Annotated in this window: 80 protein-coding genes, 1 tRNA gene and 1 pseudogene (1 of these 82 only partly in view); 57 read left to right on the top strand and 25 right to left on the bottom strand. The window is 64.1% G+C overall.

Going from position 1 to position 51,621, the window contains the following annotated elements; all coding sequences use genetic code 11:
* From dapB to NI18_RS15910, 3 genes and pseudogenes are all read left to right on the top strand, one after another.
* On the top strand, positions 1-526 hold a 526-nt coding region (gene dapB / locus NI18_RS15900; RefSeq protein ID WP_037531337.1), incomplete at its 5' end, for a 4-hydroxy-tetrahydrodipicolinate reductase.
* A 4-nt stretch (positions 527-530) separates the two neighbouring features.
* Positions 531-1,219 (top strand): annotated as a pseudogene (nth, locus tag NI18_RS15905) (endonuclease III).
* A 23-nt stretch (positions 1,220-1,242) separates the two neighbouring features.
* Positions 1,243-1,319: transfer RNA gene (locus NI18_RS15910), tRNA-Arg, on the top strand.
* Positions 1,320-1,935: 616 nt separating this feature from the next.
* Here NI18_RS15910 and NI18_RS25175 read toward each other — a convergent pair.
* The 4 genes from NI18_RS25175 to NI18_RS25815 all read right to left on the bottom strand — a co-directional run bounded on the left by NI18_RS25175 (position 1,936) and on the right by NI18_RS25815 (position 4,626).
* Positions 1,936-2,376 carry a hypothetical protein gene (locus tag NI18_RS25175; RefSeq protein WP_037531338.1) on the bottom strand — a complete coding sequence of 147 codons (441 nt, stop codon included), beginning with the start codon at positions 2,374-2,376 and terminating at the stop codon, positions 1,936-1,938.
* Positions 2,377-2,976: 600 nt separating this feature from the next.
* Positions 2,977-3,138, bottom strand: a complete 162-nt coding sequence (locus NI18_RS25180) for a hypothetical protein (RefSeq protein ID WP_157840558.1) — start codon at positions 3,136-3,138, stop codon at positions 2,977-2,979.
* A gap of 223 nt (positions 3,139-3,361) precedes the next feature.
* Positions 3,362-4,123, bottom strand: a complete 762-nt coding sequence (locus NI18_RS15925) for a hypothetical protein (RefSeq protein ID WP_306286463.1) — start codon at positions 4,121-4,123, stop codon at positions 3,362-3,364.
* Positions 4,099-4,626: a hypothetical protein gene (locus NI18_RS25815; RefSeq protein WP_198527038.1), complete on the bottom strand. Its 528-nt coding sequence runs from the start codon at positions 4,624-4,626 to the stop codon at positions 4,099-4,101. The genes NI18_RS15925 and NI18_RS25815 overlap by 25 nt, the downstream gene beginning before the upstream one ends.
* Before the next feature lie 29 nt (positions 4,627-4,655).
* Between NI18_RS25815 and NI18_RS25185 the strand changes: the two genes are divergently transcribed.
* Positions 4,656-4,796 carry a hypothetical protein gene (locus NI18_RS25185; RefSeq protein ID WP_157840559.1) on the top strand — a complete coding sequence of 47 codons (141 nt, stop codon included), beginning with the start codon at positions 4,656-4,658 and terminating at the stop codon, positions 4,794-4,796.
* Here NI18_RS25185 and NI18_RS25820 read toward each other — a convergent pair.
* From NI18_RS25820 to NI18_RS16015, 20 genes are all read right to left on the bottom strand, one after another.
* A complete protein-coding gene (locus NI18_RS25820; protein ID WP_052149249.1) occupies positions 4,775-5,302 on the bottom strand; it encodes a hypothetical protein in 528 nt (175 codons plus the stop codon). The two genes, NI18_RS25185 and NI18_RS25820, sit on opposite strands and share 22 nt — an antisense overlap.
* On the bottom strand, positions 5,299-5,505 hold the full coding sequence (locus NI18_RS24530) for a hypothetical protein (RefSeq protein ID WP_128082266.1): 207 nt from the start codon (positions 5,503-5,505) through the stop codon (positions 5,299-5,301). Before NI18_RS24530 ends, NI18_RS25820 begins: the two co-directional genes overlap by 4 nt.
* A complete protein-coding gene (locus NI18_RS24535) occupies positions 5,502-5,912 on the bottom strand; it encodes a hypothetical protein (RefSeq protein WP_128082267.1) in 411 nt (136 codons plus the stop codon). Before NI18_RS24535 ends, NI18_RS24530 begins: the two co-directional genes overlap by 4 nt.
* On the bottom strand, positions 5,902-6,426 hold the full coding sequence (locus NI18_RS25825; protein WP_198527039.1) for a hypothetical protein: 525 nt from the start codon (positions 6,424-6,426) through the stop codon (positions 5,902-5,904). The genes NI18_RS24535 and NI18_RS25825 overlap by 11 nt, the downstream gene beginning before the upstream one ends.
* The gene (locus NI18_RS15945; RefSeq protein WP_037531342.1) at positions 6,423-7,538 is read right to left on the bottom strand and encodes a hypothetical protein; all 1,116 of its coding nucleotides are present in this window, start codon (positions 7,536-7,538) and stop codon (positions 6,423-6,425) included. The genes NI18_RS25825 and NI18_RS15945 overlap by 4 nt, the downstream gene beginning before the upstream one ends.
* Complete coding sequence (locus NI18_RS15950; protein ID WP_037531344.1) at positions 7,535-7,807, bottom strand: hypothetical protein; 273 nt, start codon at positions 7,805-7,807, stop codon at positions 7,535-7,537. Before NI18_RS15950 ends, NI18_RS15945 begins: the two co-directional genes overlap by 4 nt.
* Complete coding sequence (locus NI18_RS15955; protein WP_037531347.1) at positions 7,804-7,995, bottom strand: hypothetical protein; 192 nt, start codon at positions 7,993-7,995, stop codon at positions 7,804-7,806. The genes NI18_RS15950 and NI18_RS15955 overlap by 4 nt, the downstream gene beginning before the upstream one ends.
* On the bottom strand, positions 7,988-8,200 hold the full coding sequence (locus NI18_RS15960; protein ID WP_037531348.1) for a hypothetical protein: 213 nt from the start codon (positions 8,198-8,200) through the stop codon (positions 7,988-7,990). Before NI18_RS15960 ends, NI18_RS15955 begins: the two co-directional genes overlap by 8 nt.
* Positions 8,197-8,385, bottom strand: coding sequence for a hypothetical protein (locus NI18_RS15965; RefSeq protein ID WP_037531350.1), 189 nt, complete (start codon positions 8,383-8,385; stop codon positions 8,197-8,199). Before NI18_RS15965 ends, NI18_RS15960 begins: the two co-directional genes overlap by 4 nt.
* A 6-nt stretch (positions 8,386-8,391) precedes the next feature.
* Entirely contained in the window at positions 8,392-8,586 is a 195-nt protein-coding gene (locus tag NI18_RS15970) for a hypothetical protein (RefSeq protein ID WP_128082269.1), read from the bottom strand.
* Between the two features lie 41 nt (positions 8,587-8,627).
* A complete protein-coding gene (locus tag NI18_RS15975; protein WP_037531354.1) occupies positions 8,628-8,882 on the bottom strand; it encodes a hypothetical protein in 255 nt (84 codons plus the stop codon).
* A complete protein-coding gene (locus NI18_RS27230; RefSeq protein ID WP_306286464.1) occupies positions 8,879-9,013 on the bottom strand; it encodes a hypothetical protein in 135 nt (44 codons plus the stop codon). Before NI18_RS27230 ends, NI18_RS15975 begins: the two co-directional genes overlap by 4 nt.
* Entirely contained in the window at positions 9,010-9,435 is a 426-nt protein-coding gene (locus NI18_RS22505; protein WP_052149250.1) for a hypothetical protein, read from the bottom strand. Before NI18_RS22505 ends, NI18_RS27230 begins: the two co-directional genes overlap by 4 nt.
* Complete coding sequence (locus NI18_RS15985) at positions 9,432-9,893, bottom strand: hypothetical protein (protein ID WP_037531357.1); 462 nt, start codon at positions 9,891-9,893, stop codon at positions 9,432-9,434. The genes NI18_RS22505 and NI18_RS15985 overlap by 4 nt, the downstream gene beginning before the upstream one ends.
* On the bottom strand, positions 9,890-10,258 hold the full coding sequence (locus tag NI18_RS15990; RefSeq protein ID WP_306286465.1) for a hypothetical protein: 369 nt from the start codon (positions 10,256-10,258) through the stop codon (positions 9,890-9,892). The genes NI18_RS15985 and NI18_RS15990 overlap by 4 nt, the downstream gene beginning before the upstream one ends.
* A complete protein-coding gene (locus tag NI18_RS25830) occupies positions 10,258-10,506 on the bottom strand; it encodes a hypothetical protein (RefSeq protein WP_037531358.1) in 249 nt (82 codons plus the stop codon). The genes NI18_RS15990 and NI18_RS25830 overlap by 1 nt, the downstream gene beginning before the upstream one ends.
* Complete coding sequence (locus NI18_RS16000) at positions 10,503-10,808, bottom strand: hypothetical protein (protein ID WP_037531359.1); 306 nt, start codon at positions 10,806-10,808, stop codon at positions 10,503-10,505. The genes NI18_RS25830 and NI18_RS16000 overlap by 4 nt, the downstream gene beginning before the upstream one ends.
* On the bottom strand, positions 10,805-11,497 hold the full coding sequence (locus tag NI18_RS16005) for a hypothetical protein (RefSeq protein WP_128082270.1): 693 nt from the start codon (positions 11,495-11,497) through the stop codon (positions 10,805-10,807). Before NI18_RS16005 ends, NI18_RS16000 begins: the two co-directional genes overlap by 4 nt.
* A gap of 262 nt (positions 11,498-11,759) precedes the next feature.
* A complete protein-coding gene (locus NI18_RS16010) occupies positions 11,760-12,047 on the bottom strand; it encodes a S24/S26 family peptidase (RefSeq protein WP_037531362.1) in 288 nt (95 codons plus the stop codon).
* Positions 12,044-12,502 (bottom strand): helix-turn-helix transcriptional regulator, encoded by a 459-nt coding sequence (locus tag NI18_RS16015; protein ID WP_157840560.1) that lies wholly within the window; start codon positions 12,500-12,502, stop codon positions 12,044-12,046. The genes NI18_RS16010 and NI18_RS16015 overlap by 4 nt, the downstream gene beginning before the upstream one ends.
* Before the next feature lie 616 nt (positions 12,503-13,118).
* Between NI18_RS16015 and NI18_RS16020 the strand changes: the two genes are divergently transcribed.
* The 18 genes from NI18_RS16020 to NI18_RS16090 all read left to right on the top strand — a co-directional run bounded on the left by NI18_RS16020 (position 13,119) and on the right by NI18_RS16090 (position 21,981).
* A complete protein-coding gene (locus tag NI18_RS16020; protein WP_037531365.1) occupies positions 13,119-13,466 on the top strand; it encodes a hypothetical protein in 348 nt (115 codons plus the stop codon).
* A 623-nt stretch (positions 13,467-14,089) separates the two neighbouring features.
* Positions 14,090-14,260, top strand: coding sequence for a hypothetical protein (locus tag NI18_RS25190; RefSeq protein ID WP_157840561.1), 171 nt, complete (start codon positions 14,090-14,092; stop codon positions 14,258-14,260).
* A complete protein-coding gene (locus NI18_RS24545; protein ID WP_128082272.1) occupies positions 14,257-14,451 on the top strand; it encodes a hypothetical protein in 195 nt (64 codons plus the stop codon). Before NI18_RS25190 ends, NI18_RS24545 begins: the two co-directional genes overlap by 4 nt.
* A complete protein-coding gene (locus tag NI18_RS24550) occupies positions 14,448-14,969 on the top strand; it encodes a hypothetical protein (protein ID WP_128082273.1) in 522 nt (173 codons plus the stop codon). The genes NI18_RS24545 and NI18_RS24550 overlap by 4 nt, the downstream gene beginning before the upstream one ends.
* Before the next feature lie 82 nt (positions 14,970-15,051).
* Entirely contained in the window at positions 15,052-16,059 is a 1,008-nt protein-coding gene (locus NI18_RS16025; RefSeq protein WP_052149251.1) for a site-specific DNA-methyltransferase, read from the top strand.
* Between the two features lie 101 nt (positions 16,060-16,160).
* Positions 16,161-16,496 (top strand): hypothetical protein, encoded by a 336-nt coding sequence (locus NI18_RS16030; protein WP_128082274.1) that lies wholly within the window; start codon positions 16,161-16,163, stop codon positions 16,494-16,496.
* The gene (locus NI18_RS16035; RefSeq protein WP_037531367.1) at positions 16,493-17,047 is read left to right on the top strand and encodes a hypothetical protein; all 555 of its coding nucleotides are present in this window, start codon (positions 16,493-16,495) and stop codon (positions 17,045-17,047) included. Before NI18_RS16030 ends, NI18_RS16035 begins: the two co-directional genes overlap by 4 nt.
* Before the next feature lie 190 nt (positions 17,048-17,237).
* Positions 17,238-17,486, top strand: coding sequence for a hypothetical protein (locus NI18_RS25835; RefSeq protein ID WP_037531369.1), 249 nt, complete (start codon positions 17,238-17,240; stop codon positions 17,484-17,486).
* Positions 17,486-18,427 carry a DUF1376 domain-containing protein gene (locus tag NI18_RS22510; protein ID WP_084215244.1) on the top strand — a complete coding sequence of 314 codons (942 nt, stop codon included), beginning with the start codon at positions 17,486-17,488 and terminating at the stop codon, positions 18,425-18,427. The genes NI18_RS25835 and NI18_RS22510 overlap by 1 nt, the downstream gene beginning before the upstream one ends.
* Positions 18,402-18,941 carry a hypothetical protein gene (locus tag NI18_RS16050; RefSeq protein ID WP_084215245.1) on the top strand — a complete coding sequence of 180 codons (540 nt, stop codon included), beginning with the start codon at positions 18,402-18,404 and terminating at the stop codon, positions 18,939-18,941. Before NI18_RS22510 ends, NI18_RS16050 begins: the two co-directional genes overlap by 26 nt.
* Entirely contained in the window at positions 18,938-19,216 is a 279-nt protein-coding gene (locus tag NI18_RS16055; RefSeq protein WP_037531372.1) for a hypothetical protein, read from the top strand. Before NI18_RS16050 ends, NI18_RS16055 begins: the two co-directional genes overlap by 4 nt.
* Positions 19,216-19,548, top strand: coding sequence for a hypothetical protein (locus NI18_RS16060; RefSeq protein WP_128082276.1), 333 nt, complete (start codon positions 19,216-19,218; stop codon positions 19,546-19,548). Before NI18_RS16055 ends, NI18_RS16060 begins: the two co-directional genes overlap by 1 nt.
* 112 nt (positions 19,549-19,660) lie before the next feature.
* Entirely contained in the window at positions 19,661-19,900 is a 240-nt protein-coding gene (locus NI18_RS16065; RefSeq protein WP_128082277.1) for a hypothetical protein, read from the top strand.
* 57 nt (positions 19,901-19,957) lie between these two features.
* On the top strand, positions 19,958-20,347 hold the full coding sequence (locus tag NI18_RS16070) for a hypothetical protein (protein ID WP_128082278.1): 390 nt from the start codon (positions 19,958-19,960) through the stop codon (positions 20,345-20,347).
* Positions 20,348-20,421: 74 nt separating this feature from the next.
* Positions 20,422-20,934 (top strand): hypothetical protein, encoded by a 513-nt coding sequence (locus NI18_RS16075; RefSeq protein WP_157840562.1) that lies wholly within the window; start codon positions 20,422-20,424, stop codon positions 20,932-20,934.
* A gap of 186 nt (positions 20,935-21,120) precedes the next feature.
* Positions 21,121-21,453, top strand: coding sequence for an AP2 domain-containing protein (locus NI18_RS22515; protein WP_128082280.1), 333 nt, complete (start codon positions 21,121-21,123; stop codon positions 21,451-21,453).
* A 25-nt stretch (positions 21,454-21,478) separates the two neighbouring features.
* Positions 21,479-21,658, top strand: coding sequence for a hypothetical protein (locus NI18_RS16085; protein WP_037531383.1), 180 nt, complete (start codon positions 21,479-21,481; stop codon positions 21,656-21,658).
* Positions 21,658-21,981, top strand: a complete 324-nt coding sequence (locus tag NI18_RS16090; protein WP_084215246.1) for an HNH endonuclease — start codon at positions 21,658-21,660, stop codon at positions 21,979-21,981. Before NI18_RS16085 ends, NI18_RS16090 begins: the two co-directional genes overlap by 1 nt.
* A gap of 26 nt (positions 21,982-22,007) precedes the next feature.
* Here NI18_RS16090 and NI18_RS23570 read toward each other — a convergent pair whose 3' ends face one another.
* Positions 22,008-22,262, bottom strand: coding sequence for a DUF2158 domain-containing protein (locus NI18_RS23570; protein ID WP_347574871.1), 255 nt, complete (start codon positions 22,260-22,262; stop codon positions 22,008-22,010).
* A 278-nt stretch (positions 22,263-22,540) separates the two neighbouring features.
* Here NI18_RS23570 and NI18_RS16095 point away from each other — a divergent pair, with 278 nt between their 5' ends.
* The 35 genes from NI18_RS16095 to NI18_RS16245 form a co-directional block, all read left to right on the top strand.
* Positions 22,541-22,972, top strand: coding sequence for a P27 family phage terminase small subunit (locus tag NI18_RS16095; protein ID WP_037531385.1), 432 nt, complete (start codon positions 22,541-22,543; stop codon positions 22,970-22,972).
* Positions 22,973-23,087: 115 nt separating this feature from the next.
* A complete protein-coding gene (locus tag NI18_RS27235) occupies positions 23,088-24,065 on the top strand; it encodes a terminase large subunit (RefSeq protein ID WP_306286466.1) in 978 nt (325 codons plus the stop codon).
* Positions 24,022-24,792: a hypothetical protein gene (locus NI18_RS27240; RefSeq protein WP_306286468.1), complete on the top strand. Its 771-nt coding sequence runs from the start codon at positions 24,022-24,024 to the stop codon at positions 24,790-24,792. Before NI18_RS27235 ends, NI18_RS27240 begins: the two co-directional genes overlap by 44 nt.
* Positions 24,793-24,920: 128 nt before the next feature.
* The gene (locus NI18_RS16105; RefSeq protein WP_052149254.1) at positions 24,921-26,108 is read left to right on the top strand and encodes a phage portal protein; all 1,188 of its coding nucleotides are present in this window, start codon (positions 24,921-24,923) and stop codon (positions 26,106-26,108) included.
* 8 nt (positions 26,109-26,116) lie between these two features.
* Positions 26,117-26,446 (top strand): hypothetical protein, encoded by a 330-nt coding sequence (locus NI18_RS25840; protein WP_198527040.1) that lies wholly within the window; start codon positions 26,117-26,119, stop codon positions 26,444-26,446.
* Complete coding sequence (locus NI18_RS16110) at positions 26,386-27,105, top strand: head maturation protease, ClpP-related (protein ID WP_198527041.1); 720 nt, start codon at positions 26,386-26,388, stop codon at positions 27,103-27,105. Before NI18_RS25840 ends, NI18_RS16110 begins: the two co-directional genes overlap by 61 nt.
* A gap of 10 nt (positions 27,106-27,115) precedes the next feature.
* The gene (locus NI18_RS25845) at positions 27,116-27,670 is read left to right on the top strand and encodes a hypothetical protein (RefSeq protein WP_198527042.1); all 555 of its coding nucleotides are present in this window, start codon (positions 27,116-27,118) and stop codon (positions 27,668-27,670) included.
* On the top strand, positions 27,595-28,476 hold the full coding sequence (locus tag NI18_RS16115) for a phage major capsid protein (protein WP_306286467.1): 882 nt from the start codon (positions 27,595-27,597) through the stop codon (positions 28,474-28,476). Before NI18_RS25845 ends, NI18_RS16115 begins: the two co-directional genes overlap by 76 nt.
* Before the next feature lie 94 nt (positions 28,477-28,570).
* Positions 28,571-28,804, top strand: a complete 234-nt coding sequence (locus tag NI18_RS16120) for a hypothetical protein (RefSeq protein WP_037531387.1) — start codon at positions 28,571-28,573, stop codon at positions 28,802-28,804.
* A gap of 61 nt (positions 28,805-28,865) precedes the next feature.
* Positions 28,866-29,399 carry a DNA packaging protein gene (locus tag NI18_RS16125; protein ID WP_037531388.1) on the top strand — a complete coding sequence of 178 codons (534 nt, stop codon included), beginning with the start codon at positions 28,866-28,868 and terminating at the stop codon, positions 29,397-29,399.
* The gene (locus NI18_RS16130; protein WP_037531390.1) at positions 29,396-29,764 is read left to right on the top strand and encodes a head-tail adaptor protein; all 369 of its coding nucleotides are present in this window, start codon (positions 29,396-29,398) and stop codon (positions 29,762-29,764) included. The genes NI18_RS16125 and NI18_RS16130 overlap by 4 nt, the downstream gene beginning before the upstream one ends.
* Entirely contained in the window at positions 29,764-30,294 is a 531-nt protein-coding gene (locus NI18_RS16135; RefSeq protein WP_037531392.1) for a hypothetical protein, read from the top strand. Before NI18_RS16130 ends, NI18_RS16135 begins: the two co-directional genes overlap by 1 nt.
* Positions 30,291-30,692 carry a hypothetical protein gene (locus NI18_RS16140; protein WP_037531395.1) on the top strand — a complete coding sequence of 134 codons (402 nt, stop codon included), beginning with the start codon at positions 30,291-30,293 and terminating at the stop codon, positions 30,690-30,692. Before NI18_RS16135 ends, NI18_RS16140 begins: the two co-directional genes overlap by 4 nt.
* 17 nt (positions 30,693-30,709) lie before the next feature.
* Complete coding sequence (locus tag NI18_RS16145; protein WP_037531397.1) at positions 30,710-30,901, top strand: hypothetical protein; 192 nt, start codon at positions 30,710-30,712, stop codon at positions 30,899-30,901.
* A gap of 70 nt (positions 30,902-30,971) precedes the next feature.
* Positions 30,972-31,427 (top strand): hypothetical protein, encoded by a 456-nt coding sequence (locus NI18_RS16150; RefSeq protein ID WP_037528050.1) that lies wholly within the window; start codon positions 30,972-30,974, stop codon positions 31,425-31,427.
* Between the two features lie 35 nt (positions 31,428-31,462).
* On the top strand, positions 31,463-31,975 hold the full coding sequence (locus NI18_RS22520; protein WP_128082281.1) for a hypothetical protein: 513 nt from the start codon (positions 31,463-31,465) through the stop codon (positions 31,973-31,975).
* 116 nt (positions 31,976-32,091) lie between these two features.
* On the top strand, positions 32,092-32,412 hold the full coding sequence (locus tag NI18_RS16165) for a hypothetical protein (protein WP_244180757.1): 321 nt from the start codon (positions 32,092-32,094) through the stop codon (positions 32,410-32,412).
* Positions 32,413-32,431: 19 nt separating this feature from the next.
* Positions 32,432-32,713, top strand: coding sequence for a hypothetical protein (locus tag NI18_RS16170; protein ID WP_037531405.1), 282 nt, complete (start codon positions 32,432-32,434; stop codon positions 32,711-32,713).
* The gene (locus NI18_RS16180) at positions 32,656-36,669 is read left to right on the top strand and encodes a phage tail length tape measure family protein (RefSeq protein ID WP_128082282.1); all 4,014 of its coding nucleotides are present in this window, start codon (positions 32,656-32,658) and stop codon (positions 36,667-36,669) included. The genes NI18_RS16170 and NI18_RS16180 overlap by 58 nt, the downstream gene beginning before the upstream one ends.
* Before the next feature lie 278 nt (positions 36,670-36,947).
* Entirely contained in the window at positions 36,948-37,562 is a 615-nt protein-coding gene (locus tag NI18_RS16185; RefSeq protein ID WP_037531410.1) for a hypothetical protein, read from the top strand.
* Positions 37,559-37,732: a hypothetical protein gene (locus NI18_RS25195; protein WP_157840564.1), complete on the top strand. Its 174-nt coding sequence runs from the start codon at positions 37,559-37,561 to the stop codon at positions 37,730-37,732. The genes NI18_RS16185 and NI18_RS25195 overlap by 4 nt, the downstream gene beginning before the upstream one ends.
* A gap of 14 nt (positions 37,733-37,746) precedes the next feature.
* Positions 37,747-38,202, top strand: coding sequence for a hypothetical protein (locus NI18_RS16190; protein WP_198527044.1), 456 nt, complete (start codon positions 37,747-37,749; stop codon positions 38,200-38,202).
* Between the two features lie 20 nt (positions 38,203-38,222).
* Complete coding sequence (locus NI18_RS25200) at positions 38,223-38,375, top strand: hypothetical protein (RefSeq protein ID WP_157840565.1); 153 nt, start codon at positions 38,223-38,225, stop codon at positions 38,373-38,375.
* On the top strand, positions 38,375-38,698 hold the full coding sequence (locus NI18_RS16195; RefSeq protein ID WP_052149257.1) for a hypothetical protein: 324 nt from the start codon (positions 38,375-38,377) through the stop codon (positions 38,696-38,698). Before NI18_RS25200 ends, NI18_RS16195 begins: the two co-directional genes overlap by 1 nt.
* 11 nt (positions 38,699-38,709) lie before the next feature.
* Entirely contained in the window at positions 38,710-42,795 is a 4,086-nt protein-coding gene (locus NI18_RS22525) for a hypothetical protein (protein ID WP_052149258.1), read from the top strand.
* Positions 42,796-42,827: 32 nt separating this feature from the next.
* Positions 42,828-43,340 (top strand): hypothetical protein, encoded by a 513-nt coding sequence (locus NI18_RS16200; protein ID WP_037531414.1) that lies wholly within the window; start codon positions 42,828-42,830, stop codon positions 43,338-43,340.
* Complete coding sequence (locus tag NI18_RS16205) at positions 43,333-43,617, top strand: hypothetical protein (RefSeq protein WP_031441156.1); 285 nt, start codon at positions 43,333-43,335, stop codon at positions 43,615-43,617. The genes NI18_RS16200 and NI18_RS16205 overlap by 8 nt, the downstream gene beginning before the upstream one ends.
* 54 nt (positions 43,618-43,671) lie before the next feature.
* A complete protein-coding gene (locus NI18_RS16210; protein WP_052149259.1) occupies positions 43,672-44,217 on the top strand; it encodes a hypothetical protein in 546 nt (181 codons plus the stop codon).
* Positions 44,217-44,621 (top strand): hypothetical protein, encoded by a 405-nt coding sequence (locus NI18_RS16215; RefSeq protein WP_052149260.1) that lies wholly within the window; start codon positions 44,217-44,219, stop codon positions 44,619-44,621. Before NI18_RS16210 ends, NI18_RS16215 begins: the two co-directional genes overlap by 1 nt.
* 517 nt (positions 44,622-45,138) lie before the next feature.
* Complete coding sequence (locus NI18_RS16220; protein WP_037531417.1) at positions 45,139-45,651, top strand: TIGR02594 family protein; 513 nt, start codon at positions 45,139-45,141, stop codon at positions 45,649-45,651.
* Positions 45,648-46,097 carry a hypothetical protein gene (locus tag NI18_RS16225; RefSeq protein WP_037531419.1) on the top strand — a complete coding sequence of 150 codons (450 nt, stop codon included), beginning with the start codon at positions 45,648-45,650 and terminating at the stop codon, positions 46,095-46,097. The genes NI18_RS16220 and NI18_RS16225 overlap by 4 nt, the downstream gene beginning before the upstream one ends.
* 159 nt (positions 46,098-46,256) lie before the next feature.
* Complete coding sequence (locus NI18_RS16230) at positions 46,257-48,692, top strand: hypothetical protein (RefSeq protein WP_128082284.1); 2,436 nt, start codon at positions 46,257-46,259, stop codon at positions 48,690-48,692.
* Positions 48,689-50,149, top strand: coding sequence for a cadherin repeat domain-containing protein (locus tag NI18_RS16235; protein ID WP_198527045.1), 1,461 nt, complete (start codon positions 48,689-48,691; stop codon positions 50,147-50,149). The genes NI18_RS16230 and NI18_RS16235 overlap by 4 nt, the downstream gene beginning before the upstream one ends.
* Before the next feature lies 1 nt (position 50,150).
* Entirely contained in the window at positions 50,151-51,446 is a 1,296-nt protein-coding gene (locus NI18_RS16240; protein ID WP_037531427.1) for a cellulase family glycosylhydrolase, read from the top strand.
* A 25-nt stretch (positions 51,447-51,471) separates the two neighbouring features.
* On the top strand, positions 51,472-51,621 hold the 5' end (the start) of the coding sequence (locus NI18_RS16245) for a hypothetical protein (RefSeq protein WP_037531429.1). Its footprint extends 180 nt past the window's final position; the window shows 150 of its 330 coding nt (coding positions 1-150); it begins with the start codon at positions 51,472-51,474; its stop codon lies off the right edge, out of view.

A 51,621-nucleotide genomic window follows, 5' to 3' on the forward strand; every position in this document is an offset into this window, starting at 1 on the left:
CACCGCGCTCGTCATCGGCACGACCGGCCTGACCCCGCAGCACCAGTCGCTGATCGACGCGGCGGCTGCCGACATCGCGATCCTCCAGACCGGCAACACCTCGCTCGGCGTCACGCTGCTCGGCATCCTGGTACGCGAGGCCGCGGCGCGGCTCGGCCCCGACTGGGACGTCGAGATCGTCGAGATGCATCACCGGCACAAGGTCGACGCGCCGTCGGGCACCGCGCTGCTGCTGGGCGAGGCCGCCGCGCGCGGGCGCGATTCGACGCTTGCAGAACTGCGCGTCGACAGCCGCGCCGGGCTGGTCGGCGCACGCAGCGAGGGGACGATCGGTTTCGCGTCGCTGCGCGGCGGGTCGGTGATCGGCGACCACAGCGTGATCTTCGCGGGCGAAGGCGAGCGGATCGAGCTCAACCACCGCGGCGACGATCGCAGCATCTTCGCACGCGGTGCGGTGCGCGCGGCGCTCTGGCTCGCCGACCAGCCCGCCGGCCGCTACCGGATGGGCGACGTGCTGGGGCTGTGAGCCAGTGAAGAAGGCCGACGTCGTCGACTTCTATGCGCGGCTCGCCGAGGCCGATCCGCATCCCGAGACCGAGCTCGAATTCGTCAATCCCTACACGCTCGTCGTCGCGGTCGCCTTGTCCGCACAGGCGACCGACATCGGCGTCAACAAGGCGACGCGCGCGCTGTTCCGCATCGCCGACACGCCGCAGGCGATGCTCGCGCTCGGGCTCGACGCGCTGAAGGAGCACATCAAGACGATCGGCCTGTACAACACCAAGGCCAAGAACGTCATCGCGCTGTCGCAGATGCTCGTCGACGAGCATGACGGCGTCGTCCCGACGACCGCGCCGCGCTCGAACGCCTGCCCGGCGTCGGCCGCAAGACCGCCAATGTCGTGCTCAACGTCGCGTTCGGCGCGGAGACCTTCGCGGTCGACACGCACATCTTCCGCGTCGGCAACCGCACCGGCCTCGCGCGCGGCAAGACCCCGCTCGCGGTCGAGCTGAAGCTCGACGCGGCCACCCCCCAGCCCTTCCGCCTCCACGCGCATCACTGGCTGATCCTGCACGGCCGCTATGTCTGCAAAGCGCGCACCCCCGAATGCTGGCGCTGCCTCGTCGCGGACCTGTGCGCGTTCAAGCCCAAGACCCCGCCGCCCAAGGTCGCCGCCAAGATCGGCGCGGCCAAGAAAATGGCTGGCGCACCCGACTAGGCTTTGCTACGCGCACGCCTCAGGCACCCGTAGCTCAGCTGGATAGAGCGCTGCCCTCCGAAGGCAGAGGCCACTGGTTCGAATCCAGTCGGGTGCACCAAGGCTTTCCGCCATTTCTCGCCATAATCGAAAATCCTTCCTCCGGTGTTGCCCCGGTGTGGCGGCGGCGCGGTGCCGGTTTGGGCGCGGTTCGTTCCATTTCGCAGGTTACCGTTCGGCCTCCATCACGGCTTCGATGAAGCCTTGCGCGACCGGCCCGACGATCGCGTTACCATAGCCGCGCAGACGTCCCACTCGATTGGGAGTCCCATGAGCTAAGGGGAAGGATGCGGCCCCGGCTTTCGCCCGGCAGGCGTCACCCCAGCATTCCGCTGCGTGATGTGCCACGATCGATGACAGCTCTCGCAGAGGGTCTGGAGATTGCCCGGCGCATTGTTCCGCCAGTTCTCGTCGCAGTGGTGTGCATGCAGCTTCTCGGTCGAACCGCAGGACTCGCACGACGGCTTCAGTTCCTTGCGTGCCTGGACGTGCGAGGCCGACCGGGAATCGCCACCTTTGGTCTGTGAGTTGGCGCAGGAAAGCGAGCAGTACAGCCGGCGACCGTACGCCGCTAAATCTTCCAACCTCCCGCTCGCGAAGCGCTTCCTCGGAAAGCGCGTCCCACACTCGGCGCACGCCTTCGGCTCCGTTGGTATTATGTCGGACCGCCCACGCATCTACTTCCCCCTCGATTTCTTCGACACTCGCAGGGCGCACTCGTCCCAAGCTGCCGGAAGACCCATCAGCCATCTGCTCATAGCCGGGCTCAACTGGCCGCCACTTTCCATCCCGGCATCCGAGCCAATCAGCATCTGACCAGAAGCCGTTAATCGGTGGGCCTCCGTTGTGCCCGACGCCGACCAAACAGTCCTGCCGAGCAGCGAGTTGATCGGCACATTCGGACACTCCGCGCCGTCCTTCCAATCCCGGGTGGTCGGCGTCGGCCAACTTGCCAACTGGGCTTCCTCGCCCATGTAGAGCGGTACCGTCTTCTGGTTCGCATTGCGAAGCCTGAAGGCCGCGCACTTCGCCAACGTCTCCTCGCTCCGTTCCCGGTTGACCGCGGTCGGCGTTCCCCAGCCCGTCAAGGCGGCCACGTCCTTCAGCGTCACCTGCACCTTGCGACCGTCCGGTGTCTGCCCCGTTGCGCTCGTCCCTTCCGGCGGCACCTGCCCCCCCGCTCGGCGTGGTCGCGGTGGGCCACCCAGAAAGAGCGCTGCCGGATGTGCGGCGCACCGAAGCCCGCAGCGCACAGATCGGCAGCTGCGAAGGCCCTGCCCGATCCTTCCACGTCAGCTGATACAAGGTCGAGCCAAGCGAGGCCGTCTTTGCTCGCAACCTGCTCTCCAACGACGACTGGCGGATTGCACTGCTGGATGAGGTCGAAGAACGCAGGCCATAGATGCCGCTCGTCATCAAACCCAGCGCCTTTGCCAGCCGCGGAGAAAGGCTGGCACGGGCAACTTCCCGTCCATATCGCTCGGTGATCCGGCCATCCGGCCAAACGCAGAGCATGGCTCCAGACGCCAATTCCCGCAAAGAAATGGCACTGAACATATCCGGCCAGTTCGTCGGGACAGACGTCTTCGATAGAGCGTTCATCTACGTCTCCGGGGGCGATGTGCCCCGCCTTGATCAGCTCGCGCAGCCATGCGGCGGCGAACGGGTCGTGCTCGTTGTAATAGGCGCGGGGGGCGGGCGCCGTGCGGGCCATGCGTTCAGCCGACCCGCTTGAAGCGGAGCGCGTCGAGCGGGTGGCCATAGATGCCGTCCTCGGCAAAACCCTTGATCTCGTCGCGCTCGCCGCAGCCGATGCTCACGCCTTCGCCGTCGAAGATTTCGTAGAGCGGCCCTGCGACCAGATCATCAAACGTCAACATGCTTGCCTCCGTACTGTATATACGATACCTAAACGTATATACGTTACTCCGCAAGGGTGTATATACGAATTGGCACAGGAAATTTTACCCGCTACAGCCCCGCCCATGGGTAGAAAGCCACTCGGCGGCGCAGGCGAAAAGACCGTGATGGTGCCGATGCGATGGGCGCCAGCGGTCCTCCTGCGCATCGAAGCCGCGCGCGGTGACGCCGACCGGTCCGCCTTCATTCGAGAGGCGGTGGAGCGGGAGCTTGAACGCCGAGGAAAGTGAAGGCCCCTGGGCATAGCTTCTCGATTTCCTCGATGATCGCATCGGTCACCTCGAGGGCGCGGGCGAGATAGCCCGTATCGAACGGCGCATAGGTGTCCGACGTCGTGACCTTCTTGTGGCCGAGCATGATCTGGCCCTCTATCCAGTCGCGTTCGCCCAGCCGCTGCCGCGCGAGGTGCGCCATGCTGCGGCGGATCAGCTTCATTCCCGATTCCCGATCCGGCGGCAGCTTGAGCTCGACCTGCATCGCGAAGAAGGCTTTCCGGACCGACGCAACCGAGACATAGAAGCCCTGGCCATTGGCATCGAGGATCGCCGCCATGCGGTTGCCGATCGGCACGATGGGGCGGTGTTTCTTCGTTTGCGCGCGGCCCTTTTGGTTGAGGTTCAGCGCGCGGGCGTTGGAATTCCATTGATCACGTAGGCGGCTCGTCGACACGTCATGCGCGGCGTCCGGCCGGGCCCATGTCGCCACGCTGATCCGCAGGAACCGCAGCAGCTGGTCGCGGTCCGATCGCATGCGCTTCACTGTCAACGCGTCGCCGGCGCTAACCGGGCTGACACAATAGCGGAACATCGCCGCCAGCGTCTTCAGGTCGGCACGATAGCCGGGGGTGCGGCTGACCTGTTCCGGCGTCTTCGCTGTGAAGGCGGCGGGGAACAGCGTATCCTTCCGGCCGTAGGCGTAGTTCACGACGGCGGCCAGCTGGCGCACGCTCGCCTCGATCGTCCCGGGCGACCGCTCGCGCTTCGCTCCACCTGGGGCGACGATCGGCTGCTCGGCAGCCCATGCGCGGAAGCCTCAATCCAGTCCTCGTCGACGTCCTCGCAAGCGGTCGCCTGGCGGTCGGTGTCGAGCAGGTACGCGGTGACGTGCGCGAGCCGCGGCCGCAGCGACGAGATGCTCGAGCGCGCCTCGCGGGCGATCAGATAGTCGGCGATCGCGTCTGTGATCAGGTGGCGGGCGCCGGCGCGCAGCGGCTGGCCGCAGCTGCCGCATACGGCCGCGCCGCGCTCCCTCTTCAGGTAGAAGGAGTCTAGCTCGGTTTCCGCCTGTTGGACGTCCTCTGTGCCCGTGCTGCGGCTGCGGTTACGTCGCGCTGCGGCGTCGTACCAGACGATCTGGAGGAAGGGGGATCGTAGCGATCCGTCGGACTTGCGGTCGTGTGCGAGCCGGTATTTGCCGCGGGTGTAGAGCTCTTGATTCTGTTGCTGCATTTTTCCATCTGCTCTTCAGCAGCCATTTGGTGGACGATTTTGCCGATGCCTCTGGCGTTCAGCAGGTCGAGCGCATCGCCATCAATGCGCATGCCCTTTCCTTTTTCGGTTTGCCGCTGCCAGTGGCGCGACAAGTCTGCGAGACTCATCATCGGTTCTTTCCTTCCTGATCTGTGAGGTGCGAAACGGCTGGGGCGATACCCTTCGGGGCCGCGCTGTTGCCTTCGGTCGAGCCCGTGCCGGTCTCGCTGGCTACGCCACTGCCATCGCTATCGCGGTTGATCGGCCAGCAATCCCAGAAGTAACGGACCGGGAAAGCGCTTTCGTCAGCAGCGCGCTTCATGTCGCGCCCATTTGCACAACGCCGGCCGAACGCATCAACGCAGATGGCGGGCAGATCATAGCCATTGCTGTCCCAGCCGACCGTCAGCCGCTTCGACGCGAACGAAACCCAATCGGCATGGCTGACGAACTCGCCTTCCCACCGCGGGACTAGATCACACGGTGTGGCTGGCCGGGGCCAGCTTTTGCCAATGCGGATCCCGCGGTCGCGCGAGGGATCGAAGCCCGGCAGGGCCTCGACCGTAGGGCTCGGTTCACGAGAGCCCGGTTCCGAAGGAACGCGTCCGAAGTCAGGGGCCACATCCTCCCCCTTGCTGCGCGATGCGGAGGTCATGCGGGTTGCTCCGGGGCGCGTTCGGTGCAGGTCCAAGTCGTGCTGTGCTCAACCTGCACATCAAAGGTTATCCCACAGCTGTCGCAGGTCTCCTCCCGGTAGCGTTGTCCATCGTAGTAGATCGCCTCGTCGGCAACGTACTGGCGGCCGCAGCAGGGGCATTTCGGCCCTTCGTATTCGAAGGTTTCACGAAGCGCGCTCATGCCTTCTCTCCCTGCGACAAGAGGCGGATGGCGGCTGCTTTGGCGAGCAGCGGTGCCTGCATGGCGTCGGCCCTCGCGCGGTATCCGTCCGTCAGGCAATCGCCCGGTTCAGTGCGCCCCTTTGCGAACCACTCGTCAGCACGAACGCGGTATCGCTCGGCCTCGTCCCAAGCCCACGGGTCGATCATCCGCGCCACGTCTTCATCCGCATAGGACCGCGCTGGGGGTGTGGTGCGGTTGTTCCAAGCGGTGATTAGCGGGGCGTAACCGTCCCAGCCGGTAAAATGGCAGTCGGCATCACATGCCTTGTTGTTGCATCCCACGGTATAAAGCGCTCGCATCGATCCAACATCATCGCATGCAGCCTCGCCACCACAGAACGGGCAGCTTTTGAGTTCATTGCTCAACGACGATCTCCTTCGCGCGTGCGAGTGCATCTTTCCAAGTTCGGCCTGCGCGGATCTCCCTCGGCAGGCTTTCGCTGGTTCCATATTGGCTGGAGACGGATTTTGCAGATGCGCCATTGAGCATGGCGACAGCGACTTCTACGGCAGTCTCGAACGTCAACCGAGCGTTACGCCTATTGCGGGCCTGCTCTATTGGTGTCGCCCATCGACAATTGCCTGGCTCGTAGTTCCCATTATTGTTGGGGTGCCGGTCTAATGTCATGCCGGTCGGGCGCTCTCCCATGTCGGCAAGGAAATTATCGAACCAATGCCATCGCTCGCAAACCTCGATGCCTCGACCGATATGTTTTGCAGCGGTATCCCGGTCAAGATAGCGGCAACGCGCTAGCATAGACTGCCAACTGACCCACGTGAGGCTTTCCTGCCCGTGACGGGCGTGTCCATGACGCAAAGAGTTATCCGCTTGAGGCGCGCGACACGGCAGCAGCGCCACCCCTTCGACAGCCCCGCTCATGATGCAGACTCCTGTGCGAGGGCGGCGTCGATGGCGGCAAGAACTTCACTTTTTGATATGTAATCCTCCCAGATGTAGTTCCCCTGTGTGTCGTAGCCGTTATGAACGTCGCGGGTTTCGATGCGGCACACCTTCGCCCGCAAGTCCTCCGATAGGGTGGGAGGCGTCGGGGTGGCGGCGCGTGTGATGTATTCGTAAACGCCGCGATCATCATTCCAGTGACGAACAAGCTCCCCCTCCTGCGACGTTGCGGGCTGGGTAGCGAGGGCGGCGGAACGTTCAGACTGCCATCGCAACAGGGCACGCGCGCCATCCGCCGCGCCCTCGCAATACGCCGCACGCACCTGTTGCTGATCGACTTCAGGATACAGGTAAGGCGCGCTTTCAGACGCGCCGAACGCAATCATGTCAGCGATCTTGTCTTCGTCCTCCACCTCTCCCGCCTGATTGGTCGCGGGTACAGGTTCGGCTTTCCACGCCAGCAACTCGCTGACGCGCTGCTCGGAACGTTCGAAAGCATCCACTAAGCGGTTCTTCCACGCAGTCATGGCAAACAGTTCTTCGCGCAATCGCTCCCCCTCCTGCGACGTTGCGGGCTGGGTAGCGAGGGCGGCGGTAAGGACCGGCTGGGCCAATACCTCGCGGACCAGCATAGTCGCGTTGTCCTGCCCCATTCCCCGATCACGACACGCGTTCCACACCGCAATGCGGATCGCACCCTCCACCTCTCCCGCCTGATTGGTCGCGGGTACAGGTTCGGAACGGACGGTGCCGCCAATCGTAGGGGCAGGCTGCACTACAGTCGCCAGTTCGTAGGCCGCGTCCAGTTCCTTGGTCGGCACTTCCTCGCCGCACTGCGGGCACTCGATGAACCCGGTTTGCAGGTACATCAGCGACACCTCTGCCGATGCCTTGATCGCACTCGCGGATGATACAGAGGCGAGGCTACGGGCGATCTCGATAAGACGGTCAACGTCGTAGCCGTCGAACCCCATCGCCGGGGTTGCCTTGGCGTGAATGCGTGACGCCAAATCGATCAGGAAGCCGGGCGTGGTTTCGTCCATCTCCTGCGCAACCGTCACCGCTTGCTGGTCTGTCGTATCGATGTTCATGCCGCTTTTCCCTTTGCTTCGGCGGCGGCCTTCGCGCGGGCGGCTGCCAGGTTGCGCAGCTTCGCGCGGGCCATGTTGAGGGCGCAGTCGAGCGTCACCGCCTCGCTGGTCGCCGTGTCGCCGTCGGCTGCGACGGTCGCCGAGATGCTGCCCTCGAAGGTGTCGAAGCCCGGCGCGTGCGCGGTCAGCGACACGGTCACGAACCGCTCGTCGGGTTGGCGGATGCTCTGCAGCAGCGCGCCGATCGCGTTGATCTCTGCCGCATTCATCGGGCATATCCCTTCTTCGGTTCACGGCAGGGAGCGCAAAGGCCGTTGATCAGGCGCGGGCTGTAGTTGGGGCAGTTGGTGCAGTCGCCCTTGACCCCCGGGTCGAACGGGGCGGCCTGTGCTGCCTTGATGCTGCGATCGAGGTGCGCCTGGACGAACTCGGCAGCGAGGTCGGCGTTGTCAGCCATGATTCACCTCGGCGTCGAAGCCAGCGACGATGTGCCCGAAGAACGCGCCAACCTGTTCGGGGTGGGACACCAGCCAGACGACCGCTACGGCCGAGGCGATCAGCATAAGCACCGCTAGGCACTGGACGATCGCCACCTGGCGTCGCAGGCGGCGCTGCATCCGATCCACCTCATTGCGGTGCCCGACGAAATCGAAACGGCTCATCGTGAAACTCTCCGATCGATGCTGCGCAGCTGGGCGCGGATGGTGGTCAGGGCTGCGCTGCGCTCGGCGGAGGGCGGCTGCTGCATGAGGCGGTCACGGCGGCCGAGGACCTCGGCCTGGTCGAGCACGCGCTGGCTCTCGCGGGGCCCGGCTGAGTTGCGGCCGATCTGACTGTGCATCTTCATGTCCGATCACATCGTCTTGATGAGTTCGAGCGCCTGCGCTTCGGCGAAGCCCTCGGCGACATAGGCGAGGAACATCGTGCGGCGGGCGTGCGCGATATGTGAGGCCGCAGCAGCAACGCCTTGCCAGATCTCGACCTGGGCTTTGACAGCCTCGGGCCAGTCGGTACGCGGGACGTCGGAGCGCATAGGTTCGGCAGCCATGGAGGGGCCTTTCGCAGGGGTTAAGCGGCGAGCGAGGGGCTTCATGCGGCGCTCACGGAATGGGTTGGCTGGGCGTCGGCCTCGACGACGGGCAGCCGGGAATGACGAGTCCGGAGGGGACGGACCGAGGCAGTCGGGGAGAGGGGCACGAAGCCGGGCCGATCGTTGCCGCGCAGGGCGGTCATGATCTGGGGCCAGCGGCGGTAGACGTCTTCGAAGAAGATGACGCCTGCGATGATGGCGATGGCCAAGAGGCTCATCCAGCCGGCACCGTGCATGATGTTGGTCCAGTTCACGGGCGATCTCCGAGGGTGAGGATGGCGATCATCAGGTCGATCAGGGTCTCCGCGGAGACGACGCCCATCAGATCGGGGACAGGGGGAAGCGGCGCGCGCGTGGCCGCGCCAGCCGGATCGAGGTAACTCACGATGTGATCCTTCGGCGCGAGCGGCGCGGGCTAGTCCAGCCGTCGCCCTCGACAAGCTTCTCGGCACCACTGGGGGCGATGACGCGGACGCGGCCATCGGCGCGGCGCGACAGGACCGGGCACTCGAACTGGTAGACCCCGGGAAGCCCGGTGCCGTTGCAGATCTCGTGGTCGCCAGCGTTGCGCTGCACCGTCATGGCTTCCGCGGTCAGGATATCCATGCCGCGGCTGATCAGCGCCTCGTTCTGTTGCTCGGTGAACCGCGCGCCTCCCGTGATGCTGTGATCCCCGAACCCGGTCTTCACCGCGCCGCGGATCGCGCCATACCATGCGCTGGGCGTCTTCGACGGGGTGACGAGGATCCGCGCCGGTTGGCGGCCGAGGATCTCGCCCATCGGGCGCGGGCGTGGGGCATAGGTCATGCTGCGCTCAATTCGATGTAGCGGGTGACGGCCTCAGCGGCCGAGACGCGGACGGCGAGGGTCCGCATGCGAAATTCCGTCTCGACCTTGTCGGCCTCGGCTTCGACGCGATCGCGCTCGGCGATCTCGCCCATGTCGCGCACCATCGCCTTGATCATTGCCGGGGTCGGCTTGCGGCGGTTGCGGGCATGGAGGATCCACGCGACCTCGGTGACCAGCAGCAGCGCGCGGGCGCCAAGGTGGTGGTCCTCGGGCACAAGCTGCAGCTTCTCAGCCTTGCCCCGCAGGTTCGCCCACAGCTCGGCCCGCTCGTGCTTGATCGCGGCAAAGTGCTTGTAGCGGTCGACCGCGGCGGTCAGCATCTGCTGGTCGAGCGTACGCAGGCGCTGCGCGACATAGCGGAACTCGGTGATCGCGGAATCGAGGTCCGGATCGCAGGTCATGGTCGGGCCGGTCATGCTGCGATGCCCAGCGCGCGCTCAGCCTGCACCGTCAGGATCTCTAACTTGACCGGACTGGCCTGAGTGAACTCGGCGATCAGACGCTCATAGTCGATGCCAGCCCAGAACGATCGCTCGCCCATGGAGTGCTGCGCGTCGGCGCGCGGCCCCCTGTGGCAAGCCGCACATAGACTCACGGTGCGCCAGTCATCCGGCTTCTGCCCCATGCCCGTATTGGACCCGATGCGGACGTGCGCGGCCTCAACCGACTTCATCGAACCGCATTTGCAGCAGGCAAATCCGGCGACGAACGTCCGGTGACGCTTCGACATCCAGCGGCTAGCGCGCTTGGCCTTCTTCGGGATTCGAGCGGGCAAGGCCATTACGCGACCACCCGGCAAGCGACGATGTCAGACTTGGCCCCCTGATGGATCCAGCAGTCGCCGTAGACGTATGCCGGAACGCCGATGGCGGGGTTCACCAACTCCGCTGTTTCGCGGTCTGGATCGTACCGGAACTGCACATGGACGCGTGCGCAATCCGAGACAGGGCACCCTGCCCCATCGCACTCGATCCAAGGGTTCGCGGTTGAGTCCTGCGCGGCGGCGGCGTCGGAGACGAGGTGCTTCACGCTGCAACCTCCATCTCAGCCAGCGCCTTCTTACAGAGCGCTGCAATCTTGGACTTGGCGTTGGCGACGTGCGCCTCGACGATCGGAACGGCCAGTACCCACGAAACTTGGTACATCGTGCGACTGGACTCACTCGACGGCACGCCCAGCGTCAGGCCATCTTGGCGACGACCGAAGGCGTCGCGCACGTCTGGCGCAACATGGTGGTCCTTTGCTGTAGCAAGCTCCGACAGCAGCTTTTCGCCAGACTCGATTTCACGGTACGCGAACGCAATGTCGCGCGCGGTTTCGAAGCTGATCATGCCGACACCTGCGAGACTGCGTGGATAGCGGACGAGACACCCTGCCAAGCTGCGGCGGCCTCGGGGTCGTCCATGTCGTCATGGTTGCTCGGACGGACCGCCAATACAGCAAGAAGCGCAGCCAGCATCTTTGGGGCTGCTACGAACAGGCGAGCCCACTTCTCGGCGTCGGCCGGTGTCTGCGAAACTGTGTGCCGCTCACAGTGAAAAACCTCGGCAACGTCGTCTTCGGTCAGTGCGTCGACCAGCACGACGCTATCGGTCGTCGAATTATGGGAGACCCGAAGAGCGCCCATCGGAATACGCTCAGCGATCTGGACTGGGCAGGCCTCTTGGGTTGTGGCTGCCATTGGAGCGGTCCCGGGGACTTGAACCCCGCCCACCAGTGCCGAGCGCTCGGCGGTCTGGTCTGGCAAACCTGCGGGCCGCGAGAGGGCAAGGCAGCTAGCTGAACGGTAGAGCCCATCCGCACATAGCACGATGTAATCGCCGCTGATCTCGTAGCGGCTGTCGATCTCGGCCAACTCGCCTCGATACATGACCTTGTCGCCGGGCGCGTACTCGTCTTCGAGCGCGTCCTCATCAGCCTCCACGCCAGCGACGCGGCGCTCTTCCCAGATCAGCTCGTGAGCGGCCCAATCGCCAGCTGCACGGGCCGCTACCAACTCTGCTGCGAAGTCGCGAACCACGATCGTCTCCCAACAAGCCGGGATAGCCTGTTGGAAGTTATATGTACCTAGTTTGGGTACAGGTCAACCAGAAATGTACCCGCAAAGGGTACTTAGAAACGGGTTAGCACGGCCAAGAAGATCAGAAAGATTATGAGAAGGGCCGCATTGCCGTATCGTCGCTTAGCCGCGGCGGCGTTCTCATCATCCGAATATGCGCGCCCGCAAGCAGGGCAGATTCGAGCGTCGTCCCGCACGCGGGTGCTGCAATCAGGACATTGTTTCATCGGGGCACGATAGCCTTTACCACGGCTGCCCAGCGCAACTTTACATCCTCGATTGCGGCAGCGTTCATCGAGACCAGATGGTAGTGGTAGGGCTTGGTGCCGCGGATAACGCGCTTGACGAGCATCGCGCCGTCTTCGTCCATCTGTACAACACAGACTCGGCCAATCACCTCGTTCTCATCCACGGTCGCCCCCGCGGTATATACTATATGCCATCCCTCCTCAGCGAGAGGGAGCATGCTATCTCCTCTCACCTCTACTGAAAGGAGGTCGCCGCTGGTCATTGGCGGGCGATCGATCGTTTCACCGGAATAAAGCATATCTCGTACGCGTAGACGCGCTGCCCCGCTCCGACATACCCAATCACGCGAACCTGGGGGCCTTTGTACAAGTCCGATGGGCGAAGATTGAGCGCCGGCGCAAGCCGCTTAGCCCAGTCCTCTGTCATCGGAAGCTTGCCGCTTTCTAGTTTGACGATCGTGGACCGTCCGGACCCGACCATTTCGGCGAGCTTATCTTGGCTGATTCGGCCCGCGCGGTGGCGGGCATCTTTGAGGGGCATTGGCATGCCTGACGATTGTACCCAGCGCGCCGCAGCGTCGAGAACCTGCCTCGGGTACAAAACCGCTTGCTTATCGTACCCAGCGTAGGTACATTCTGCCTCATGGCTCGCAAAACCCCACTCCGAGATCACCTCGATCGCACCGGCCAAACCGCCGAAGCTTTCGCTGCCGCGCATGGCTTTAGCGCATGGAGTGTCCGTCACTGGGCACGGGGCGACAAGCACCCCCATTTGGATGCGCAAGTGAAGATGGGGCTGCGGTCGGAACGACTTTGTCGCCTGAAGTGTGGCTAGCCTTCAGCCTTTCCGCTTCTGGCGAACAGCAGGAGGCGGCGTAAATGGCTCCCGTCCTCACATCATTCGAACGTGCTGCGTTACGTACGGGCAAGCCCTTGGCGCAAATCAAGGCTGAGAGCCGCGCGCGGTTTGATGCGGCTCTTGAGGAGCTAGCCGCGCGCGACTCCGCCGAGTTCAGCGAGGCGGTGCGACTTGGTATAGTGCTGCCAGCGGACCAGCGTATAGTCGGGCAGACACCTCGTGCGGGTCGGTCGCTGACGACATCAGCTCGCGATACTCCGCCGGAGTCAGTTCCCCACGATCGATCGCAGTTCGATACAGTCCAGCCAGCAGCTCTGACTGGATCGCAATCGCTGTTTCGATCTGCTCTGAAGTCAATTCGTTCGGCATTTTCAAGTCTCCGTGGTTGGCTTTGCAACCCCACGGTAGCTGGAAGGGCGTCGGCCGCAAGTCGGCGCCCCAAGGCCTCCGCCTCCATCGAACAGAAGGAAGCGGCATGACGGACGAGGTTTATCCCCAGCCAACTTCCGAAAGTGCCACGCCGCTCACGGGTTCGCGCCCATGGGATAAGCACATCACGAAGATGCAGGAAAGCAGCCGCAGGGACCGTGATCGTGATTTGCGCTTCAAGGCTATCCGTATTGCGAAGGTGCTTCATCCGTTGCGGGTCGAAGACGGTGCTCGCGAGATCGTCGCGTGGGTCGATCAGACGCCGCTGGACGAACGGAAGGTGCGGCTTCAGTGCATCGACGACTGCTGGACGCCATCGACGATGACGATCCGCGACCTCCTCAATGACGCGGGCGCTCTGCTCAAGTTCGTCACGGAGGCCGACCATGGTTGAGCCGTTCGAAATTACCTTAACGGGGATCGTGCTTAGGGGCGACTGGCACTTCAGCGGCAGCCTCATCATCGGTGATACGGGTGAAGCCTGATTTTCGATATCGGCGACGATGAATTTGCTGAAGCCGTTGTCGAATGCGTCGACGCCATCCCCGTATCTGATGTTGCCCCCATTCTTGATGGCAAACCCGCCGACGATGCCGACCGCGCCACCGTTGTAGCGCGGGACGCAGCCGTCGAAGACGCATCGAGTGAATGTGTTGCCATCGAGTGTGACGTCTTCGTCAGTAAAGACGCGATCGACGTAATCCATGATTTCTCTCCGGTGGCTGTTCGCACCAACACCGTAGCCGACGCCGGGGAGGCCGCAAGCTTCCCCGGCCAAGGGCCCGAGTAGATGGTCCTCTCCATCCCCTCTGTGGAACCTGCTCGGGTTTCCAGCGAGCCATGCGCGCTCATCCTCGCCAACGGCGGGCGGTACGCGATGCACGCTGTTTCTGAAGCGCTGCACATCGAGGCGCCCGTCCTCGACTTCACGCACTGCACGGCCTGCGGTTGCCGAGCCGCAATTGCGGTTCGGTCATGCCAAGCGCCGGTTTGCCCCTCCAGAGATCGGAAAGCTGCATGACCATCATCACCATCTGCGTCTGGTTCTTCGCGTGTGTCGCGTGCTTCGTCTTGGGCCACGCCCATGCGGTCTGGCAGCGTCACCGCTTCATCCAGTCGCTGCTCTCGGGCAGGGACGCGGCGGCATACGGCCGAGTCATCCGCGACGCCGAAGGGAACGTCCTGTGACGGACTACTGGTCCATCGTCGCAATGACGGTCCTCATCACGATCGGCTCGGCCGTGCTGCTCTGGGGCATCGACCTCTGCTGCCGTCACGAGGTTGCGATGCTCGAGCAGCGCGCGCGCAACGGCGAGGCGAACGGCCTTCGGGGCGGTGATCAGGGACTCAGTTTCCATGAGCAGGAGAATGGTCGATGACCGGCCCAACTGTCGTTGCAAATGCGGAACGACTCACGAAAGCCCAGTTGCACGCCAAAGTGATGCGCGGATGGGCCCGCGGCATTGACCGTCATGGCAAGGGAACGTTCGCCGATCGCATCGAGTGCAGCATCCAGGCGCTGGACAAGCAACTGGCCGGATCGCTCCCTACGCTTGAGACGATCGACCGCGCCATGGACGCCGAGCCGTCAGTGCTCGACGACTATTTCGAGGCCAAGGGCAAGCGGCTGGTCGACAAGGAAGCGGTCTGTGACGCCGATGACTGCGGCCTGCTGATCGCTCGTGTGCTCGTCATGCTGAACGAGGCAGAGCACCCGAACGGCCCCGGTGGTCGGGCGATCGTCCCCCCAGGAATACCTCGCCGGCGAGAAGCTGATGCGCGACCTTCATGCCGCGTCTGCTCGCTGGATCCAACGATGCACCGAGATCCGTCAACCGCTCTCTGCGGTCGCCTGAAACCTACGAATAACACGCGGAAAACCCCGCAACGGAGATGACTATGGACGCGCTCAATAGCGCAGTGCCGGTTGAGCCCGGTTCTGCGGACGGTTTTCTGCGGGCCGCGCGCGCCACGCGCGCATGATTGGTGACGTTCGCGAGCAGCTGCGTCTGCTGCCGTCGCAGTCAGTCGATTGTGTGGTCACGTCACCACCTTACTGGGGCCTGCGCGACTATGACGTCGACGGCCAGATCGGCCTTGAGCCGACCTTTGCTGAGCATCTCGCGGTCATGGTCGACGTGTTTCGCGAGGTCCGGCGCGTGCTGAAGATGCACGGCACGGTCTGGATCAACTACGGCGATTGCCACGCTGCAACGCCCAACGGCAAATCAGCGGCGGCGTACAAGGCCGACGGCATCGATGATCGGACCTTTCGCGACAAGCCGTTCAGCACTGTCGGATCGGTTGGCGACGGGCGCGGCTCGTTCAAGCCGAAAGACCTGTGCATGCTGCCGAACCGTCTGGCGATCGCGCTTCAGGATGACGGCTGGTGGGTTCGGTCCGAGATCGTCTGGAACAAGACGAACCCGAAGCCCGAGTCGATCACCGATCGGCCGGCGGCAGTGCATGAGAAGATCTGGCTGCTTACCCGCAGTGAGGCCTACTATTTTGATGCGGACGCGCTGCGCGAGCCGGTCACTGGCAACGCGCACGCGCGCCGCAAGGATGGTCAGTACCAGCCTGCGAAGGGCTCGACTGCTGGGCAGAACCGCGCGGGCACTTGGGTCGAAACCTACGTTCCCGAAACCCGGAACGGCCGCAATGTCTGGACCTTCAATATCGAGGGCTGCCGCGAGGCACACTTCGCGACCTTCCCGCGCGAGCTCGCGCGCCGGTGCATCGCTGCGGGCTGCCCGCCGACGACGTGCGCAGCGTGCGGCGCGGTAGATGATTGCGGCGGGATCTGCGCGACCTTCGGCCGTGCGCGCGGGCATGTCCTAGATCCGTTTGGGGGATCCGGCACCGTTGGCTTGGTCGCTGAGCAGGTCGGTCTCGACGCAACACTGATCGAACTGAACCCTGATTACGCCGCAATCGCCGAGACCCGTCTCGCGGGCGGACGTACCATCGTCGAGGTCGCGGCATAATGACGAAGCCTCGCCGCACAGCTGCACAGTCCCGCGACGTCGTCTACGATGCACTCCTGCGCGCCGCACGCGCCGGGGCTCGTTGTCCGACGAACCTAGCCTTGGCAGCGCTGCTCGGCGTGCGGTCCTCCTCGATCCCGCAGAAGGCTCTGGTCGACCTCATCGCGGCGGGTAAGATCGTGGTGACCACCACGCCGTTCTCGCGTGAGATCCTCATTCCCGAGCTGGGCGCAACGATCCGCGCCAGCAAGGCTCCGGATGGCTCCAAGAGGGAGACGGACCGCGCCGAGGCAATCGCCCGGGCCGAGCGTCGCGAACCCCTGCCCCCGGTGCTCGATCGCACCCCCTGTTTCCGGTGCGGGATCCGCGCCGACCTCGGTTGCGATCATCAGCCCGCATCTGCCCCCCACATCATCGACCTGGAGTTCGCGGCATGACGCGCACCTGTTTAGATTGCACGACCCCCGTCACGCGCCAGTCGAAGACCGGCCGCTGCCGTTCGTGTGCGGCGCGCCACAATCACCGGGATCCGGCGTTCGTGGCGCGACTGCATGCGGCAAGCGCCACGGGAAAGCGGACACCTGAGGCACGCGCCAAGGCCAGGGAGTCCACTCTGCGGCGGGAGGCCGAACGCAAAGACGATCCAGCTTGGCGCGCATACAAAGTCGCGGCCGGCAAGCGCCTTCGGGCGCTGTATGACTCGTCATCGGATGCCCGGGCGGCGAACCTCGCGAAGCGTGCGATCGTCGGCGAGAAGAATAGCCGTCGGACGCTCGGCTGGCTGCCAGACCGGCTCCGGCGTGAATATGAGTCGGCCCGCACCATGTTTGGCGCCGCGGAAGCCAAGCGGATCATGATGACCGAGCTGACGCCATTCGAGCGCCAGATGGCGCGCATCGCAGGTGGTGCCCAGCTTGTCGCCGCTCCTGACACCCGCACCGGCGGCCCGGCTTATACGCTCGGCGGCATTTCGTCGGGGATGCTCTGACATGCAGGCCGATACCCTTATTAGGGCCGCTAAACCGGCCCACTTATCAACCGTCGCAGATTTGGATGCGGCGATGCAGGCGCGTGGCGATGCGCGTCGACAGCAAGAAGCCGACGAAAAGGCTAGGCGCCTTGCCGTTAGACGAACCGCTAAAGCGGCCCACACTACACACGTCTTGTCCGTCCCTCGCATGGTCGGCCTGATGCAGGCTGGCGTGTTGCTGGGCAGCGCCAAGGCGCTCGCTGACGCGCTGGGCATCCAGCCGCGAAGCTTGCGAAAGAAGACAGATTCCGAACGCGGGGTCTCGTGCGAAGATCTTATCGCGGCGGCTGACGCGCTCGACGCGCGCGCCGCGCTGATGATCGAGCATGCCGCCAAGCTGCGTGCCGAAGTCACCCCGCAGACTTCCAAAGCTTCCCCCAATGAGGCGACAGCATAGTGACCCAGCCAGCGCCCCTGACACCGCCCGACGCGGACCTTCAGGACTTCCCGTTCATGCCCCTCCACGTCGCCAGGTTGCGCGATAGCGATCTCGCCGCAGAAGGTGACCCCGAGGGTTGCTGGTACGCCGTGCTGCTCTGGGCGGCCGCATGGCATCAGTTGCCGGCGGGCTCGCTGCCAGACAACGACGCCGTGCTGACGAAGCTCTGTGGCCTCGGACGGGACATGCGGACGTTCCGCAAGCACCGCACAGACGCACTCCGGGGCTTCGTCGCATGCGCTGACGGCCGCTTGTATCACCCGGTCATCGCCGAACAGGTCATGAGCGGCTGGGAGAGCAAGCTACGGCAGCGCTATCGGACCGAATGCGCGACGATCAAGCAGCGGAACGTTCGGAACAAGACCGACGACGCCAAGCCTTCGTTCACCGCATGGGTGACGCATCACTATCCCGCATCCGTCCCGCATCTGTCCCTAGATACAGACGACGTTGTCACCAGTGACAAACCCCGTCTGTCACCGGTGACAGACGGCAATGTAACTAGTGACAATGGCTCCAAGAGAGAGGGACAGGGAGAGGGACAGGGAGACTTAGGTTCGGAAGCTGACGCTTCCGGCGCCGAAGCGCCCGCCCTGCCCGTCATCGTCGATCCGGACAAGGTCATGTTCGACGGGGGCATCCTGCTGATGGGTCGGGCTGGCGTGCTCGAACCCAAAGCGCGGCAGCTGCTCGGCAAGTGGAAGCGCGACCACGGCACCTCCTCGGTAATCGCCGCCCTCGGCGCCGCACAGCGCGAGGGCGCAATCGACCCAACCAGTTTCATCGAAAGGGCACTTCGCAATGGCCAACGACCTGATCAGCAACGACGCGGCAACAACGGCATGCTCAATGCCATCCTTGACGCCGAGCGTGATGACCGTGCTGGCCCGCGCGTTTGAGAACGGGGCGGTGTTCAGCGCGCGCGAAATTGAGCTGATCGAGCCCGTCGCCCGCGCCGTCGCCATTCCCAAGCCCGCCGACGAACGGTTCGTCCGCCAGTCGTTGGGAGGCCTCTCTGCGGCACTGCCTAGCCAGGCGACGGACGAGATGGGCGGCAAGCTCAAATTCCGGACGTACATGACCATGCTCGACGGGTATGACGAGCGGGCGCTGGCCTATGCCTGCCGCCGCTGCCTCGACGAGCTCGACTGGTTTCCCACGGTGCACCAGATGAAAGAGCGCATGTCGAAGTGGGTCAGCCCCGAGGATTCGGCCATCCGCCGCGCGCGCGCGATCATCCGCACCGGCCGCCGCGAGGTGACCGCGGACGCGCCCCCGATCACCGCGGCACAGATCCGCGCGATGAAGCCGGACCTGCGCAGCATGGGCCTTGCCGCTGGCTTCATCACCCAGGATCAGATCGACGAGGCGCTCGCCGAAATCGAGCAGCCTCCCGAGCAGATGGCAGCATGACCGAGGCAGAACGCAATCGTCGGACAATGACCGACCCCGGCCGCATGCTGTGGAAGGATGACGTCGAGGGCATCTGTCGCTCGCCGGATATGTGCTTCGACTATGGCGAGCATGTCCGGTGCGGTCCGTGCGCGATCGACCAGGCGACGCGCGCTGGCGTCATTAGCGACCTGAGTGTCCCGCGCCTTCCGGAGGTCTCGCGCTTGCGCAGGATGCTCGTCGAGCACGGCATCGATCCAGCGCGGGCCCTACGTGCACCTGCAGGAGAACGATGATGAGCGAGGAAACGCGCGCAAAGGCCGATGGCCTTCAACACCGGATTGACCGCCTGAACCGCACCGCGACCGATCGCGCCTACATGATCGAGGCGCTGGCTCAGATGCTCGGTCCGAAGGGCCGTCAGGTTTGGGCTTCGTGGCAAGCGCAGGGTGTGCAGCGCATCCACAGCGACTGGGTTGTCGATCCAATGAGCATGGATGGCGAAGACGTGGCCCAGATCCACCTCAACATGGAGGAAGCCATTAAGAGCGCTGTCGTAGTTGAGGATGTCGACGCGCACATCGCTCAGTGCCGGTTCGACGCCGCCATCCCAGATACCTCGGCATGAAGACCAAGGACGAAGGCACCGCATGGCTCCGCTCTCACGGCTGGGTCCAGTGCGACCGCGGATGCTGGATCCAGCCGCCATTCCCAAAGCCCAGAACCACAGGAGAACGATGATGGGACTGTCACAGATCAGCATGAAGGCCTGTCCATTCTGCGGCAGCGTCAACGTCGATCCGCAGTTCGCGGCATGGCAGGAAGTGAGCGACGGCACGATGGAGCATTGCCCGGGTTGCATGGATTGTGGTGCGACCGCCGAGACGTTCGAGGGCTGGAACAATCGGAGCGACAGCGGTGTGTCGGTGATGGTCACGTACCGAGACGACCTGCTGCCCTGCCTGACGCCGACAGCATGATACATACCTATACGAGCGAGGTTTGAGACGATGGACCTTCAGTTTCACCACGAGCGCATGAACGACCAGTTCGAGAAGTGGCATATTCTCGGCCTGCCGTTCGACTGCGCCATCCATCACTTCACCGGGCCGGACCAAGGAGACCCGCATGATCACCCGTTCAATTTCACGAGCCATATCCTGGCGGGCGGATATACCGAGGAGGTCTTCAGCCCGACCGGCGCTGCCGCCCTCGTCTATCGCCACCCGGGCACAGCTCACCAGGTCCGCGCGACGCACATCCACCGGATCATCGACCTGCCGCTCGGCGATTGCTGGACGTTGATCCTCGCCGGTCCGCACGAGCGCGAGACCCGCTTCTGGCGGTTCAGCGACGGTATCCAGTCCCGGGCTTGGCACGAGAGCGACTGGACTAGGCACGACATCATCTCAGATTTGGCAGCGTGAGGGGCAATACGATGGGGCGGGCAGCAAAGGCGAGTACCAAGATCAAGCGGCAGCCTAAGACGCTGGCGCAACGGATGGCCGAGGCCGTTACAGCGAAGGGAGAGGCGATCGGTGCCCCGGCGATCCAGATCGCGCGGGGCATGCACGCTATAGTGGACGTACCGCTGCGGGATGCGGGCCGCGTCGTGACGGAGCACACGCTGATCAACCGAGGCGGCACGCCAGTCGCGCGCTGGAAGGCGGCCAAGCTGCTGTCCGATAGCCAGGTTGCTGCGATCGACCATTGCGAGACGCTATGGTCCCGGCTGGGCGGCAAGGCCCTAGTCATGGATCTGGCGCGCATCCCTGGCGCTGGGCAGGGCAACGGGTGGGCAGAGCAGGAGGCCCTTGATGATCTGAAGCGGATCAAAGGCTATGTGCCGGCCAAATATTGGAGCATTTTCGAAAACGTGTGCCGGTTCGATATGGCAGCGGGTTTTGCCGGGTCGGACCTCACAACTTGTCGGAATGACCAAGTGAGCGCGGCGCGTACCACGGTGCAGTTCGTCTCCGACATCATTGCTATGAAAGAGCGATTGACGTGTTGACGGCATCACCCCCGCAAGGTAAGGAAATCAATAGTGGTTAGAGCCGCGCCAGCAACAGTTCGTATCGCGCTCGGGGATGGGCAAATTGCCCTTTGCGATCTAGGCGACTTTGGCAAGGTCCGCGGTCTGCCTTGGCGGTCCAACGGGAGGTACGCCGTTGCAGATGTGGCCGGCAAACACCTCCTGATGCATCGCGTGATCCTTGGCCTCACCGACGGTGAGATCGGTGATCATATCGACGCGAACGGGTTTGATAATCGCCGGGCCAATATCAGGAAGTGCACGCCCGGGCAGAATGTTATGAACAGGCGCAAGCTGATCGTTAAGACGTCTCGGTTCAAAGGCGTTTACCGAGTGCCCGACAAGCGCAAATGGGCCGCCAAGATAGTCGTTGAGGGCGTCACCGAGCACATCGGAATGTTCGACACGCAGATCGAAGCGGCAAAGGCTTACGACAGAATCGCGCCACTGCGGCATGGCCAGTTTGCTAAGACGAACAAGCAACTTGGCCTCTATTGAAACGGCGTCGTGTGTGGAGGTCTAAATGGCTGCTCCGCATATGCGGCTCACCACCGCCGATCATGTCGAGGCTATCGGCATGCGCGTGCTCCGGATCGCCGAGGAGATGTCGAGCGGATCGCGTCACCAAGGCCGCAGCGAGCGCTTGATCGAGCAGGCCGAGCAGGCGGCGATCGATCTCCGTGCCGCCGTTCGAGGGCGCTGATGGGCTGGTCTAAGGTCAGCCGCCATCAGCGCGGCTATGGCACCGCGCATGATAAGATGCGCGCTCACCTGCTTGCCACCGTCATCACATGCGAGGGCGAGTGCAAGGCCAAGGGTATCGAGACGCTGGGCACGATCGCCGACCATATCGTCCCGCTGTCGCGTGGTGGCACCGGTGACCGCAGCAATTACCAGCTGCTCTGCAGGCCATGCTCGGACGCTAAGACGCTCGCTGACAAGGGTGCCACGGCGCGGCCTGTTGGCGGCGTGGATCGCTCGGGCAGGCCGACCAGCGCGACGCACCCGTGGAATAGGAAGGGCTGACCGTTGCTGCGGCCAGCCCAAGTTCTTCAGGCTTTAGTCAATGATGTTAGCGGGAATACACCTTTCTCAAGCTTGGTCTTCTCAAACCACTGACACCAAGCACTGTCCACGCTGCTGTGCATTCTCTGACCGATTTGATCGACGGTCATAATTGGGCCGCCAGACTTTAGCTGAACTGTATCGCCGGCTTTAAAATCCATTTCTATCCCCCGAGGTATGCCATGCCGCGTCGTGCAACATTTCATGTCTGCGACCTGCGTGTAGTCGAGCAAGCGACTCATGAGCCGATCGTACTCGGGGACTTTGTCCGCCTAGCAAGTGGGAGTCCACTGGGTTTGGTGGTGGCAGCTGATGATGGCCGGGGCGAAGTCGCGTGGCTGACAGGCGAAGGTCAGCGCTCCACGCTTCCACTCGTCTGCCTTCGGCCGATCTCGGCTGACCCCACCCCCCGGTCGAAAGTCTGAGGGCCGTCGCCACCCGTACCGACCACGTGGGGCGTGAGCACTGCGAGTAATTTTTGAGGGGGGAGGGTTTCGACCGGTCCGCCGCGGGAGGCCATATGGCCGAGGTCATCGAAATTGCTGGAGGCGACGGCGTTCCGCCAGAGCCGAACTGGCGCAGCATCTTCGGCCGGGCCGCAGACCGCGAGGCAGCATCGTCCTACTGGAAGAGCATTATCAGCGAGATGCGCGGCGCCGAGAAACTGGCAGTCGCCAACTCGCACGCGGTCATCCGCCTGGTCGTCGCATACGTCACGTTCGATCAATCCGCGAAGGAGGTGATCAAATCTGGCCCGGTGATCAAGGCCAAGAAGACTGGCGTCCCGACTTACAATCCATGGTGGACGACGATGTCGAACGCCGCGAGCCAGGCGCAAGCGCTGGAGAAGGAGCTTTGCATCTCGCCGCGTGAGCGCGACGCGGGCGCCAAGGTGGTCAAGAAGCAAGCGCGCACGACTGGCTCCGCACGGTTCCTAAAACAGCGTGGCTAACCGGTTCCTTTCCGATCCTGATCCGACGACGGCATGGGCGAAGGCCGCGGTCGACGGGAAGCTGTTTACGGCTGGAGAGCTTGTCCGACACGCAGCCGAGCGTCACCTGCGCGACATGCGCGACGGCGAGCGGCGCGGCATATACTGGCGACCGGACGCTGCGGGTCACGCTCTCGACTTCCTGCCGTCGGTTTTTCAGGTCACCGACGGGCCATCTGCGGGCCAGCCGTTCTACCCGCTCGAGTGGCACACGTTCGTCATGGGCTCGCTGTTCGGCTGGCGCACTGCAACCGACCGCTGGCGGTTTCGGTCAGGCTGGCTGGAAACCGGCAAAGGCCAGGCCAAGTCGCCACTGATGGGTGCGATCGGCGTCTACATCATGGGCTGGTGCGATATTCAGCGCGCCCAGTGCTATGCCATCGGCGAGGACAAGAAGACCGCCAACGTCCTGTTCCGCGACGCCGCGGCCATGTGCCGCGCGACGATACCGGAGCATGACGAAGGCGAGAGCCTGGAAGGCCTCGGCGAGGTCGTCATCCGCGGCGAATTAGAGAACGCCTGGAAGATCGAGCATCCCGACAGCGGGTCGTTCTTTCAGCCGATCGCCAGCGGTGAAAGCCTTTCCGGTCCGCGACCGAACTATGTCGCGGGCGACGAGATCCATGAGCTTACCGACGAAAACGTGTTGCAGACGTGGAAGCGCGGCATCGACAAGGTCGCCGGTCACGCGCTGATGCTGATGGGCACGAACACGCCCGCCACGTCGCAGCATGTCGGCACGTCCTACTCGGAGATGTACCAGCAGATCGCGAAGGGCGAGGCGCGCGACGACACAGCGTTCGCTTTCGTGGCACGGATCGACAAGGCCGATCGCGAGACGGTGTTTGAGAACGAGAAGGTCTGGCAGAAGTCGCTGCCGGCGCTGGGCGAGACCTTCCCTATCGAAAATATTCGCGAGACGGTCGCCTCCGCACTGCTGCGGCCATCCACGAAGTCGAGCGTCCTACGCCTTTTATTTCGGCGTCGATACTGCGTCTGCCGACTTCTGGATCGACGAGGAAAAGTGGGCCGCGGTCCAGGGGCCGGTCGATGACACGATGATGCGCAACCGGTTCTGCCGGCTGGCGCTCGATCTCTCGCAGAAGAACGATCTGACGGCCGTCAGCGCAGCTTGGGAGCCAATCGGCGACGAGCCCCTGGCGGTGAAGAGCTGGTATTGGACAGCGGCGGGCACCACCGCAGGCCACCTCAAAGAGAAGGGTGAGCGCGATCACGCCCCTTACGTCGAGTGGGTCGAGGATGGGTTCCTGGTCGCCACGCCGGGTGCGACGATCGATTACACTTTCGTCGCGATGCAGGTGTCCAAGCTCTACGCCGAGCACAAGGTGCTCGAAATGGTTGCCGATCCGGCCTTCATTTCGAGCTTCATGGACGCATGTGCAGAGGTCGGGCTTGAAGTCTGGTTGTACGGCGGCCCGGATAAACCAACGGGACGCGGGCTTAAGATCGTGGCGCATGCCCAAGGCACCCGCGTTATGTTCGAAGACCGGCAGCTCTGCATGCCGCACTCGATCACAAAGACCGAAGACGCGATTCTCGCGCAGCGGGTCATTATCGACAACTCGCCGGTCACATACAGTTGCGCGGCAAACGCCGCGATCGACCCCGACGGTCAAGGCAACCGCATGTTCAACAAGAAGAAATCACGCGGGCGTATCGACGGCATGGTCACTACCACGATGGCGATCGGCGCTGCCGTCTCCAGCCTGAAGACGAAGAAGAAGTCGGTGTACGCCTCGCGCGGCATCATCCGCGTCTAACAGGAGGGTGTACGTCTATGTCGCCTGATGATTATCGCCGCCAGGCTGGCGGGCGAAGGTCCTTATCGCCTTCGCGCGCGATCGCCGCAGCCAAGGCGACAACTGGGCAGAGCCATGGTGGGCCGATCATGGCCTACCAAGCCTACGATTTTGCAGACCCGACCCTTCATGAGATGATGCGCGGTGATGGCGGTCGAACCGGGGTTGCAGGGATCGCGGTCAATGAACGTGCTGCGCTTCGGAACAGCACCTTCTTTCGGGCCATGTCGCTGATCTCAGGCTCAATAGGCATGCTGCCGCTTCATCTCATGCGCAGAGCTGCGGACGGGAAGATTGAAAAGGCGCGGGACCACCCCTTGTTCAGGGTGCTGCATCGCAAGCCAAACGACTTCCAATCCGCCACTCAGTTCAAGAGCTACATGCAGCTTTGCGCCTTGCTCGACGGCAATGCATTCGCGCTGATCGTCCGGTCGAGGGGCGCGGTACGTCAAATTGTCCCCCTCCCCCGGCGGTCAGTAAAGCCGCAGCTTTCAGCGACCTTTGAGCTGAGCTTTCGGTACCAGCCCAAATCGGGTGGCGCCGTGACGCTTGCCAAGGAAGACGTCTTTCACTTCCGCGGCCCTATTTCTCTGGACGGTCTGACTGGCGTTTCCCTGCTGGACGTCGCTGCCGACACGCTAGGCCTGTCGCATCGCGCGCTTCAGGCTGCTGGTCGATTGCTTGACAAGGGCACGATGGCGCGCGGCGCGCTTGAGACTGATCAGACGCTTGGAGCCGAAGCGATCGACAATCTGCGCGACAGCCTTCGAGAGAACTTCTCGGGAGCAGACGCCGAAGAGGATTGGCTGATACTCGAGGAGGGACTGAAGGCAAAAGTGCTGTCCGGCACGGCGAAGGACAACGAGCTCGTTGCGCTGCGCCAGCAGGAGGCGGAAGAGATATCGCGGTTTACCGGCACTCCGCGCCCCCTGCTGATGTTCGATGAGACCAGCTGGGGCAGCGGCATCGAACAGCTGGGGCTGTTTTTCGTCACGTACTGCCTCCTCCAATGGTTCGTCATTTGGGAGGAGGCCGTGTGGTTCTGCCTGCTCACGCCGGCCGAACAGGACACGATGTACGCCAAGTACAATGACGGGGCGCTTCTACGCGGCTCGCTCAAAGACCAGGCCGAGTTTTTCAAGGCGGCGCTCGGTCCGAATGCGGCTTTCCTTACCCCGAATGAGGCTCGCGACAATTTCGACCGCAACCCAATCGCAGGGGGCGACGAGCTGCCTCGCAACGGCACTACTGCCGCAGCAACTTTAGCAGACGCTTAGGAGCAACCATGACCGACGAGCATAAAGCGCCGGGCAAGCCGCGTGCGGTACTGACCCTCAATGGCCGCCCTCTGCCGGGCAAGCCGGTGATCGCCACCCCAGGCACACCGATGCCGCGTGCCATATCGAGCGTGAACGGCAAGGACCGCCCTAGCGCCCTCCCCCATGCCTGCCGATCGATCGGTATCGGCATTGGCGCGACCAAACATTTTGGGAAAAGTGGTCTGCCGATGCAGCGGGCATTCGCGCGGTCGAGAGCGGTGACAACGTCATCACCATGTTCGGCGCCATCGGCGAAGATTATTGGTCTGGCGGGGGCATCACCGCAAAGACGGTGACGGCTCAGTTGCGCGCAATCGGTGACCGCCCCGTTGAGATTCAGATCAATTCACCAGGTGGTGACATGTTCGAGGGGATCGCGATCTACAACGTCCTGCGCGAACATGATCAGCCGGTGACGATCAAGATCATGGGCATGGCCGCGTCGGCTGCGTCGGTCATCGCAATGGCAGGTGACACGGTCGAAATCGGTGCGGCGTCGTTCCTCATGATTCACAATTGCTGGGTCGTAGCTGTCGGCAATCGCCATGACATGGCCGAGACCGCGACGTATCTGGCACCATTCGATCAAGCGATGGCCGACGTTTACGCGCAGCGCAGCGGGCGGACCGCGGCCGAATGCGCGAAGTGGATGGACGATGAGACCTACATGTCTGGGTCCGTCGCGATCGAGCGGGGCTTCGCGGATACGCTTCTAACGGCCGACAAGACGACGCGAGACGAGCAAGCGAAGGCCTCCGACCGCGAGCGTACCGCGATCACCGCGCTTGAACTGAAGCTCGTCGCCGGCGGCGATACGAGATCTCAAGCGCGCGATCACATCACCAAGATCAAGGGCACGCCAGGCGCTGCCCCTGTAGCCGACACGCCAGGCGCTGGCGGCGAGACCGAGTTGACCGGCCTGCTGGCGGGTCTGCTCACCACCATCAAGAGCTAGGAGCTCCACCATGAAGAGAATGAACATGGCCGCCCTCGTGGCGGTGGCGACGGTGCTCGCCCACCCGTTCCGCACACTTGCGGCGGCAGCAAGCACCAAGCCGGAACCGAAGCTGCGGCTTACGGCTCCTACCCTGCCCGCTATGCCGCGCGCGATCGCGGGCACGGTTCGCGCTGACGGTTCCGATCCCGCCACGCTCATCCGTGCGCTGAATGGCGCATTCGACGAGTTCAAGACGACGCATGCCCGCGAGATCGAAGAGATCAAGGCCGGCAAGACGGACGTCCTGACCAAGGACAAGCTCGACGCGATCAACGCCACCCTTACGGAGCTGCAGACTGCTGTCGACGATCAGGCAAGGATCAACGCGGCCGCGAAGCTGGGTGACGGCGCCATCATCGGCGATATCAAGCCGATCCGGACTACACCAAGGCGTTCAAGGCGCACATGCGCCGTGGCGATAACGCCTCGGCCGAGGTGCGGGCGGCAATGCAGAAGGGCACCGACACCGACGGCGGCTATCTGGCGCCGATCGAATGGGATCGCACGATCGGCGAGAAGCTGAAGAAGATCAGCCCGATGCGTGCAGAAAGCCGTGTCATCACGATCAGCGTCGCCGGGTTCAAGAAGTACTTCTCGGACCGCAACGTCGGATCGGGTTGGGTCGGTGAAACGGCAAGCCGCCCTGCGACCACGACTCCGCAGATCGGCGTGCTCGACTTCGTGCCGGGCGAACTCTACGCCAATCCGGCAATCTCCCAGCAGCTGCTGGACGACGCCGCGATCGACCTCGAGGAGTGGCTGGGTCAGGAAGTCGATACCGAATTCTCCCGCCAGGAGGGCATCGGGTTCCTGTCCGGCGACGGGGCGAACAAGCCCTACGGCATCCTCACCTATGTCACGGGTGCCGCAAATGCGGCTCGCCATCCATACGGTGCGATCAAGGCCGTCAACAGCGGCGACGCAGGAAAGCTGACCGGCGATGGCTTTGTCGATCTGATGTACGACCTCCCCAGCGAGTTCGCCGGGAACGCCAAGCTGTACATCAATCGCCAGAGCCTCGGCGCTGCGCGTAAGCTGAAGGACGGCCAGGGCAACTTCCTGTGGCAGCCGTCTTATGCTCTCGGCCAGCCCCAGACGCTCAACGGTGCGCCGATCGTCGAAATGCCAGACATGCCGACCGCGGGCGCCGCAACGTTGCCGCACTCTACGGCGACATGGAAGCCACCTACCTGGTCGTCGATCGGATCGGCATCCGCGTGTTGCGCGATCCGTATTCGAACAAGCCGTTCGTGCACTTCTACACGACCAAGCGCGTGGGCGGCGGGGTGCACAACCCTGAGCCGATGCGCGCGCTCAAGATCGCCGTGAACGCATAACTATCCGCCGGGCCGGCCTAGCGCTGGCCCGGTTCTTCGAAGCCGCGCGGCAAGACCCACGGTTTCGGCGAACCAGGAGAAGACCTATGGACACGAAGACCGCCAAGACCGCCGGCAACGGCATTGCCCCGGCAACTGATATCGACACCGCTGGCGCACCGCAGCAGATCGTACCCGACGTCGATATGGACCATCCGGCCGTCGACAACGATCCCCGTGCCGGTACCACGGTCGAGCAGAACCGCATCGACTTCAACGACCCAACGCTCGAAGGTCACGAGGCCGTCGAGCGCAATCTCCAGGTCGCCGCAAAGGCCTGACTAAGGGTGGCGCTGGACTCCTTTGTCCGGCGCCACACTTTCCAGTGAATCGAGGTGCCTCATGGCTATTCCCGTGACCTTGCAGGACGCCCGCCGCCAGATCCAACTGGATGAGAACGACGAATCCCAGGACGCTGACCTCGTCCAGTTTATCGACGACGCCGCAGCGTGGGTTGAGGAATACACCGGTCACATTCTTGAGGCGCGTGACGTAACCGAGTCGTTCCGCGGCTTCGGGGCGGTTAGGCTTCGAGCGTGGCCGATCAACGCGTCCGCTGTTCCCGGCGTCGCTTACGTCGACGCTGCTGGAGCACCCGTTGCGATCGTAGGCGCGCGGCTCGATCTTAGTTCCCGACCCGCCCGCGTATTACCGCCGGCTGGACCGTTCTATTCATTCTGCAACGCTCAACAGGCTTTCACCGTGACAATTCGTGCGGGGTATGAGGCGGGTGACGCCACTCCAGGCAACTTCCGTCGCGCCATGCTGATCCTGATCAGCGCGTACGACTCCGATCGCGAAGGCGGCGAAGTGTTTCAAAAAGCCGAAGCGTCTGCACGGCGGCTGTGCGGCAGACTTCGGGAACGCAGCCTGTGACCGTCGGCAAAGGCAAGGCCAGCCGATACAATCGCCGGATCCAGATCGAACGCCCGGTCACGGATAGCTCTCTGATCGGCGCTGGGTCTGGCAGCTGGGAAGCTGTTGGCTCGCCAATCGCCGCCAGCGTGGTCGATGTCCTTCCGAGCCGTGCAGAACGTCTGGCGGACGGCATCAACGTGGCAACGCGTCCGGCCAAGGTTCGCATGCGGTTCCGTATCGATGTCACGCCGAGCATGCGCTTCGTCATGACCAAGCCATTCCCGCGCGTGATGCAGATCATCGCCGGGCCAGCTGAAGTCGGCGTTCGGGACGAAGTCGAGTTCATGGTCGAGGATTACACCTCAGCTGGCAATTCGGCCTGATGCCGACCGTGAAAGGCCAGGCAGAGGTGCAGCGCTTCCTAGCGGCCCTTCCGACGCAGATTGAGGCCAAACTGCTCCGCGGTGCAGCGCGCGCCGGCGGCAAGGTGTTGCTCGATGAGACGAAGAGCCGTTCACCAGCCGAGGAAGTAACCGAGGCTTTGGCGCTGAGCACGAGGAGCGAACCCGGCCGGATTGTCGTCAAGGTCAGCGTCAAAGGCCAGTGGCCGCGGTCACTAGCAACCTGGGCAGAGTACGGCACGGACCCGCATTTCATCACGGTCGACGACAGCCAGCGAGAGGGCAAGAGCGTCCGCCGCATCAATGAGACCGGCGGCGGATCGTTGCGAATTGGCGGCAGCTTTGTCGGCAAGACGGTTCATCACCCTGGCGCCAAAGCCAACCCGTTCATGCGTCCCTCGCTCGATCTTAGCGCCGCAGCCGCCCGTGCCGCGATGCAGACTTACGTCAATGCCCGCGTCACTCGCGGCGGCATCATCGGCAGCGACGAACCGGAAGGAACCGACGAATGAGCGGTGTCGAGATCGTCGGTGACCTGCTGCGCGCTTACGAGCCGCTGACCGAGCTGATGGAGCCAGCAAGCATCAAGGCCGGCAAGCTTCCCGATAACGTGGTGCTACCCGCCATTCTGATCCGCAGCGTGACCCTGGTCGATCGCCAACGCCTGAAGCGGGAGCCGCTCGTCCGTTCCGTCGAGCGCGTGTCCGTGGCGGTGCGGGCGGCGAACTATCGAGATCAGAAGGCCGCAATCAAGCTCATCCGGCGATGCTGCCGAGACGTGATCGGCGATCTTTCAGGTTGTTTTCGTGTCTCGATTCTCACCGCTGGCACTGGCCCTGATGTCGGCGGTCCGGCGAACAGCTTCGAGCAGACCCAAGACTTCCGCGTCAGCTTCGACGCGGCAGCGTGAGAGAAAAGGAACCTACCATGTCCGACACCAAGCCCAAGACGATCCGCGGCAAGGCAACCCGCGATTTCACCGACGCCGGCACCGAGCGCCGCTTCGACGCTGGCAAGGCGCACGATTTCACCGAGGGCGAGTTCGTCAACTTCGCAGCCGCTGGGCTGGTCGAGGCCGTCGACACTGCCGCTGACCCGAAGGCCAAGCCCGCCGCCTAACCCGCGAGCCCGCCGCCCGGCGGGCGACACCCCACCGGCCCTGCGGTATTAAGTTACGAGGATCATCACCATGGGTTCACAGACCGCCGCAGGCTCGTCGCTTGCGATCTCCGTTACGTCGCCGGCTACTGCCGACGCCACTGGCTACGCCGCCCTGACCTTCACCGACGTCGGCCAGGTCGAAAAGCTCGGCTCGATCGGCGCCAGCTTCGCCAAGGTCGAATTCCAGCCGCTCAAGGGTGCCAAGCAGAAGTTCAAGGGCTCGGCCGACTATGGTGCTCTGCAGCCGTCGATGGCGCTCGACAGCTCCGACGCCGGCCAGGCGATCATGCAGACGTCGGCTGATGACGAGAGCCAGAAGCTCTATTCGTTCCGCGTGACCTATCCGGACGGCGCCAAGCGCTACTTCGGCGGACGCAACTTCGGCATGCCGGAAACCGCCGACGGCGCCGACAGCATGCTGACCGGCGCTCCGACGATCGAGATCTGCACCAAGATCGTCAAGGTCGCGGCGCCGACCACCTGACCCCTTCCCTACCCGCGCCCGCGACGCCGGTCCTTATGCGCCAGCTCGGCCCGTCGTCGCGGGTCGCGGGCCGGGCTGGCGCACCATCCTCCCGCGAAGGACTATCCCATGACCAAGTGCTCAACATTGCCTCGCTCGCCGTCGCCGCCACCGCCGCCCTGCACGTCAAGGGCCCCACCGGCGAACCGCTCTATGCCGACGAGGCTGGCAAGCTCCCCGTCCGCATCCATCTTCACGGCCCCGGCAGCCGCGCTTATGGCGCCGTCGAATCGCGCCAGTCCGCGCGCGCGCTGAAGCGCATGCAGGATAACGACGGCAAGATCACCGCGGCGACCCAGGAAGAGCGCATCGCCGAGACGGCCGAAGACCTCGCCGCGATCACCGTATCGTTCGAGAACTTCGACTATCAGCCCGAAGGGGCCAGCCTCACCGGGCAGGACATGTTCCGCGCCGCATACGCCGATCAGGGCATCGGCTACATCACTCGCCAGGTGACGAAGTTTGTCGCCGACTGGGGAAACTTCAAGGCCGCCTCGAAAGCGGCCTGACCCTCTATATCCGGATGATGGCGTGGCTTCAGGCCACGCCAAAGCCGGACCCTCGATCACGGCGAGCCAAGTTCGTAGAAGACTCACCGGCTCCTCTGCTCAGCCGGATCGAGAAGATGAAGCGCGACAAGATCGTGCCGCCTATGCCCCCCAACCCTGCGCCGCATATTACCGACCGGCTGATCGAGATGGGTCTAACCCAGGCGGCCGGGATGGGCGCCGTTCCGCTGTCATGGCTCGAAATCAACGCGTGGTGCGAGCGTACTGCCGTTGAGCTTGATCCATGGGAGGCTCGGTTGATCCGCCGCCTCTCTGCCGCCTACCTCGCCGAAAGCCACAAGGCCGACGTCGAAACCTGTCCGCCCCCGTGGCGCGCAGAGGTGACCGCGCGCGAGCGCGAGATCGAAGAAGCCAAGCTCCGCGCCGTGCTGGGCTGACCCTCGAAAGGAGGCCGCGATGATTGATGACGACGGCGCGGCCGCCCTAGAGGTTGGCTTCATTATCAACACCGAGGGCGCATTTGCTGAGCTGCTCAAGTTTGGGCAAATGTTCAGCTCAGAGACACAGGAATTTGTCCGCAACTCGGCAAAGATCGAAGCTGCGGCTGGCGGGATTAAGCTAGCCAGCGCGACCAGTGCCGTGACGAGCTTCGGCGCTGCGGCAACGCGTGAGGGTGCAAGGTGGCTCGCGAGTTCGACCGCGTCGAAAAGGCCGGCGAACGCCTCGTGCGCTCATTAGAGCGTGAAGCTGCCGCGTTTGGTAAAACTCGTGTGGAAATGCGCGAGGCTCAAGCAGCAGAGCTTGCGGTCATGGCGACCAAGCAGGGTAACGCCGACCTGTCTGCGCGCCTTGTCGCTGCCGATGCCAATCTTTTTGAACTGCGGCTTGAGGCGTCGCGGAAGGCGCGATTTGAAGCGGAAGCCCTCGCGCAGGAGCAGGCAAAGGCTGCTAGTGAGGCAATCGCCGCAGCTGATCGCCAAGCTCAAGAAATCCGCTCCGCTGCCTTCGCTCATGAAATGTTCAATGCTCGCGTGCGGGAAGGTGTAAAAGCCCTCAAAGAGGAAGAGGCTGCCCTTAGGGCCATCGCGATGGAGGCGCACGCGCAGGAAGTGCGCTCGGCGGCGTTCGCATACAATCTCTTCGAAGCGCACGCTCGTAAGTTGGGGCAGGCTTTGCGGGAACAGGAGGCAGAGCAGCAGGCTGTAGACCGCGCCCGTCAATCGGCCATCAGTTCGGCGGACGCCTATGCCGCAAAGCTCGAAGGCGAAGCTGCAGCACTCGGCAAGACCTCGGCGGAGCTGCGTGCCATGGAAATCGCTCAGCGCGCCGCGGCGGCTGAGGCCGCTGGCATGCCTGATCAGGCGGACCGTATTCGTGCGGCTGGCAATGCCTATGCGCAGGCCGCCGCCCAAGTTGAGGCGCTCGCTGCTGAGGAGCGCCGACTGGCGCAGGCGTCACGCGAAGCCGAGGATGCCGTTCGCCAGGCGGCGGCTGCGCAGGCGGCACAGGATAGCTCCCTCAACTCGCTGCGGTCATCGGTTGACCCGCTCTATGCGGCGCAACGCCGCCTGTCGCAGGAGCTGGAAAACGCTGCCCGCCTGTATCGAGCCGGTGCAATCGGGCAGGGCGAATATGAACGCAGTTCGTCGTCGCTCGCAGGCCGCTTAGACGAGGTGCAGCGTGCTCAGGCGCGGCAGGCTGCCGGCACGGAAGATGCCACCAATAAGGCTAAGCTTGGCGCCAACGACCTCACTAATATCTTCTTTCAGGTTCAGGATATTATCGTCAGCCTTCAGGGCGGACAGAAGCCGCTGACCGTGTTGCTGCAGCAAGGCTCGCAGCTGAGCGGCATCATGCTGCAAACCGGCGCGAGCGCGAAGGACATGGCCGGCGCGATCATCGGGCTGGGCATCGTCACCCGTCCGACAGTAGCCGCAGCCGCAGCGCTAACCGAAGCGCAGACCGCACTGGTCGCAGCGAACAGCGCAGCCGGTGCAGCTGGCACGCGCGCAGCAATTGCTGCGGCAGAGCTTGCCGTTGCCGAGGAGGCTGCGGCGGCGGCCGGGACGGCGGATGCCGTCGCACAGCAACGCCTCGCCCGGGCGCAGCTTGGGGCTGCCAGCTCAGCAGAGGTCGCAGCTGCGGCGAACGCGCAGCTTGCCCTTGCTGAGACGGCCGCTGGCGACGCGGCAACCGCCGCATCGCGGTCCGCCACCCGTGCACTGGCGCCGTGGTTGGCCGCAGTGATTGCGATCGCGGCGCCGCTGTCGGTGCTAGGCGTGGGCATGTATCGCTGGCAGCAGCAGCTCAGCAATGACTCTGGCCTCAAGGCCTATGCGGCAGGGCTGGGCCTCACGTCCAAGGAAATGAAAAAGCTCGGCGATCAGTCGATCACCACCGGCGATCTGCTCGGGGGGCTGTGGAAGACGATCACCGACAGCGCCGATATCGACATTTCGGGCAAGTCGATCCTCGATGCCTTCTATTCGCCCAACGACATGAAGCAGGTGCAGGGCTTTGTCGCGAGCATCTACGGCACCTTTGCCGGCGGCTATGACGCCATCGTTGCACTCTGGGGCAGCATGTCGTCGACCGTGTCGGGCTATATCTCGGCGATCGCCGCGGCCGCGTCTCAGTTCTTCGCACCTGTCGTCGCTGCCGCACAATGGGCCGGTAAGGCCGTCGGCTCCGTTTTCAGCACCGTCTATCAGTGGGTCGCTGGCTGGGTGAAGTCGATCGCAGGGTGGATTTCGCCTGTCCTCAGCGCCATCGGCAAGGGCGAAGCGGCGACGGCTATCAGCGGCGCTGGCAGCTCGCTCGGCAAGACGTTCGGCGATGCCTATGCGAAGCGGGTCGCCGGATTCGTTAGCGGTTCGAACGCCTTCGTGGACAAGGTCGGCGCCAATGCTACCGAGAAGGCGCAGGCTCGCCTCAAGAAGCAGGCCGATGCCCTGAAGGCAGACCGGACGCCGAAGGCGCCGCCAAAGCCAAAGGTCGACCGCCACGCGGAAGGGTTGGTGCGCGACGCTGACGCGATCGAGGCGCAGATTCGCAACCTCTACGACCTGGCGAAAGCCTACGGCGTGTCGGGCGCAGCGGCGCTGATCGCCGAGGCGCGGGTGAAGGCCGAGAGCAAGGCGATCAAGCAGCAGGCCGATATCACCGCCGCGGTATCGCGCCAGGTGCAGCTCGCGATTGCGCAACGTGTTTCCGATGCGGCCAAGTCGACGGCCGGGATGCGTGAACAGATTACCGCGCAAAAGCAGGTCAACGCGTTCGTCGCGGCTGGGTTGGTGCCTGCCGAGCGTGCGAATGAACTGATTGCTGCCCAGATCGCTGACCTGCCTTTGCTTGGCGCAGAGCAGGCTGCGAAGGACCTTAAGCTCACCGATGCCGCTGCACGAGCAACAAAGGCGCTGCGGGATCAGCAAAACGCACGGAAGGATCTCAACGAGACGGAAGAGGGCGGCCGGTTTAATGCTGACATGACCGATGGCCGTAAGCAGCTTGCCACGCTGGCCGAAGAGCTTCGGCTGGTCGGTGCGACGAATGATGAGCGCGAGATCGGGCTAGCCACGCTTAAAGCGACGCAGGAAGCTGAGGTCCGGTTCACCGATCCCGCCCGTCGCGCCGAGTACATCGCCCAGCAGGTCAAGATCGCGAAGGGGCATCAGGCCGTCACGAACGCCAACGACGCGCTCAACGCGTCGCTTAGAGCTACTGCCGACCTGTTCGACACTATTGATCAGACCGCGCAGCGCGCCGCGCAGGGCATGGCCGATGCGTTCGGTAGCGTCGGGGCGGCGATAGGCGACGCCGCAACGATCATGACCTCCTACTATGCGGACCAGGCGAGTCTGCAGCAGGCGCACGATGCTGCCATCAAGGAAGCGGGCACCGATCAAAACCGCATCGCCCGCGAGAACCGGCTATTCGCGATGCGTACCGCCTCGGCGCAGACCGCCGCTTATGGTGACATGGCAGCCGCGGCGAAGGGCTTTTTCAAGGAAGGTACCGCTGGCTACAAGGCCATGGCGACCGCCGAGAAGGTCTTCCGCGCGATCGAGTTCGCCATGGCGGTGAAGAACGCTGCGGTGCAGCTTGGCCTGATCGGCGGCGTCACGACGGCGCGCACCGTCGCTGCGGCAACCGGCGTAGCGACCGACACCGCGTTCACCGCGACCAGCGTCGTGAATGCCGGGATGCGCGCCGCAGCGGACGGTACCGCTGCGATGGCGAAGACTGCGTCATCCTCGCCATTCCCGTTCAACCTCGCAGGCATGGCTGTGATGGCCGCTGCGCTTGCGTCGCTCGGCATCTTCACCGGCTTTTTCGGCGGCGGCGGCAGCAAGAACACGCTCGCCAAGGCGAACGACGGCACCGGTACCGTGCTCGGCGATACCAGCGCGCAGTCGGAAAGCCTCAAGCGCTCGATGGACGCGTTGAAGGAGGTCGATACCTTGACCAACACCTACGCGCGCCAGATGGCGGCATCCCTCAAGTCGATCGACAGCCAGATCGGCAACGTCGCGGCGCTGGTCGTTCGTGCTGGCGACGTCAACGCTTCGGCTGGCGTGAAGGAAGGCTTCGCCTCCGACACCACTGGCAAGCTGTTGTCTGGCATCGTGACCGGCGGTGGGTTGTTCAGCAAGATCCCAGTGGTCGGCAGCATCATCGGCGCGTCGGCAGCCTGATCGGTTCGCTGTTCGGGTCGAAGACGACCGTCGTCGGCAGTGGCCTCTACGGCAAGGATCAGCAGCTCGGCAGCGTCCTGGGCGGCGGCTTCGATGCCTCCTATTATTCGGACGTCGAGAAGAAGAAGAAGTTCCTCGGGATCAGCACCGGCACGTCCTACTCGACAAAATATACCGGCGCGGACGCTGGCCTCGAAAACCAGTTCACGCTGATCCTCAAGCAATTCAACGACGCGATCGCCGCGTCCGCGGGACCGCTTGGCATCGCCACCGGTGACGTGCAGGCCCGCCTCAACAGCTTCGTCGTCAGCATCGGGAAGATCGACCTTAAGGACCTCACCGGCGAGCAGATCCAGGAGAAGCTGACTGCGGTGTTCGGCGCTGCCGCTGACAAGATGGCGGCGACCGCAGTCCCGGGTCTCGAGCGCTTCCAGAAGGTAGGGGAAGGCGCTTTCGAGACGCTGGTTCGTGTCGCGTCGACGGTCGAAGCGGTCGGCACTGCGCTGGATCTACTCGGCACTGCCACTCGTGGTTTCAGCATCGACGCCAAGCTTGCACTGGCCGACCAGTTTGACAGCGTCAGCGACCTGACCAGCGCTGCGAGCGCTTATTTCGAGGCGTTCTACAGCAAGGAAGAGCAGGCGGCCGCTAAGACGGCGCAGTTCGCCAAGGTGTTCGACAGCCTCGGCATGGCGATGCCAGCGAGCCTTGCCGGTTTTCGCCAGCTCGTTGAGGCGCAGGATCTCAACACCGCCGCGGGGCAGTCGGCTTACGGCACGCTGCTCAAGCTCGCGCCGGCGTTCGCGACCTGCAGTCCGCGATGGAGGGTGCCCGGAGCGCGGCCGATATCGCAGCCGAACGTCAGGACCTCGAGCGCAAGCTGCTCGAATTGAAGGGCGACACCGCGACGCTCCGCGCCCTCGACCTTGCCAAGCTCGACGTCAGCAACCGTGCTTTGCAGCAGCAGATCTGGGCGATCCAGGATGCCCAAGAAGCGGCCAAGGTGCCGAGGCGCTGCGCGACGCTTGGACGTCGGTCGGTGACGGCCTCATGGACGAGGTGAAGCGCATTCGCGGGTTGACCGACGCGAGCAATGGCAATGGCTTTGCCGCCCTGCAGGGGCAGTTCAACACGGCGACCAGCGCCGCGCGCAGCGGTGATCAAGATGCGGCGAAGGGTTTGCCAGCGCTCAGCCAGGCGCTGCTCACCGCGGCTGCGGAACAGGCGACCAGCCGGCAGGAGCTGGAACGCGTGCGCGCCATGACCGCCGCCAGCCTCGAGGCGACCTATGGCGTGATCAGCGCACTCGGCAACGGCACCACCACGCCGACCAGCGAGCAGATGACCAGTCGGCAGGAACTCGACCGCGTGCAGGCGATGAATGACGCCAGCCGCCAGGCCGCCTATGGCGTCGTCAGCGCGCTAGCGAGCGGTACCGCCGCGTCGGGCCGCACCGCCACGCCGATCGATACGATGATCACGGCCGCCAACGTCGCGACGGGCAAGGCGCCCGCGCCGCTAACGACGATCTGATCGTCAGCGCCATTGAGGCCTTGCAGGAAGAGGTCGCCGGCCTTCGCCGTGAGAATAGTTCGGCGCAGTCCGAGATCGCCCGCAACACCAAGGGGATCGATCGCAAGCTCGACGATGTCACGGCTGATCATAACGGCATGGCGTTCAGCGTCGGCAATGCGAGCGCCGCCTGATGAAGGTCGTCACCGCCGCAGGCGCGATCGAGCTAGGCACCGTCGAGACGGCACCGACGATCGGCGTCATCGACTACAGCCGGCGGGTCACCGACGAGTTCGGCGTCACCACGGTTGTGCAGCGCGGTTTCGCGCGGCGCATGACGGTGCGTCTCGCCGTGCCGTTCGACGACGTCGACACGATCCAGCGCCAGCTCGCCGAGCTTCGTGCCACCTCGCGACGTGGATCGCCGACGATCGCTTCGGCAGCCTCACCGTCCGCGGGTTCTACAAAGAGTTCGAGGTCGACCATGCGACCGCGCCGCTCAGCTATTGCACGCTGACGGTCGAGGGGATGACCGGCGAGGAGGCGTTTACGGACGACGGCTCCGATCCGGCCCCGCCCGGCCAAGCGTCCAGCCTTCAGCTGCTCCAGCCGATCGCGATCACAGAGGCCGTCCTGACGTCGAGCAGCGTTTCCGAGGATGACGCCATCGAGTGGACGGCAGCCGGCGGCTACGCCTTGGGGCAGCGCGTCATCCGGCGCTCGACGCACCGCCTCTGGGAAAGCCTGCTCGAACGGAACGTCGGTCATGACCCGGCGACGACAACGGGGGCATGGCTCGACGTCGGACCGACGAACCGCTGGGCGATGTTCGATCAGGCGCTCGGATCCGTCACGACCGACGAAGCGCCGATCGTGGTTACGCTGCGCCCCGGCCCCGCGGCGTCTGGCCTTGCGATCCTCGATTGCAACGCTGCGACCGTCCGCGTTCAGGCCCCCGAATATGACCGCACTGTTGCGCCGACGGGCAGCTCGGGCGCTGCGCTGTTCCTCGATCTGTCGCTGGCGGCCGGGGCCAGCATCACTGTAACGCTGACACCGTTCGGCAAGGCCGCGACGCGCGTGGTCTGGGACGATGGTTTCGCGTGGGACGACTCGGTCTCGTGGCAGGACACGGTCGCCGGCACTGCCACGGTGGAACCGCCAAGCTGGGCCGATGCCGAGGCCGTGAGCGACACCACAGAGTGGCAGGACAGCCGCGGTGGCGATGGTACCGTATTCGTCGGCACCATGGTGCTCGGCATTTTGCGGCCGCTCGGCATCACCGAGGGTTCGGCGACGTCGGGCATCACCGACTACAGCCGGCGCGAGACCGACGAGTTCGGCGAGACGATGATCGTCCCGCGCGCCTGGGCGAAGCGGATGGCGGGCAAGGCGCTGATCCGGACCGATGCGGTCGACCAGGTCGTCGGGCGGATCGCTGCGGTTCGCGCAGTCCCATCGCTGTGGCTCGGCGATGCCGGTGTCGACAGCCTTATCGTCTACGGTTTCTTCAAGGACTTCAGCGTCGAGGTCGGCGAGACGCTGAGCAAGCTGACGCTTTCGATCGAGGGCTTCAGCGAAGCGAAGACCCCGGCGCCACTGACAATCCCCTGGGAGAATGTCAGCGGCACGAAGCCGACCGAGAACGCCGACAACACCAGTGAAAACACGTCGAAGGACACTGACGCGGTTGCCGGGGTGCCGGCGAAGCAGGTCATCGCCGACGCGGCCTCGGTAAAGCAGCGCTCGGATATCCTCGAGAACATCACGATCCCCGCGATCAACAGCGCGGTCGCGGCGGCCAATGCCCTGATCAAGACAGCTGGGGCGAAGGCAGATGCGGCGCTGGCCGACCTCAATGCCAAGCTGCTCGCGTCCGGGATCGTTCTCGACGCGGCATTAGCCAACGCCGATAGCAAACTGGCAGCGGCGCGCGTAACGGCCGATCTGGCCGTCAGTCGGGCAAATACCCGCATCGATGCGGCGATGACCGACCTGAACGCCGAGGCGAACCGGGCGCAGGGCAAGGACGAGCTGCTCGATCGTCGCATCGACAGCCTGACCGTCGTCACCAACAAAAACGACGGTGAGGTCCGCGCGCTGATCGAGACGGAGCGGCTGGTCCGCACCGATGACGTCCGCGCGATCGCGCAGCGCATCGACACCGTTGTCACCGATTATACGAGCCGGGACAGCGTCACCAACACGCGGATCACGACCCAGGTCACCGCCCTGTCCGCGGCCGACAGGGCGCTTGGTGAGCGGATTGACACCGTGACCACTGAGTTCAAGGCGGCGGACTCGGCGACCAGCACGCGGATCACGGATTCGGTCGCGGCCCTGTCCGCGGCCGACGAAGCGATCGGCAAGCGCGTCGACTCGATCGTGACCGACGTCATCACCAAGGAAACCGCTACCCGCGCGGAGATCAGCCGGGTCGAGCTTTCCTCGTCGACCCGCGACACCGCCCTTGGGCAGCGCATCGACAGCGTCGTGACGGACTATACCGGCCGCGACACCGTCACCAATACGCGGATCACCCAAACGATCACTGCCCTGTCGGCCGCGGACAAGGCGCTCGGTGAACGGATCGACACGGTCACCACCAACTTCAAGGCGGCGGACGCAGCGACCAGCACGCGGATCAGCGATGCGGTCACTGCCCTTTCCGACGCCGATGCGGCAATCGGCAAGCGCGTCGACGCTATCGTGACCGACGTCACCACCAAGGACACCGCCACCCGCGCTGAGATCGGCCGGGTTGAGCTTGCATCGTCGACCCGCGACACAGCGCTCGGACAGCGGATCGACACGGTCACGGCCGACTACCAGTCTGCCAACACTGCCACCAACACCCGGATCACTGACACGCGCGCGCCTTTGCGGATGCCGACCAGGCAATCGGGCAGCGCATTTCGGAGGTGCAGAGCAGCTTCGCGCCTGGTGGTGGAAACCTCATCAGCAACACCGACTTCGTCACGACAGACGGCTGGTCGGAAAACTATAATCCGAGCCGACCTACTTACGGGATCAACATTGCCGGGGACCCCTATCATCCGTCCGGCGAGAACGTTCTTTCGATATTGCAGCTCGGCCGTGTGGGGCGGCGGGGGACACCTATTTTCGACTGGATCTCAAGCCCCCGTTCCGGTGAGAGCTGGCGATTATGTGCAGTTCTCGGTCATGTGCGCATCGCATCGAGCTAGCACCCAAAGTTACCTCGGGTGGCGCGATCGCGATGGCGCCGTCTTCCTGTACACAGTCGGCAACATTAACACCTCAACGGAGAGCTTAGCTAACGACCCCCGCCCTTTTTTAAGCGGTCGGGTCAGCTGTCCGTTCAAGTCCCGCCTAACGCCGTTGCGGCCTTCCTGCTCATGCGGAAGCTGGATACCTACGCAGGGCAGGATAACAGCTACGCCTGGTTCTGGCGTCCGTACATCGGCGGTGCTCGTCAGGGCCAAAAACGCTTGGAATGATTGGTCATCGGGTAGCGCGCGGGCTGTGCAGGCCGCCACAGCTGCTCGCGTCGCTACCAGCATCGATACCCTGGCCGACGCTGACCGTGCGATCGGGCGACGGATCGACACGGTCAGTGCCGACTATGTCAGCCGGGATAGCACGACAAACGCTCGCGTAGATCAAACGGTGAGCGCGCTGAGCGAGGGTGATCGCGCGCTCGGCATCCGGGTCGATGGCGTAGCGGCCAGCCTAGTGAGCACCGATAGCGCAGTGCGTGCCGAGATCGGCCGGGTCGAGCGGACATCGGTCGATCGAGACACGGCGCTAGGACAACGCAGCGACACGATTACGGCATCGCTCAACGCCGCCAGCGGGCGGCTGTCGACGGTCGAAACCGCGGTAACCGACGGCAGGTTCGCCACGGCGCAGCGTGTCAGCAATCTTGAAGCGCAGGTGTCCGGTTCCGGTGGCGATCTGACGGCAAAGATCGACGAGCGGCTCACCGTTGTCGTCGATCCCAAGATTGGCGCCGTGACGCAGAGCGTGACGAACCTGCGCAGCGATTACAACGGCACAGCTGCCACGGTGCAGCAGCAAGCCGGCACGCTGGTTGACCTTGCGGGCAAGGCGCGAGCCTATGTCAGGCTAAACGCCGATGCCGGCAATGGATATGCCCAGCTCAGCCTGTTTGCCGACCAATACGGGGGTGCATGGGAGCTCGTCGGCAACGGCCGGATTGCCGGCAATCTTTTCGTCGATGGTACGATCACCACGAGCAAGGTCGCGCCGAACAATATCACCAACACGGTCGCGATCGCCGGCATGAGCGGCGGCGTAAGCCCCGAAGACACAGGCGAAACCGGGCGGGTTTATATCACCAGCACCGGCGGCACGATGAAGGTCGACGTACAGGCCGACGGCACTCGGACCGGTGGCTCCGGCAACATGCGAGCGCAGCTATTTGCGGCATACAACGGAACCGAGCTGGCCCTCTCGCGCGAGGTGGCTTTCACGCCATCAAATACGGCGGTTCCTGTCGGCTTCTTCCAGATCATCCAATTTCCGGCGGGGACAGCGTGCAGTTTTTCCTCCGCTTCTTCGTCACCACCACAAACACGACGTGGACCTATACCAGTGCCGCAATCGCGGTGACTGAGTTCAAGCGCTAGTCCCGGAGCTTCATCATGGAACATTGGATCATCTATGACCTTGCGTCAGGCGAGGAGCTTTGGCGTGGCGGCGGGTCAGTCGGATCTGCCGCGCAGCAGCAGTTCTCTGAAGGCATGGGCATGGTCATGGTGCCGGCGCAGGTCGTGCGCGCGCCCACCCTTGATCTCGACGCCCTGCGTGCAGCAAGCGCCGTGAAGATCGATGACGAAGCCGAACTTATCCGCCAGCGCATTCTGACGCCAGGCGCCGGGCAGGCCATGACGTATCAGCGCAAGGAAGCCGAAGCGCGCGCATGGTCCCTCGACAACGACACCACCACGCCGTTCCTCACTGCAGAGGCTGGGGCGCGCGGAATGACGATCGCGGACCTTGCGGCCGAGATCATCGAGCTTGCCGATGCGTGGGTGGCGATCGGCGCTGCGATCGAGGGGCTGCGCATGGGCGCCAAGGCCGCGGTGGGCCGCGCTGCGAACCTCGGCGCCATCGTTGCTGCCGGCAAGGTCGATTGGTCCGTCCTCAATGGCTGAGCGCTTCTGGCTCGGCCTGCGCCAGCTGCTCGTCGCGGTTGACCAGCTCGTCTACATCCTGATCGCCGTGCCGATCTATGTTGTCGCGGGCGGGCCAACCCCGTCGGCTGACGAGACGATTTCCAGTCGCGTCGGCCGCGCTGCAATCAAGGGGCATCGCTGGGGGCTTATCCTCGAAGCGATCATCGACCGCCTCTTCGTCCTCATCGGCGCGGCGCCAGAACACTGCCGGCGCAATGTCGAAACCGCCTTCCTGGGCTGCGCGCCCAAACCCTGAGGGATCCTACCATGAAGAACGCGAGCAACGCGGCCGTCCCGGTCGCGGGAAGGGATGACGCATGAGCGTGACAGCCACGAGCAACTACATTGGCGAGGCGATGCGGTCGACGGCCGCGCTGGCGCCTCCCTCCCTCGCGAACAACCCAGCCTGCTGGCGTGGAACCTGTTCGTCATGACCGCGGCCATGTGTCTCGGGTTGATGATGGCGGGCAAGCAGGCGCGGCGGATCTGGGCGGCGCGCGCGTTCGACCATCCGACCGATCCCGTCTCGATCTATCGGTTCGTCATTTTCCTTGCCGGGTGCGCGGTCGCCAGCCGGGGCGGCGCCGAGGCGATCAGTCTCTGGTCGTGGAGCTCGGGCGACGCCCACACCATCGAACGGGTGGCGGAACTCAAGCGCTGGCTCGATCCCGTCTCGGTCGGCTGCGGTTTCCTGTGGATGGCCTTGCATATCCTCGCTGAGCCGATGCTCGAGTTCCAGCTGCGCAAAGCCCCCCTGCCCGTCGACATGTGGTCGCGATGGCCGCAGCTGCGCCGTCCGATCGCTATCCTCGTCGTGAGCCTTGCAATGGCAACCGCTGCCGTCGGGCTGCGGTAATGCGAGAGGGGGCTATCGCGGCGGTACCGGGCGTATCGGTACCGGTCATCTGGTCGTTTCTCGGCTACAGCTTTCCGGCCGGATCTATGATCGTCGGGCTTCTCGCCTGCCTCATGATCCGGCTGTTCATCACGCTCGACACACCGGGCCCTAAGCGCTGGCTGCTCGATATGATCATCACCGGAATCGCGATGCTGGTCACCGCGGTCTGGATCGCCGAGCATCAGGTCGACCTGTTCGCCGCGCTCGGCACTGGCGGCGCGCTGGGCGCGATCGGCACCGGCATAATCACCTTTTTCAAGCGCCGCGGGCAGAACGCGATCGACGCGCTCGACGCCGCTCTTCCGGGCAAGCCGGCAGTGCCGGCAGACATGACCGCCACCCTGCGCGAACTCGACAAGTAGGGAATAACGGCCCGCCCCCAGGGTCAGCCAAGGACGAGCCGGCCGAGGCGTTCTTGGGGATACGTCCGGCAACCTGAGAACGCCGTAAGTTGCCAGTCAGTTGCAAAGTAACGGCCCGCCCAACCGGGAGGGGTTCGTGGCGGGCCGACCGGGCAAGGTTAAGAAACCCGGCCCGTCGATAACAGCCAACCTCGCCAATAGCTTCACATCGAAGGAAATAATCATGGCGACGGCATCAACACCGGCGTGAGAGGCTTCCAGTGTCAGGCAGTCACACCGTCGCGCCATACTCCCTGCTCGTCGTAGCTGGGGCGGCATCGTGACGAGCAGGGAACCCTTCACGGGGAGGCAAAGCCTCATCTGGAAGATCACTAATTGTAGTTAATATTTCGTTAACGGCCCGCGCCGGCGACAAGAGGAAAAGCGCGAGGCGGGCCTGCCGGAGCTTTGAAGAGCCCGCAGGCCCAATCTGAAAAGCACCAAGCCCGAAACGCCTCACTATTGTAAGGAATTAAGCATGACGACGGCATCAACGCCGGCGTGGCTTCGCCATGCCTGGTCGCTTCTCGGCACCCGCGAAATAGTCGGACGCACGCACAACAATGCCCTGATCGCGTTTCTTAACTCGGCACGCAAATGGAACGGCGTGATCTGGAAAGATGACGAGATGCCGTGGTGCGGCGGCTTCGTCGCGGCATGCCTCGTTGCCATTGGTGTCGAGCCCGTCAAGATTGCGGCGCGCGCGAAGAGCTGGGCGGCATGGGGCAATAGACTGCGGCCTGAGCGCGTTGCCCCCGGTGCGGTCCTTGTCTTCGATCGCCCAGGTGGCGGGCATGTCGGCTTCTATGTCGGCGAAGACGAGACCGCATATCATGTGCTTGGCGGAAATCAGGGTAACGCGGTCTCGATAACGCGCATTGCAAAATCGCGTCTGACCGCATCGCGCTGGCCTGCCGGCGTGCCCGTTATCGGTGGCGCTGTGAAAATGAAGACGATCGCTGGCGTGCCCTTTTCGTCGAACGAAGCATGACTTGGGCGGCGGGCTTCGCCCTGTTGCGGCGTTTCTGGTGGTCGGTTCCGATGATCGGCCTGCTCGTCGCTCTGCATTTCACCCGCGCGACGCTCGCCGACCGCACGGCCACGCTGAAGGCTGAGCGGGCGGCGTGGAGCGCTGAGATCGCGAAGGCCGAGCAGCTGCGCAGCGATGCCGAGAAGCGGTTCGCCGTCCAGCAGAGCACGGCGCTGACGACCTTTGCCGACCGCCTCGCAGATCGTGAACCGATCATCCTTCGATCCACTGACACCGTGAGGACCTATGCGCAAACTACTGCTGGCCGTGCTGCCTGCCTTCCTGCTGACCGCGTGCGCGGGATCGACGCGCTCGACGCTGAGCTATTCGCCAACGATCCCGTCAGTGCCGGCCGAGGCGAAGAAGCCCTGCACGGCGACGCCGATGCGCCGGCAGCCGGACGGTAGCGCCAACAGCGCGGACGCCGAGGGTTCGCTGCGTGACGCGCGCGCTGACCTCGCGCTCTGCGACGTGCGCCGCGGCCTCGCCGTCGACGCCTCGCCGCGCTGACGCGTCGCTTCCGTGATGAGTGCCCAACCCGCTTTCCTAAATAGGAGTGTCCACGCATGGCCGTGCTGACGAATATCCCAAACAACACGTCCGCGCGTGATTGGCGCGATACGGTGAACTCGCTACTTAAGCGGGTTGCTGCGCTTGAGGCAGCCGGGGTGCCGGTAGCAACTGCAGCGCCTGCGTTCACAACGCAGCCGAGCATCAGCCCGACCAGCGGGACTGCGGGTTCGACCGTGTACGCCGCGACGCCTGGCACCGTCAGCAACGGCTCTGTCGTGTCCCGCGCGTGGCTGCTGAATGGCACCGCCATCAGCACTGGCGTGACAGCCCTGCCCGCGTCGTCCGGTACGCTCGCCTATCAAGAGACGGCGTCAGGCCCGGGCGGTACGACGACGTCGACGGTTCAGGTGGCAGCGGTGACTGCGGCCACCGTCACCCCTGCCCCGGCACCGTCTTTCATCTCGCAGCCGAGCATCAGCCCGAACACCGGCACTGCGGGGGCGACGACATTTACCGCAACCGCGGGCAACGTCAGCAACGGCTCGATCACGGCGCGTTCGTGGACGATCAACGAAACGGTGATCAGCACCGGCATCGCCGCGTCTCCGGCGTCGTCCGGCACCCTGACCTACCAAGAGACAGCGACCGGACCAGGCGGCACCACGCAGTCGACGGTGCAGCAGGTGACCGTTGCAACCGCAGCCGCGGCGGCTCCGGCCTTCACCTCGCAGCCGACCGTCAGCCCTTCGACTGGCACGGCGGGGGCGACGACTTACACCGCAACGCCAGGTGCCGTGTCGAACGGCACGATCACGTCACGTGCCTGGGCCTTGAACGGCTCGACGATCAGCACCGGACTTACCGCAACCCCCGCTTCCGCTGGCACGCTGACGTATCAGGAGTTTGCGACGGGCACGGGCGGCAGCGCATCGTCGTCGATTTTGACACGCACGGTATCGGCTGCGGCGGCAACACTCGGCGACCTGACGATTTCGCCGACCACCAGCACGGCAGGAACGTCGTATAACGGCGTGATCAATGGTGCGACGGCAGGTTCGGTCATCACCGGCACTGTTCCAGACGGGCTCGTGCTCAACAGCGCAGCGCGCACGATTACCGGCACGCCGACGACGGCAAGCACGGCTGGTTTTTCGCTTACCGAAACGCTTGGTGGCGCCACTGGATCGTCAAAAATCAACAGCATCGCGTTTACAGTTCGAGCAGCGGCACAGACGGCCGTCCTGAGGCTTCTGACGGTATCGCCATCGGCCGCTACGGTCGGCACGGCGTACAGCGGAACGATCGCTGGTTTGACATCGGGTAGCTCTGTTACTTTGTCAGGTGCGGGTTCGGCGGGTTTGTCTATCCAAGGGGCTGTCATCACCGGCACGCCGACCACGGCCGGCACGATCGATGTCGTCGAGACTCTGGATGGCGCGCAGTACTCCCCCCGCACGTCGAATGGCATCGTTACGGTCAACGCCACCGCGAATGTGCCGATCACGCGCGCTGTCCTCAGCGGTCAGCGACTGCCTGACACCCCTTCCCCGGCAACGGGTGGGGCGCCAACGGTCGACGCTGAATATGTTCGCTGTGAAAACCGCTACGTCGGCTCGGGTGATATTGCGACGGCCAGCTTCCGGCTGAACGGCTTCTACATCTGGACCGACGTCGCGATCAAAACGAAGGGCGCAATCACCTACAAGGAATTGGTGGTCGAGGTGAACGGCGTTTGCGTCAACTGCCTGCCGAACGGCCCGATGGTACTTCCACAGGGCGGCGTCGATATAGCGACGCCAGATATCGACTGGTCGCCTCTCGGTGGTCCGCCGGTGCAGGGCACGCTCGTCAGGATCAAGTGCCGCTACAGCATCCCCGCAGGAGCGCTGGGAATCGGCAACAGCGTTGCGGATTACGAGGGGGTCTTTGCGCGCGGCTTCGAGTCAGCCGGATCTACGGTGACGAGCCTGATGACGCCGGGTGACCCGGCCGTGACCGGAACACTTCTGACGAGCACGTACACCCATTGTCCAATCATGGTTGGCACGTTCGTCGGTGGCGACAAGGAGACGATCGTCTTCGGAGGCGACAGCATCACGGTTGGCTCTGGTGATAAGGGCGGCCAGTGGGCAGCGCTGCCCAGCCTCGCCAACGGGCAAAGCTCGACGGTTGGCACTTGGGAACAGATCCACACCCAGACCGACAGCCGGACGCTCGGGTTCAGCTACGCTGGCCGCGCGCTCGCGGGGGCTGAGCCTTCGACGAGGCCGGCATTGCCGGTATCATTGTCGCACGTATCGGCGGTGTCGCGACGCTATGGACAAACTCAAACGAGGTCGACAACGCGGCTGATGGACTGCGCGCACTCGTCAAGTACGGGTCGACGTTCTTCGAGGCCTACGGCACGAACTATTTCGACGGCTCGACCAATGCGGGCGGTGCTCCGGGCAACGCTTACGGCAACTCGCGGGCTGTATGGAACATGGTGAAGGCTAACGCCCGCACCGGTTCTGGCGTTCTCCCGCTACAGATTGGCCGTAGCCCGATCCCGCCTCGCCGCAATCGGGCTGACGATGCGGTCAACGCGCCGCTCGATCAGGTCGTGTACGGTCCGAAGTGGGATATTGACGGCAACGTCGCCACCTATCTCGGGCTGCTCGAAACAGCGTTCGCAAACAACGAGTTCGACTTCTGGGTTGAGACGACCGACCTGGCACGACGCGGCTCGGACAGAAGCACTGCGGCCTTCCACCAGTGGTTGCATGGCAACAGCACCTCGGAAGACGGCACGCACCCCTCACCCGATATGACACAGCCATGGGCGCGGCGTGTCCGGCGCGCGGTCCACGCCAAGCGCAACGGCCTCCCTGTTCTCGGCACGATCACTTGGGTTTCGGCGCCTAAGATTCCCGAGGGAGCGGCGCCCAACACCGTCGTCGGGATCGTCAACGTCAAGTATGAGACGAACCTGACGATGACCAACACGGCAGGCGGGCGCTTCAAGATGGGCCGTCGCCTTTCGGGAAGCACGGCAGAGGTGCTGGTCGCTGAAGTCCCGACGGATTACGAAACCTCCACGAGCCATCAGATCGAGATCACAGAGAGCCGGTCCGACCTCGCAATCACCTCGCGTACAACGTCGCTGACCATCTCGATCAGTGACGTGAACCCCGAGCCTGTTCCAGAGCATGCGGTCGTGACCGCGTATAAGAAGGCGCGGACTGTTCCGCTCTCGCCCCAACGGTACAGCGCTCTCAACACCTTTATTCGTACGATCGACGATGCAGGCGCGCTGAGCAAGTTGAGCCGCCTATATGTCTTTGCTGACCCCGAGCCTGTTACGAGCGACGGCGGGCTCAACATTGTCAGCCTTGCCACAGCAAAGCCGATCCCCGGCAGCAGCCCGACCTTCGAGCCGAATCTGGGCTACACCGGCAATGGCGCGGCGACTGGGGCAATCTCGCTCCGCACCTCATGGACGGACAGCAAGTATCTCCAGGACGATGCAGCGGTCGGCGTCTGGTGCAATGGTGAGTTCGGCGGCACGGCAGGCGATGGCAAGGAGCATATCTCGGCTTCGTCGGGCGGTGCGATCTGGCTAACCGCACGGAGTAGCGGTGGCACCGGCACTGAGACCTTCCGTATGAACTCAGGCACGACGGTCACAACACGGACCGGGTCGACGTCGCGCCTTGGGCATCGGGCGGCGTCACGAACCGGGGCCACGGCAGCGGCAGCGTTTTATAACGGCCAGCAGACCGCCACGTCGGATGCTGCGTCTATAGCGCAGACGACGACGGCTCAGGTGCTGCGTGCGCAGGCAAGCTACTCCACCGATCGCATCGCAGCTCTGTGGAGCGGGGGCGGTCTGACAGCAGCGCAGCAGGCTGCGATGCACTCGGCCTTGTACGCATATCTCAACAGCTTCGGCGCAGCGGGGTTCTAACATGATCCGATCGATTATCTTTGCCGCCCTAGCGCTGCTCGCCTCCCCGGCGGCAGCGCAGACCGTCCACACGATCACCGGGGCCAATCCGCCCGCGCAGTACAGGGTTTGTGCGGGCGACACGCTCGTCCTGAAAAGGCAGATGGGCCGCGAGCTGCTGCGCGACGGGTCGCGCGAAAAGGGCTGGCTGGGCTGGAACGATCGAAACCGGTCGAACGCGGCCGGCAACTGGTTTGAGACGGTCGGTGCCACCCGGCTCCGGTTCGTCGAGAACGTCCAGGGCAAAGGCTGGGTCTATGCCCCCGTCGACGCGGCCCCGTGTGCGGCGCACGCGGCGCAGTCAGCGATCGTATCGCCCCCGGCGCATACCACGCTCGTCACCCCGCTGTTCGGGGCGAACCTCTCGGGTGCAGAGGCCAGCGGCAGCGACGCAGTCCGCCCGTCGGCGGAGGACTGGCGCGGCTACATCGAGAAGCACAGGTTCGGCCTGATCCGCTATCCGTTCAAGGATGACCGGATGACCCCCGCGCGCGTCGCCGAGCTTAAGGTCAACTTGGCCTATGCGCGCAGCAAGAGCGTGCCGGTAATCCTCGATAACCACACCTATCGATGGGACACCGTCGACCGGTTCGTCCAGTTCTGGACCGGCTTCGCACGCAATTTCCCCGACGACGGCTCGGTGCTGCTCGATCTGGTAAACGAGCCGAAGGGCTTCAACGACCCGGTGATGACGAACGACTGGGACCAGTGGCTGCGTGACAGCAACCTGATCATCGCCGGTCTGCGCGCAAATGGTATCCGTCACCCAATCCTGCTCGAATATCCGCAATGGTCAGCAACGTTCCGCTTCGACAAGAAGGAGGGGCCGAAGAAGGCGTGCGAGAGCGCCGGCTGCGCGATCGATCGCGGGGGTGGCCTGAAGGATCCACTGAGCCTGACGTTCATCAACGGCCATCGCTATTTCGATAAGGGATCCAGCGGCACGAGCAGCGAATGCGTCGATAAGACGAGCGGCTTTGCCGAGTTTGCCGAGCAGCTGCGCCGGCGCGGCCTCAAGGGCTACATTACTGAAAGCGCGTTCGCCTCGCACTACGGGATGAAAGCCTCGTGCGCGGCAGTCGGTGCCGAGGCGATCGCGGCGCTGCGCGCGAACAGCGATGTCCTGCTCGGCATCACCTGGTGGGGTGGTGGCCGCGTCTGGCCGGAGAGCTACATCTTCAAGATCGACCCGCCCAAGGCCGCGCGCTTCACGGCTCCCACCTCGGGTTATGTCGAGCGGCTGACGGGTCGCCGATAGTCCAGCATGAAAGGAGGTAGTGCCCATGACCGGGTGCACCGAGTTTCGCCAGTCCGGCCCCTGCCTGATAGCATGGCAGGGGCCGACTCCCGTCGCGCAGATCGCGTGGGATGCTGCTGAGAGCGGCTGGTACATCAACTTCTTATCTGTCGAGCAACCCCAGCTCCTCGCGCCG

Origin of the sequence: Sphingomonas sp. Ant20 (assembly GCF_000783375.1) — a bacterium.
Lineage (GTDB): Bacteria > Pseudomonadota > Alphaproteobacteria > Sphingomonadales > Sphingomonadaceae > Sphingomonas > Sphingomonas aerolata.

Bases quoted from the DNA above. Each gene is read 5' to 3' on its own strand.
- NI18_RS16210 (WP_052149259.1), top strand. From the start codon at position 43,672: ATGACGCATGAGCGTGACAGCCACGAGCAACTACATTGGCGAGGCGAT.
- NI18_RS16240 (WP_037531427.1), top strand. From the start codon at position 50,151: ATGATCCGATCGATTATCTTTGCCGCCCTAGCGCTGCTCGCCTCCCCG.
- NI18_RS16015 (WP_157840560.1), bottom strand. From the start codon at position 12,502: ATGCGCGGCAGCGAAAGCTTCGGCGGTTTGGCCGGTGCGATCGAGGTG.
- NI18_RS16070 (WP_128082278.1), top strand. From the start codon at position 19,958: ATGAACGACCAGTTCGAGAAGTGGCATATTCTCGGCCTGCCGTTCGAC.
- NI18_RS22515 (WP_128082280.1), top strand. From the start codon at position 21,121: ATGCATCGCGTGATCCTTGGCCTCACCGACGGTGAGATCGGTGATCAT.
- NI18_RS15945 (WP_037531342.1), bottom strand. From the start codon at position 7,538: ATGAACATCGATACGACAGACCAGCAAGCGGTGACGGTTGCGCAGGAG.
- NI18_RS15990 (WP_306286465.1), bottom strand. From the start codon at position 10,258: ATGGCCTTGCCCGCTCGAATCCCGAAGAAGGCCAAGCGCGCTAGCCGC.
- NI18_RS16195 (WP_052149257.1), top strand. From the start codon at position 38,375: ATGAAGGTCGTCACCGCCGCAGGCGCGATCGAGCTAGGCACCGTCGAG.
- NI18_RS16220 (WP_037531417.1), top strand. From the start codon at position 45,139: ATGACGACGGCATCAACGCCGGCGTGGCTTCGCCATGCCTGGTCGCTT.
- NI18_RS16225 (WP_037531419.1), top strand. From the start codon at position 45,648: ATGACTTGGGCGGCGGGCTTCGCCCTGTTGCGGCGTTTCTGGTGGTCG.
- NI18_RS27235 (WP_306286466.1), top strand. From the start codon at position 23,088: ATGCGCGACGGCGAGCGGCGCGGCATATACTGGCGACCGGACGCTGCG.
- NI18_RS22525 (WP_052149258.1), top strand. From the start codon at position 38,710: ATGACCGGCGAGGAGGCGTTTACGGACGACGGCTCCGATCCGGCCCCG.
- NI18_RS16215 (WP_052149260.1), top strand. From the start codon at position 44,217: ATGCGAGAGGGGGCTATCGCGGCGGTACCGGGCGTATCGGTACCGGTC.
- NI18_RS15955 (WP_037531347.1), bottom strand. From the start codon at position 7,995: ATGGCTGACAACGCCGACCTCGCTGCCGAGTTCGTCCAGGCGCACCTC.
- NI18_RS16025 (WP_052149251.1), top strand. From the start codon at position 15,052: ATGATTGGTGACGTTCGCGAGCAGCTGCGTCTGCTGCCGTCGCAGTCA.
- NI18_RS16115 (WP_306286467.1), top strand. From the start codon at position 27,595: ATGCAGAAGGGCACCGACACCGACGGCGGCTATCTGGCGCCGATCGAA.
- NI18_RS25820 (WP_052149249.1), bottom strand. From the start codon at position 5,302: ATGACCTCCGCATCGCGCAGCAAGGGGGAGGATGTGGCCCCTGACTTC.
- NI18_RS25825 (WP_198527039.1), bottom strand. From the start codon at position 6,426: ATGAGCGGGGCTGTCGAAGGGGTGGCGCTGCTGCCGTGTCGCGCGCCT.
- NI18_RS15985 (WP_037531357.1), bottom strand. From the start codon at position 9,893: ATGACCGGCCCGACCATGACCTGCGATCCGGACCTCGATTCCGCGATC.
- NI18_RS16060 (WP_128082276.1), top strand. From the start codon at position 19,216: ATGAGCGAGGAAACGCGCGCAAAGGCCGATGGCCTTCAACACCGGATT.
- NI18_RS16205 (WP_031441156.1), top strand. From the start codon at position 43,333: ATGGCTGAGCGCTTCTGGCTCGGCCTGCGCCAGCTGCTCGTCGCGGTT.
- NI18_RS16085 (WP_037531383.1), top strand. From the start codon at position 21,479: ATGGCTGCTCCGCATATGCGGCTCACCACCGCCGATCATGTCGAGGCT.
- NI18_RS25835 (WP_037531369.1), top strand. From the start codon at position 17,238: ATGGTCGGCCTGATGCAGGCTGGCGTGTTGCTGGGCAGCGCCAAGGCG.
- NI18_RS16075 (WP_157840562.1), top strand. From the start codon at position 20,422: ATGGCCGAGGCCGTTACAGCGAAGGGAGAGGCGATCGGTGCCCCGGCG.
- NI18_RS16165 (WP_244180757.1), top strand. From the start codon at position 32,092: ATGAAGCGCGACAAGATCGTGCCGCCTATGCCCCCCAACCCTGCGCCG.
- NI18_RS16050 (WP_084215245.1), top strand. From the start codon at position 18,402: ATGACCGTGCTGGCCCGCGCGTTTGAGAACGGGGCGGTGTTCAGCGCG.
- NI18_RS16035 (WP_037531367.1), top strand. From the start codon at position 16,493: ATGACGCGCACCTGTTTAGATTGCACGACCCCCGTCACGCGCCAGTCG.
- NI18_RS16150 (WP_037528050.1), top strand. From the start codon at position 30,972: ATGGGTTCACAGACCGCCGCAGGCTCGTCGCTTGCGATCTCCGTTACG.
- NI18_RS25815 (WP_198527038.1), bottom strand. From the start codon at position 4,626: ATGCAGCAACAGAATCAAGAGCTCTACACCCGCGGCAAATACCGGCTC.
- NI18_RS15965 (WP_037531350.1), bottom strand. From the start codon at position 8,385: ATGAAGATGCACAGTCAGATCGGCCGCAACTCAGCCGGGCCCCGCGAG.
- NI18_RS16055 (WP_037531372.1), top strand. From the start codon at position 18,938: ATGACCGAGGCAGAACGCAATCGTCGGACAATGACCGACCCCGGCCGC.
- NI18_RS16010 (WP_037531362.1), bottom strand. From the start codon at position 12,047: ATGACCAGCGGCGACCTCCTTTCAGTAGAGGTGAGAGGAGATAGCATG.
- NI18_RS15970 (WP_128082269.1), bottom strand. From the start codon at position 8,586: ATGGCTGCCGAACCTATGCGCTCCGACGTCCCGCGTACCGACTGGCCC.
- NI18_RS16145 (WP_037531397.1), top strand. From the start codon at position 30,710: ATGTCCGACACCAAGCCCAAGACGATCCGCGGCAAGGCAACCCGCGAT.
- NI18_RS16095 (WP_037531385.1), top strand. From the start codon at position 22,541: ATGGCCGAGGTCATCGAAATTGCTGGAGGCGACGGCGTTCCGCCAGAG.
- NI18_RS16135 (WP_037531392.1), top strand. From the start codon at position 29,764: ATGCCGACCGTGAAAGGCCAGGCAGAGGTGCAGCGCTTCCTAGCGGCC.
- NI18_RS16120 (WP_037531387.1), top strand. From the start codon at position 28,571: ATGGACACGAAGACCGCCAAGACCGCCGGCAACGGCATTGCCCCGGCA.
- NI18_RS15950 (WP_037531344.1), bottom strand. From the start codon at position 7,807: ATGAATGCGGCAGAGATCAACGCGATCGGCGCGCTGCTGCAGAGCATC.
- NI18_RS22505 (WP_052149250.1), bottom strand. From the start codon at position 9,435: ATGACCTATGCCCCACGCCCGCGCCCGATGGGCGAGATCCTCGGCCGC.
- NI18_RS16105 (WP_052149254.1), top strand. From the start codon at position 24,921: ATGGCCTACCAAGCCTACGATTTTGCAGACCCGACCCTTCATGAGATG.
- NI18_RS16230 (WP_128082284.1), top strand. From the start codon at position 46,257: ATGGCCGTGCTGACGAATATCCCAAACAACACGTCCGCGCGTGATTGG.
- NI18_RS16125 (WP_037531388.1), top strand. From the start codon at position 28,866: ATGGCTATTCCCGTGACCTTGCAGGACGCCCGCCGCCAGATCCAACTG.
- NI18_RS16200 (WP_037531414.1), top strand. From the start codon at position 42,828: ATGGAACATTGGATCATCTATGACCTTGCGTCAGGCGAGGAGCTTTGG.
- NI18_RS25190 (WP_157840561.1), top strand. From the start codon at position 14,090: ATGACCATCATCACCATCTGCGTCTGGTTCTTCGCGTGTGTCGCGTGC.
- NI18_RS16110 (WP_198527041.1), top strand. From the start codon at position 26,386: ATGTTCGGCGCCATCGGCGAAGATTATTGGTCTGGCGGGGGCATCACC.
- NI18_RS16020 (WP_037531365.1), top strand. From the start codon at position 13,119: ATGACGGACGAGGTTTATCCCCAGCCAACTTCCGAAAGTGCCACGCCG.
- NI18_RS16000 (WP_037531359.1), bottom strand. From the start codon at position 10,808: ATGATCAGCTTCGAAACCGCGCGCGACATTGCGTTCGCGTACCGTGAA.
- NI18_RS25845 (WP_198527042.1), top strand. From the start codon at position 27,116: ATGAAGAGAATGAACATGGCCGCCCTCGTGGCGGTGGCGACGGTGCTC.
- NI18_RS16065 (WP_128082277.1), top strand. From the start codon at position 19,661: ATGGGACTGTCACAGATCAGCATGAAGGCCTGTCCATTCTGCGGCAGC.
- NI18_RS22520 (WP_128082281.1), top strand. From the start codon at position 31,463: ATGCGCCAGCTCGGCCCGTCGTCGCGGGTCGCGGGCCGGGCTGGCGCA.
- NI18_RS15960 (WP_037531348.1), bottom strand. From the start codon at position 8,200: ATGAGCCGTTTCGATTTCGTCGGGCACCGCAATGAGGTGGATCGGATG.
- NI18_RS24530 (WP_128082266.1), bottom strand. From the start codon at position 5,505: ATGAGCGCGCTTCGTGAAACCTTCGAATACGAAGGGCCGAAATGCCCC.
- NI18_RS16140 (WP_037531395.1), top strand. From the start codon at position 30,291: ATGAGCGGTGTCGAGATCGTCGGTGACCTGCTGCGCGCTTACGAGCCG.
- NI18_RS16170 (WP_037531405.1), top strand. From the start codon at position 32,432: ATGATTGATGACGACGGCGCGGCCGCCCTAGAGGTTGGCTTCATTATC.
- NI18_RS24550 (WP_128082273.1), top strand. From the start codon at position 14,448: ATGACCGGCCCAACTGTCGTTGCAAATGCGGAACGACTCACGAAAGCC.
- NI18_RS23570 (WP_347574871.1), bottom strand. From the start codon at position 22,262: ATGAGTCGCTTGCTCGACTACACGCAGGTCGCAGACATGAAATGTTGC.
- NI18_RS16090 (WP_084215246.1), top strand. From the start codon at position 21,658: ATGGGCTGGTCTAAGGTCAGCCGCCATCAGCGCGGCTATGGCACCGCG.
- NI18_RS25840 (WP_198527040.1), top strand. From the start codon at position 26,117: ATGACCGACGAGCATAAAGCGCCGGGCAAGCCGCGTGCGGTACTGACC.
- NI18_RS25180 (WP_157840558.1), bottom strand. From the start codon at position 3,138: ATGTTGACGTTTGATGATCTGGTCGCAGGGCCGCTCTACGAAATCTTC.